Raw genomic sequence first — 57469 nt, 5'->3', positions numbered from 1 at the left:
CCGATGACGAGACAATCGTAAGAACTCATATCGCGAGTGCCTTGTAAGAATCAGGATTTGGAAAGAAGACGCAGGTAAACGTCGTGCATCAACTGCGCGTTGGCTTCGATCGCAAAGTTTTCCTCTGCCCACTGGCGAGCCTGGCGGCCCAGTGTCTGGCGAAAGACGTGGTCCTCTGCCAAACGTTGCAAGGCATCGGCAAGCAGCTCCGGGTCGGGCCGCGGGATTGCCAGTCCGGTCACTTCGTGCAACAGCGCGTCCGGCACAGGATCTGTCACCGCCACCACGCTTGGAATCGAATAGAACGCAGCCTCGAATACGGGTCGGCCAGCCGCATCCAGATGAGAGGGAAAGCAGAGAATATCGAGCTGCGGATACAACGACCTGACGTCTGCGACGAACCCCAGCATACGGACCTGTTCCTGCAATCCGTGTTCGCTGATCATCTGCTCAACATTGGCACGCACATCATCGGCAAAACCCAGCTTGCGCAGCGCCCATGCCTTCAACCCGGTGAGCTTGCGAGCGTTTTCCCCGGCTATCAGACACTCGATATTGACCTTGCGCGTCTTCAGGATACGCATCGCCTCGATCAGCTCATAAATGCCTTTGAGCGGAATCAGAACGCCGAGAAACCCGACACGCACGGGCTCCCCGGCGTGTCGCGAAGGCCGAGTCTGTACGCCGTTTTCAATACCAAGGCCGTTGTGCACGATGCTCAGGGGCAAGTCTGCCGGTAGCGTTGCTGCGACCGTATGATCGATCGGCACGACAGCCTCGGCATGTCGTCGCAACAATGCATTGACCAACCGGGTACGCAAGCCGGACCCCGGCGCGCGTTGCAGGGAGCGAACATGCACCAGCATCGGCACCCGCAACAGCCATTTGGCGACGATGGCCAAGGGCAGCAATGTCACTTCGTTAACGTGCAATAAATCGAACTTTTCGTGGCGCAAGCGCCAGATCGCGGCCAATGAAAACGGCAGCAAGAAGACCTCTCGCAGCAGGATTATCCAGCGTAGACGGCGATAGTGGCTGAAACGCGTATTGTCGAACTGGCTGAGCCCTTTGACCTTGCGTACGTCCATGCCGGCTTTGACAAAAGCCTCGCAAACCGGACCGTCAGGCGTCACGACCGTGCCCTGCACACCCAGCGCGTGCAATCGGGTGAACAGTTCGATAAGGCTCTTTGAGGCGCCACCGAATGCCGCGGCAGGATGCAGGTAAAGTACCCGTGGTAATGACTCACTCATCGCAAGCTACCGTACCAGCGGGCGAAGTTGACCCAGCGCCAGACCTGCCACGTATAGGGGCGACGCCCCGCAACGACTGCGTCGAAATGCTCTAGCAACTTGGCCTGGTCAAGAAATGGCAGACCCAGATCCTCTTCCAGCCAAGGTCGCAGCGTATCGGCCATGCCCATCAGCCATTGCTGCTCGGGCGTCGCGAAACCGATCTTGTCGCGTCGATCCAGCACCTCGGCCGGCACGATCCCGCGCAATGCCGAGCGCAGAAGGTGCTTGGTCTCACCACCCGGCGAAACCAGGTATTCCTCTGGCAATGACAGCATGAAGTCGGACAAGTCAGCGGTCAGGAACGGTACGCGGCTCTCCACCGAGAAACGCATCGAGTTGCGATCACCGTGGCGAAGCAGGCCGAGCAGGCCACGCGTATTCAACGAGGTTGCCAACGTGCTCATCATGCGTCGCCCCGACAGGCTTTGCTGTGGCGCATGCTTCGGAAAACCAAGATGCACACCGCTTTCACGCAGCGGGCCGGGGCGGATCCACGCAGGGCAATTGTCCATACCGTTAAGCCCTCGCAACAGATCGTGCAAGCGGCCATCACTGTACTCGCCAACAACCCGTTTCAGACCTTCAAGCCGGCTACGTCCAGGCCATTGCGACCATTGATTCAAAAAGCTCCAGGCTTCGCGGTACTGTCCTTTGTCCAGCAGACTGCGGATACGCTGCCCCGCATAACCGCTGTAGCCACCCTGATTCTCGTCGGCGCCCTGCCCTTCCAGAGTCACGGTGATGCCCTGCTCCTTGGCCTTCCTGAAAACGCGATACTGAGCGTAGATACTCGTGCTGCCGAACGGCTCCCCTTGGGCGGCAATCAGGTCTTCGAGATCAGCCGCCAGTTCGTCTCCAGAAACAATCACCTTATGCGCCTTGGCGCCGACATGGGCATTGATCTTGTCTACCCAGCTTTCTTCGCTGACGACGCTGCCCCGGGCAATGTAGCTGAACGTGTTGATATCCGAGTCCGGTTCCAGGTGACGCATGGCGCAGACGATTGCGGAAGAATCGACACCTCCGGACAGGGCTGCGCCGACCGGCACATCACTGCGCATATGCAGGCGCACGTTGTCGAGAAACATCTCCCGCAGCTGATCGCTGGCGCTGGCAAAGCTGATCGATTGGGTCTGTACGATGGAAGGCTTCCACCAGGTCTCGGGACTGGACACCTTGAGCGTGGCCAGGTCGACAGTCAGCAGTTGACCCGGAAGCAGGCTGACCACGCCCTCGATGAAGCTTTCCTGACCAAAGTCATATTCGCCATGTACCAGATAATCGTAGGCACGCTGCCAATTCAGCGTTGAGCGCTGACTCTTCAGCGCTCGCAGGGCGGGTAGCTCTGAGCCGAAGATGAACGCGCCATCCTCCAGCGCATAGAAGAACGGCTTGATGCCGAATGCATCTCGAACACAGGTCAGTGAGTTTTCCTGACGATCAAACACCACGAAGGCAAACATGCCCTTGAACCGAGGCAACGCTGCTTTGCCCCATTGGCTCCAGGCTGCCAGCAACACTTCAGTGTCCGAATGCGTGCGAAAGCGTGCCCCAAGGGCCTCCAGCTCCACCCGCAATTCGAGGTAGTTATAGATCTCGCCATTGAACACCAGCCCGAATCGTTGATCGGCGGAGTACATCGGCTGCTGACCTGAACTGGAAAGGTCAATGATCGCGAGGCGCGTATGGCCGAGAACGACCGCACCCTCGCCAACCGGATGACGATCAAAGCCTTGGTGATCCGGGCCTCGAAGACGCATCGCGGCTAATGCAGTATCGATTCGTTGATCCAGCCCCGCAGGTGCAGCCCGCCAGAATCCCCCTGTAATTCCACACATCTTATTTGGCGACCTCTACATGCAAATCCTGGGTATTTTCGTAATCTTCCTTGATATCGCGAGCAATATTCAGGGGATCATGCCAGCGCTCAACGAAGGCACGGCTTCTCTTGCCGAGTGCCACCAGCGACTCACGCGGCATCAGCAATAAATCGCGCAATGCGTCCTCTACCGTAACGGGGGTAATCTGGAGAAAGGGCAAATCAGCTTTCATTTCAGGCGGAATGAATCCCAAGTCCTCATCCCGAATATAGACGAGCACCGGCTTGCCAAGCGCCATCAGTTCCACCGCCAAACCGCCGTACCAGCCTGCGAACAGCTGATCCACGAGCACATCCGCCGACTCATAAACCTTGCGCGCCTCGGCGTTGCTCATGCCTTCAACCAACAGCAACTCGAACTCGAAACCCTGAACACGCAACCGGTCCAGTGCACGAAGGATAAGATCCGAACCTTTGACCTTACGGTTGCTTGGCGCATGCACAATACGCAAAGGCCGGTTCTGGTCCTGGGTATAGGAAGGCACCCACTCATCCAGAAAGACAAGCGAATAAGGGGTGAAACGTGCGCTTTCGGGAAGCACATGCAACAAGTCGGGATTCACCGAGTAGACCTGATGGGCAATACTCGAAAGCAGCTTGATATTGCGCCGTTTGAAGGCATCGGAAGCGGCGCAGTAGTAACCCTCGTCGACCTGGCTGGCGATGTTGATGGCGAAATGTTCCCGACTGTAATCGCCCTGACGCGCGTCATCGCCCTGATAGGTGACAAATACAGCCTTGCCCAGCATGCGCACATAGGCAATTTCAAGTCGCTGCAATGTGCGCAAGTAGCCCGCATAAAAAAGACGCAGAAAACCTCTTGCGCCCTGACGCGGACTGAAACTGAAGGCATAGGCGTTAGCCAGCGTAGTGCCTGCGTTGTAATGAATCACATCGAAACGCGGGAGCAAGAACAGAATTGCCCAGAGCCGTTTCAGCTCGCGCATCACTAAACTTTGCCCTGGGCGATGCAGCTCCAGATCTGCCGGGTAGGCAAGGTAATTCTGCGACACCACAAGGGAATAACTGCGCACACCCAGCATCCGCAGCGCTCGACTGAGCGCCTGGGGGTTGCCGCCCACAGAACTGGGGGCATGAAGCACTCTGAGGTTATTCACTAACGACTCGACCGACGACGCTTTCGAATGAGTGATGCATCCGTCCAAATTTTTCTTCCAGGCGAGAGGAGTCAACAACAAAATTCACAGGGGCCGTATCAAGGACCTTATAAACAGGCTCTCGTCCGATTGCAGTGCCTATCACATCACACACTTCACGCAAGCTCATGACATTAGGTCCCGCAACGTTCAACACGCCGGAGTATTCAGACTCTACGACAGAGGAAACCAAATGTACCGCGTCACTTACATACAGCGGGCAAAACGAAAACCCGTTTTCACCTGCCAAATTAATGGGATCTCCATTTTTCACGCTGGACACAAGCCTAGGCATAAGCATAGTGCTTTCTTGCCCCTCGCCATAAATAAAGAAAAATCGCAAGATCGCTACATTCATAACGCTTTTATAAGCACCTAGCATCATCTCAGCCGCAATTTTAGAGGCTGGGTAAATGCTGGACGAATCGCAATCCAGTATTGGAGAACTTTCAGTAAGGACTCCTTCTACCGGCTTATAGACTCCTCCCGTAGAGGCATAAACAAACTGCTTGCATCCAACACGCTGTGCATAATCCAGAAGCTTAAGCGTAGCAATCGAATTGACCGCAAACACATCCAGCGAACCTGCCGGAAACTCTCTGAATCGTCGAGATTGTGCAAGATGAACAATAGCATCCACCTTGGCGGGTAGACGTTCGCAAAAATCAGGGTCTGTCAGATCCAGTTCAATATTGGTGACAGATGGCAATTGAGGTAGATTTCTACCCACACTGTATATATCCCACCCATCAGGAGCGGATGAGGCAAGTGCCTGCCCCAAAAGCCCGCCCCCGCCTGTCAACAGTACAGTCTTACGCAGTATGGACATAACGCCTCCCGACTCTCATGGAAAAAAACCCCACAAGCAAAAATGCAAAGAGCAAGAATACAACTTTACCCAACAGCAAGCCATTAAAATAAAAAACAAATAACGCCGAAAAACAAAACAAAGTCAATATTATTCCAGCCGCAAATAAAACATCAAAAAACCTAAACTTCATAGGCGACAACCTTTGCGAAAATACAAAATAACAAACTGTTAATATTAAAACACTGAAAAAATTTGAAATAATCGCTCCAAAATAGTAATAGTTCGGAATCATATACAAATTCAGACAAAAACTAAATAGCGCCACACCCCAAGTCATCCAGGCAAAGTAATATGTCTTTCGAGATAAAGAGATACCAATAGCGGTAAAACTTGTTGTTGACTGAACAACACATGCAAAAGAAAGAACAAATATCCCAGGAACGACATCACCATATTTTTCAGAGAAAAACATGTGAACAAAATCACCCGAGAAAACAGAAACCCCAGCAGCCAGAAGCGACATCACCAAAGTAAAAACAAGGAGGACCTCCCCGTAAATAGAAGAGCAATCCGAAGGACGAGACTCCTTTAGTTTAAAGACGAGCGGCGCCCAAGCTTGTCCAAATGCCAATGAAAGGAACCCCACCAGAAACGAGATCCGGACTGAGAAAGCATAATCGCCAACCGAATCCAGCCCAACCATGGTAGCAAGCATCCAACGGTCAATCGAAGAAAACACCCAACTACCAAAACCTACAAAGATAAACGGAATACCGTAGCGCAGCATTTTTCGCGCCAAATCAACATCAAAACCTTTGAATAAAACATCACGTAGCCAATATGAAAGAGCAACTGCGACAACAAAAAGTGCTATTGCATATCCATACAAATAGCCTTCAACACCAAACCCGGCCATGACAAAGGCAAGAGATATTATTGCCGCGACCCCCTTTGAGAAGAGGCTGGCGATCAAGTAGCGGACAGGCTGAAAGCGCAGGCGAAAAATATCTTGAATCAACTGAGAAAAGCCCAACAATGAAGCAATACAAAACGCTAATACAAAAACGACAATTGGATACTCTTGACCCAACAAGAAATAAACCAGTGACAGGAACACAAAAGCAACAAGCTGCCATAGCAAGAAGACAGTCAGACCTGTCGAAAGACGAACCGCCTCTGAAACCCCCACAAATTCTTCTCGAGAATAATAAAAAGCCTGGAGCGCATTTGAAAGACCTGACGAACAAACAATGCATATCAAAGCAATAGCAACAACATAAGTCTCAATCAAACCATAATCTTTCTTGGCCAAGGCGCCTGCGAGAAAAAGAAAGCAGCCAAAAGCGATTACCCGAGAAACAAACTCTCCCATCCCGTAAATAAAAAAACTACGCAAGACGCTATACATTACTTCTGACCTTGAGAGTTTCGTTGATAGCGCCAAACATCGCCCCGATGGTATCAAGCGAATGGTGCTTTTCAACATAAGCCCTACCACGCGCACCTATTGCCCGCAACTCCGAACGATCGACAACAAGTTTTTCCAGCACCTCAATCAAGTCACGGGGAGAACACTTTACAAGTGGAAGTTCTCCGCGCTCAAGCAACCCCGCACTAACATATAGCTCTTCAAGATCATCTCGCACATAACAAAGAACCGGCTTGCCCAATGCCATAGCCTCGATAGCAAACATGGCATACCAACCAATCACCAACTGATCAGCAACGATATCGCAATCATCGATCATCTTTTTCAGTTCAGTATTAGGAACTCCCTGAACCATGACCAACTCGACCTCATGACCCTTCTGTTTCAAACGTTCAACTGCCTGCTGAAAAAAACGAGTACCCTTGATATTTTTATGGTTGGGGGCATGCAGTATTTTCACTGGACCAGATTTTGCAACATCACTACCAGAGACCCAACGATCCAAATCAATGGAAAAATGCGAGATACACAATGTGTCCCAATGCTGCATGTAATCCACCCAGTCACAACCGGAAATCACGTGATCTGCATAGAGTGACCATATCCAAACCTTACACCGAATAATCATCCGGCGACGAAAGTGCCTTGGATAATCTTGATCGACGACATGCTTAAAATACAATCCTCCACTTTTCTGCATATCCTGAATATCGCTTCCGTAAGGCATGACGACTACCTTCACACCAGCAATACGATACAGAAATGGCTCTAAAACCCACAAAAACCTGGCAGCATACAAACCACCACCATTAAAATATATATATATAACCTTATAACGAAAAATAGAAAAAAAGTAAGGCAGAAAACTCAATCTAACCAAACGAGAAACAAGCTTATTAGCGCTTACAAGTTTTACATCAAACTCGCTGGTTATAAAATACACTGAGTCGACGAAGGTCTCTACCTGCCACCCCTTAGACTTGAGCGCCTTGGCATGATAAACATTATTTATTAAGGGCTCCGGCCCAAAACCAATCTCTACGGATTTCGGATAAAATCTAGCCAGCAATGCTCCAAAAAGCACAAAAGGGAGAAGAAAGATCTCCCAAACAACCAATACAGAGCTCTTAATAAACCCAGCCATTACTGCACTTTCTCAAAGGACAAGAAAACTTCCATCTTCGATTTTTTTTCCAACTCTACAAGCTTGTAGCCCGACTTCAAGAAAACCTTGATTATTTTTTCCGGAGTCTCGAAAAAGCTGTGAAATGGATCGACGCCACCTGGAGGGACGCCCAAAACAGTCCAGTTCGGGTAAACGTAATACTTATCTATTGAGTAACCTTTTTTCCAGGAACTCCCTCGACGGCGAAGCCAATCCACACATTTCTCGAAAAGAGTCATGCTTCGATCACTCATCCAAACGACTACTCGCCCACCATCCTTGAGAACTCGATTACTTTCCTCAACGGTTTTTTTGAGGTTACAAACATGATCCATACTAGTAGCAAACACAACAGTATCGACCGCTGCGGAAGCCAAAGGAATAAACTCGCTGCAAGCAACCAGTCGCAACCCAAAAAATGAATCATCTTCTATCGGATCAAGACCAATAAACTTTTCATATTTATTATTATCAAAATCCAGATAACCAGGACGCGCCATTACGCCACAGCCAACATCAAGAATGACACCGCCCACGCTATTTGAATTTAAGAACCTCCGAAAATTTGCAACATCCGCTCTATCCGGCAGAGAAATAGAGCCATCCTGCAAGAACTGATAACTGATATACCCGTTATTATTCAGCACCTTATTCAACAAGTAATCTTTTTTATAATTATCAAACAGTTTTTGATCAAAATAAGTCTTAAGATAGCTCTCAGAAAAATAGTATTTCTCACCACATTTACGACACTCAACATCACCTTTTGCTTCAGCCGAAAGAGTTGAGCTGCAGCCAATACACTGAAACATAAATTAGGCCCCGAAAGCTTCTAAATATTTATCAAAAGAAATAAGCGACCAAATGAGTAGGCGTTTATTTTCCTTGCCTGAAAAATGCTGCTCGGCTAAATCCGAAACACCTTCAAAATCCATATATTTATAAATAGGCGAGCTTGGCGCCAACTTCGCCTTGATGAAATCAATACTTTCACCCCTGAACCACGAAGCATCCGGGGCGGAGAAACCTTGTTTCTCTGCCTTCGCGATATCCGCAGGGATGTGAGAACCCATCACGTCTCGCAGTATCTGCTTGCCATCTTTTGTCTTTGAAAAATAGTTTTCGGTTTTATGCCCGACCTGGTTTTCATCCTGGCGCACGACCCCCTGAAGATTATTGAGCTTCAGATGTACAGGGCAGCGCATTGCAAAATCAACCAAATCGTTATCTAGAAATGGCACTCGGCTTTCGAGCCCATGAGCCATGCTGAGTTTATCCTCAACGACAAGCAGGCCGTGCAAAAAAGTCTTGGCTTCGAAATATAACGAATGATTGATGTAGTCCTCAGGCGTGTAGAGATTATCCGCGTGATGTTTGAATACATCGCGAAATATATCTCGCGTCGAGACATGTTTAACATCATCCCATATCGGGGCAAAAACCTGTTTGATCTGGTCGTTGGGAATAAGCCGTTGCCAGAACTGATAGTACTTGTCGATGTATTGCTCGAAATCATCGTTCACTACAGCCCGGTAGTATCGCCACGGATAACCACCAAAGAGTTCATCCCCTCCAGCCCCTGACATCACGACCTTGACGAACTTGGATGCCAGTTGCGCCGCGTAATAGTTTGGATAACTCTGGCCAACACGCGGCTCTTCAAGATGCCAGGCCAGCTTGGGCAAAACCCTCTCCATATCCCCCGCCTTCAAGACCATCTCGTAATGCTCGGTCTTGAAGTGATAGGACATGTACTCAGCCTTGCTACGCTCATCGAACCCCATCTCAATGCCAGACGCTGAGTTGAGGTCGAAGCCGCACGTGAAGGTCTTCATATAGGGATAGGACTTGGCGGCAATAGCCGTAATCGAACCCGAGTCCATGCCGCCACTGAGATAGCTGCCAAGCTCTACATCAGTCACTAATTGACGGTTGACGGCCTGCTTGAACAGACGATCAAGCTCCTCGCGATACTCTTCATCACTGGCTTTAAGCTTTGGCTCGCGAAAGTCATAGTCCCAGTATTGAGTAAATTGCAGAGAGGGTGACTTACGCTTGAGATCCAGCACTGCGTAATGGCCAGCCGGCATTAGCTTTACGTCATTGAGCAAAGTCTTGTCGGTGAAGATATTCTGGAAAGTGAAGTATTCCAGCAGCGCTTCCTTGTCCAGACTGCGTCGAAACTCAGGGATGGCAAGAATCGCCTTTTGCTCGGAACCAAATGCCAGGGTCTGACCCTGCATCGAATAGTACAGAGGCTTGATCCCATAGCGATCACGCGCAAGTAGCAGGGTTTGCTCCTGCCTGTCCCACAGTGCCAGACCGAACATCCCATTGAATCGCTCAAGCGCTTTCACGCCCCAGGCAATCAGTGCGTTGAGCACTACCTCGCTATCGGTCCGAGAACGGAACTGGTAACCCAGTGTCTCGAGCTCCGTGCGCAACTCCCGGTAGTTATAGACCTCACCGTTGTACACCATCACATATCGCTGAGAAACCGAAGCGATCGGTTGGTGGCCAGCCGGCGAGAGATCAATAATTGCCAAGCGGCGATGGCCGAGACCAACATTGCCCTCGATCCAATGCCCTTCACCATCCGGCCCTCGGTGGGCAATGGCGTCAGTCATACGCTGCAGAATTGCAGGCGATACCGGGTTGTTATCAAGGTGTATCAGTCCGGCGATACCACACATCAGGTCAAAACTCCGACTTACAAAACTCAGCGAGTAACGTTAGAAACACTCATAGCCCTAACTTGAAAAAGACTACTCAACTCACTCCACGCCGTTCTCGGCACGCCAATCGATCAGCTTCTGCAAGCCTTCACGCAGTTCGTACTTGTAGGTAAAGCCGAGATCTTCTGCCGCCTTTTTCGGGCAGCCGATACGGTTTTGCACCATGCGGCGCGCGTCGTCGGCGCTGTAAGGGCGATACTCGACAACCAGGTCGGACTGTTTCAAGTCGAGGATACCGTCGCACAGCTCCTTGATGCTGGTTTGCACGCCGGTACCGACGTTGTAGAACTGATCGGTGACTTCAGCTTCAAGCGCCTGCACGTTGCAACGTGCGACGTCTTCCACGTAGATGAAGTCGTAAGCCTGGGTGCCGTCGCCGTTGATAACCGGGCCTTCGTTGGCATCGATCTTGTTGAGCATGATCGGGATTACACCGGTGTAAGCCGCGGTCTGGTCCTGGTGCGGGCCGTAAACGTTCATGTAGCGCAGGCCGACATAGCTCAGGCCGAAGCGATCGTGGTAGGCGTGGCACATGGCTTCGCCAGCGATTTTGGTGGCGCCATAGAAGTTACGGTTGTTGAACGGGTGATCTTCGGTCATTGGTACCTGCACCGCATCACCGTAAACGGAGGCAGAGGAGGAGTAGACCAGACGCTTGATATTGTTCTGAACACACGCCTCAAGTACGTTGAAAGTACCTTCGATGTTCACGTGGAATGCTGTCCGCGGGAAGTCCTTGCAGTGCAGCAACCACATGGCGGCGAGGTGGATAACGCCGTCCATGCCTTTCATTGCATCGTTCAGCAGATCGATTTCGCGTACGTCGCCGCCGTTGGCGTAGAGGCTGCAGCGCGGATCCTTCAGTTGTTCAGCGATGTTGCTGACCTTGCCACGGGCGAAGTTGTCGTAGATGACGACTTGCGCGGCGCCGGCCTTCAACAGTTCCGAGACAACGAAACTACCGATGAAGCCGGCACCACCGATAACCAGAATTTTAGAACCTTGGACTTTCATGCGACGTACTCCATTCAAACGCGGGTGGCGGCCGACAGCGATTCACAGATGAATTGCTGGTCAGCCAGACCAAGATAGGGGTGCATTGGCAAGCTCATCACCCGGTTGGCAATGGCATCACCGATCGGCAAATGTGCCTGTTCATCCTTGACTGCCGGCTGGCGGTTCAACGGAATCGGGTAATGAACAGCAGTAGGAACACCGGCCTGCTTCAGACGATCCTGGACAGTATCGCGCTCATCGACTTGAACGGTGTACTGGGCCCATGCGCCAGTGTTGTGTGCCTCGACATAAGGAGCGGCAATCCGAGCCTCGCCGAGGAGCGTCGCGTAGCGGTCTGCCACCTGCTGACGCAGTTGGAGCTCTTCTTCGAAGATTTCCAGCTTGGGCAGCAAAATCGCAGCCTGCAGCGTATCAAGCCGGCTGTTCACACCGACGCGAATGTGATGGTAACGGCGATCCTGTCCATGGCGGGCAATCTGCCGCAACAGCTTGGCCAGTTCATCATCGTTGGTGAAAATTGCACCGCCATCGCCGTAGCAGCCCAACGGCTTGCTCGGGAAGAAACTGGCGCACGCGATGGTGGTCAGGTTGCAGGAGCGCTTGCCTTTATAGCTGGCACCGAAACTCTGCGCCGCATCCTCGATCACCGGGATGCCGTATTTGGCAGCGATGGCGTTGATCGCGTCGAAATCTGCACATTGCCCATACAGAGAGACCGGAATGATGGCTTTGGTGCGCGGTGTGATCGCCGCTTCCAGCAGTGCCGGGTCGAGGTTATAGGTGCGCGGATCAACGTCGACATAGACCGGCTTGGCACCCAGCAGCGCAACCGTTTCTGCGGTAGCGATGTAGGTGAAGCCCGGCGTGATCACTTCATCGCCCGGGCCGATGCCCAACGCCATCTGGGCAATCTGCAAGGCATCGGTGCCATTGGCGCAGGTGATGCAATGTTTGGCCCCGACAAAAGCGGCAAGCCGTTCTTCCAGTTCAGCCACTTCCGGGCCGAGGATGTATTGCCCATGAGCCAGGACACGCTGGATGCCAGCATCGATCTTGTCCTTGATTCTGGCTTGCTGGATCTTGAGGTCAATAAACTCGATCATTGCCCGGCCTCCTTGACGAGCGTCTTAGCGCTCAATACGTAACGCGCACCACTGTGCTCGCAAATAGCAACGCCATCGCCTTCCAGCGGCAAGTCCAACTGTTCACCGAACTCGCTCATCCAGCCGATTTGCCGAGCCGGCACACCGACCATCAAGGCATAGGCCGGCACAGACTTGTTGATCACGGCACCGGCACCGACGAACGCGTACTCGCCGATAGTGACACCGCAGACGATGGTGCAGTTGGCACCCAGGGTGGCGCCTTTTTTGACGAGGGTGTCCCGGTACTCACTCTTTCGTTCAATCAATGAGCGCGGGTTGTAGACGTTGGTGAACACCATGCTCGGCCCACAGAACACGCCCTCTTCCAGGGTCACATTGTCGTAGACCGACACGTTGTTCTGGATCTTGCAGTTGTCCCCGATGAGCACTTTGTTACCGACAAAGACGTTCTGCCCGAGGGACACGCCTCTGCCGATACGCGCGCCGCTGCAGACATGCACAAAGTGCCACACCCGTGAGTCGTCACCAATCTGCGCACCGTCATCGACAATCGCGGAAGGATGAATCTGATAATTCATGCCTGCCTCAGCGCTTCAGGGTTGCAAGGAAAGGGTGGCCCTCATCGTTCTGCGGCGTAACGATGGCGGACGAACGAATGGTATTCACGGTCTCCACGCAGTGACGCGCATCCTCGATGCCGTAGCCACGACCAGCGAGAATTTCCCGGTAGCTGGTGGTGTGCAGGTCGGTGAAGCCTTCGGAGAACTCCATCTCATCACCATCAACGGTGATGGAACGGTAGGTCGGTTTTTTACCCTTGACCGAGTCCGGCAAATCCTCGGCATCAATGGAGAGGAACCAGCGCACACGCGCCTTTTCGTACTCCAGGTAACCAGCGGCTTTGTAATCATTGGCAAAGTGCACAACGTTACGCTGCAGCTTGCCGAAGATGAAATGCAGCATGTCGTAGAAGTGCACGCCGATATTGGTCGCGACCCCATAAGATTTGCGCGGATCGCCTTTCCAGCTCTCCATGTACCACTTGCCCCGCGAAGTGATGTAGGTGAGTTCTACATCGTACTTACCGTCGCGAGCTTCACCGGCAACTTTTTCCTTGAGATCAAGAATGGCCTGGTGATGGCGCAGTTGCAGAATGTTGTATACGCGCTTGCCCGTCTCGCGCTCGACCCTGGCCAGTTCGTCCAGAATTTCAGGAGTGGGTACCAGCGGCTTCTCGCAAATCACATCACAGCCAAGGCGCAGGCCCGCCGCAATATGCGAATGGTGCAGGTAGTTCGGCGAGCAGACCGCGACGTAGTCCAGGGCAGTCGCCGGATCGCGCTTGAGCTGCCAGGCGTGTTCGATGAAACGCTCGAACTCGGTAAAGAACTCGCTCTGCGGAGACAGGCTGTCAATGATCCCCACGGAATCATTGATGTCATAAGCCGACACCAACTCGTTAGCCGTGTCTTTGATTGCGCGCATATGCCGTGGGGCGATGTAACCGGCAGCGCCGATAAGGGCGAAACGTTTCAAAGGGAACACTCCAGCAATCAGGCTTTGATGATATGAGCTTCAGGGGTGCGGTACTTGCCGCGACTGTCGACCACCAACTGTGCGTGTTGGCGAATCAGCTCATAATCGAATTTATCGTGATCGGTGGCCAGAACAATGGCGTCGAAGCTCGCAATATTTTCAGCGGTCAGCGCTTCGCTGGACAGATTGAAATGGTGCTCACGCATCTTCGGGAAGACCGGTACATGCGGGTCGCTGTAAGCCACCACGCAGCCTTTGGCTTCAAGCAGTTCCATGATCTCGACGGAAGGCGACTCGCGCATATCGTCCACGTTTTTCTTGTAGGCAATACCGAGCACCAACACCTTGCTGCCGTTCAGCGGCTTGCAGTTGTTGTTGAGGCCGTCCATCAACTTGCTGACGACATACTCGGGCATGGCCTGGTTGACCTCACCGGAGAGTTCGATGAAGCGCGTGTGCAAGCCGTACTCGCGAGCTTTCCAGGTCAGGTAGAACGGGTCGATCGGGATGCAATGCCCACCGAGCCCAGGCCCTGGGTAGTAAGGAGTGAAGCCGAAAGGCTTGGTCGCAGCGGCATCGACCACCTCGAAAATATCGATCCCCATACGATCGGCGACCACTTTCATCTCGTTGACCAGGCCAATATTCACCGCACGGTGGATATTTTCCAGCAACTTGGTCATCTCGGCCGCCTTGGTGGAACTGACCGGTACAACCTGGTCAATCGCCTGCTCGTACAATGCGATACCGACGTCCAGGCAAGCTGGGGTATGCCCGCCGATCACTTTCGGAATAGTACGAGTTTCAAAGTTTGGATTGCCCGGATCTTCACGCTCTGGCGAATAGACCAGGAAGATGTTCTCACCGACCTTCAACCCGCCTTCCTGAACGCGCGGAAGCAGTTCTTCTTCCGTGGTACCCGGATAAGTGGTGCTCTCCAGCGAGACAACCTGACCTTCGCGCAAATATGGCTTGATCGCTTCCGTGGTGTTGATCACGAAGCTCATGTCCGGTTCACGGTATTTGTTCAGAGGGGTTGGCACACACAGGATCAAGGCGTCGCATTCGCTTGCGCGCTGGAAATCCGTGGTGGCCTCGAAGCCGCTTTGACGGGCATTCTGAATTTTATCTGCAGGGATATGTTCGATATAGCTTTGCCCGTCATTCAGGCGGGAAACCTTAGCCTCATCGATATCAATGCCTAGCACACGAAAGCCAATAGCGTTGTAGCGCAACATCAGAGGCAGACCGACGTAACCTAGCCCAACGATACCAATTAGAGCCTCTCTGCTTTTGAACTTGCCAACACTCGCCCGTTTCATGTCCGACATCAGGTAAAACTCCCATTAACTAATTCTTAAACGTTTATCACTTCAACTAATCGGGACTCATCACCCATTGTCGATGTTTTTCTTCGCCTATCTGTTTTGTATTTCCGGGCAAGCGTTCGCTGGTTGGATAGCGTGATCCGAACAGCCGTCCATACTTACAAAGCCCGCCTTTACAGAGTGTTGCTTGCCCTCCAGCACGGTGTAACCGCTGCGGGACCATGACCAGGATTGCCAGGCAGGGTGCTCCCCAAGCCTGGCAACCGAAAAAAAGCGCATTATGCCACTTATCTCCAGGCATGGCTTTAAGGCAATTGATGATGAAGGTGTGCTATCCGACCGACAGACACTTCTGTGTCTCACTGTATCTCCCCCCCTGATTTCTGCCCTTCGCTTACAAACTTCCCCTTGCGCGACACAGTAGCGATACACCTCGCCCGCTAAATGGCCACATCCGAACAAGGCACCCCGCCCGCCTCGGTTAACGCCGCACTTACGTGGCAACCTTTATCGAGTGGTTGTGTCGCGCAACCCAGGAGATTTGAAATGTCCCGTACCACCAAGAACACTATCGGTTTGCTCGGCGCAGTCCTCGCTGGCGGCATGATGTTGACTGGCTCCGCTTTCGCCTCGCAGCCTCTGACCCAAGGCTATCTGCTGGCCTCGGCCGAACAGGTGGTGAAAACCCCCGAAGGCAAATGTGGCGAAGGCAAGTGTGGCGATGCGTCGATGGCAAAAACCGACACCGACGGTGACGGCAAGGTGTCCCGCGCTGAATTCCTCAAAGTCGCGCCGAAGTCCAATTTCGACAAGATCGACACCAACCACGACGGCTTCATCGACGAACAAGAAGCATTCGATAACGTGAAAGCCAACTACGAAGCCAATGGCAAAAAAATGCCAAAAGGCCTGTTCGAACACCTGAAAGATCAAGACGGCGCCTAAGTCTCAATAAAAAAGCCGCGCTTTTCCTTCGAAAAGCGCGGCTTTTTCATGTCAGGCACATTTACACCCGAAAACGCTGCACCATCCCTTGCAACGCATTGGCCAGTTTCGATAGCTCATGACTGGAGGCACTGGTCTGATCCGCACCGGTAGCGGAACGCACCGACAGATCACGAATGTTCACCAGATTGCGATCCACCTCCCGGGCCACTTGAGCCTGCTCTTCCGCTGCACTGGCAATCACCAGGTTGCGCTCGTGGATTTCGTGAACCGATGCAGTGATCGTCTGCAATGCGTCACCCGCCCGCTTCGCCATCACCAGAGTTTCGGCAGCACGGGAAGCGCTGGCGTTCATGGAGTCCAGCGCCAGGCTCGAACCATTGCGCATGCCCTGGACCATTTGTTCGATTTCCTGGGTCGATTGCTGGGTGCGATGCGCCAGTGCACGCACTTCATCGGCCACCACCGCAAAACCACGCCCGCTTTCACCCGCACGCGCCGCTTCAATTGCAGCGTTGAGCGCCAACAGATTGGTTTGCTCGGCAATGGCCCGAATCACATCCAGCACCTTGCCGATGTCTTGAGACTGATTGGCCAGCGACTGCACCAACTCACCGGTGTGCTGAACATCATTGGCCAAGGCGCTGATGGCGCTCGCGGTTTCGCTGACCCGCTCCTGCCCCAGATGCGCCGACTCGCTGGACTGGCGAGTGGCATCGGAGGTCGACACTGCGTTGCGCGCAACTTCTTCGACGGCGGAGGTCATTTCGTTGACCGCAGTGGCGGCTTGCTCAATCTCGTTGTTCTGTTGTTGCAGGCCCTGGGTGCTGTCGAGGGTGACGGCGTTCAGCTCATCTGCCGCCGTGGCCAGTTGCGTCGCCGAGCCACTGATGGCTTGCAGGGTTTCCCGCAGGTTCTGCTGCATGGTCGCCAGCGCCTTGAGCAAACGGCTCACTTCGTCATTGCCATGGGTCGCGATAGGTCGGGTCAAATCACCCTGCGCCACGCTTTCCGCCGCACTCAGTGCTTCGTTCAGCGGACGGACGATACTGCGAGTCAGCAACATCGCCAGGCCGACAGTCGCCAACGCCGCGAGTGCGATGAACAGACTGACGATGGATCGCGAGGTTTCGTAGTACGCTGCGGATTTCTGGCTTTCAACGGCGACCTGTTTGGCGAACAGTTCCGCCAGGTCATTGAGCTGCTTGCCGGATCCATCGACCACGGTTTTCATGTCGATCAACAGCAGTTTGGTCAGCTCGTCACGGCGACCTTGCTCGGCCAGGGTGAACGACTGGGCAATGCCGGCGCGATAGGCGGCGAAGGTGGTTTTGAACTGGTCATACAAGGCCTGACCTTCAGCGGTGTCGACCAGTTTGTCGTAAGCCGCAATCTCCTCGCTCAGTTCCTTGTCGCGGGTGTCCATCTGGCTGCGGTAGGTTGGAATGTTCTTTGGGTCTTGATCCAGTGCCATGCGCAAGGAAATGGTACGGATGCGCAGCATCAGCTCGCGGATCTCATCACCACCACGGATGCTCGGCAGCCATTGCTTCTCCACCGCCACCTCGCTTTCGCGAATGCTCGACATCTGCCCCAGGGCAAATATTCCAAGCAACGCCACCAGCACGGCAATCAAGGCAAAACCCAGCGCAGCACGAGGGGCAATATTCAGCTGACGAAGAAACATAACGAGTGCCTTTCTTGTTGTTGGCCTGAATGGGAGGTCGCGAGTGCGCCCCGACAGCTCGTTATCGGCTAGTTGTACGATGACTTGAAAGGATTCGGCTTTTTCAAAGGCAAAAAAAATCCCCGTATCTTTCGATACGAGGATTTTTAATATGGTCGGGGTAAGGGGATTCGAACTCCTGACATCCTGCTCCCAAAGCAGGCGCGCTACCGGACTGCGCTATACCCCGGTAAAAAAAAGGCACCTTTAAAAGGCGCCTTCTGCGAACAGAGCTTTTGGCGTCTGATCTTAAGATTCGATTCCAGCGTTAACTGGTTTCAAAAATGGTGGGTCGTGTGGGATTCGAACCTACGACCAATTGGTTAAAAGCCAACTGCTCTACCAACTGAGCTAACGACCCAAAAATGGTCGGGGTAAGGGGATTCGAACTCCTGACATCCTGCTCCCAAAGCAGGCGCGCTACCGGACTGCGCTATACCCCGGTTTGAAATTGGCTCCGTGACCAGGACTCGAACCTGGGACCCAATGATTAACAGTCATTTGCTCTACCGACTGAGCTATCACGGAACTACATATTTCAATTTACAACGGTGAAGCTTTACTGCGTTCTCTTCAACCCGTTCGCATCGCTGCGTTCGTGTGTCTGAGGCGCGCTATTCTACAATCTTAAGCACCTCTGTCAACCCCCTAAATTGCATTCAAGTTAATGATTTGCAACTTATTTCAGATTTCTGCTTGGGGAGCAGAAACCCTTCCGGGTGACTTACTGCGGGGCGCACTTTACAAGCCTTTTCCTTTGAGTTCAACAACCTGACGAAAAAAAGGCCTCGCAATGCGAGGCCTGTTGTTCAGCTATGGATTATGTAAGAGCGAGCTCGCTCGCGAAGCACCCAAGGACACCGCAGTTATCCAGGAAGGACGCTTCATCGTTAACGCCCATCGCGAGCAAGCTTGCTCCTACAAAAGCGGATCAGGCGAAGACGATTTCGTCGTTTTCCACCACACCCTTGGCGGTATCGCCGGGCATGAAACGACCCGACAAAATCAGCTGCGCCAGCGGGTTTTCGATCCAGCGCTGAATCGCACGTTTCAGTGGCCGTGCGCCGTACACCGGGTCGTAGCCAACCGCGATCAGCTTGTCCATGGCCTCAGGGCTGAGTTCCAGTTTCAGTTCGCGCTCAGTCAGGCGACTGCGCAGACGACCCAACTGGATCTCGGTAATGCCCGCGATCTGATCCCGAGCCAATGGCTCGAAGATCACCACTTCGTCGACCCGGTTGATGAACTCCGGCCGGAAGTGCGTGGAAATCGCATCCATCACCGCTGCGCGCTGAGCCTCACGATCACCGACCAGTTCCTGGATCTGTACCGAGCCCAGGTTGGAGGTCATGACGATCACGGTGTTCTTGAAATCCACCGTGCGGCCATGGCTGTCGGTCAGACGACCATCCTCCAGCACTTGCAGCAAGATGTTGAACACATCCGGGTGGGCCTTCTCGACCTCATCCAGCAGGATCACCGAATAAGGCTTGCGACGCACCGCCTCGGTCAGGTAACCGCCCTCTTCATACCCTACGTAGCCTGGTGGCGCACCGATCAACCGGGCCACGGAATGTTTCTCCATGAACTCGGACATGTCGATCCGCACCATCGCCTCTTCGGTATCAAAGAGGAACTCGGCCAACGCCTTGCACAACTCGGTTTTACCGACACCGGTCGGGCCGAGGAACATGAACGAACCGCTTGGACGATTCGGGTCGGACAAACCGGCCCGCGAACGACGCACCGCGTTGGAAACCGCGATCACCGCTTCGTCCTGACCGATCACACGCTGGTGCAACAGGCCTTCCATCTTCATCAGCTTGTCGCGCTCGCCTTCGAGCATTTTCGACACGGGGATGCCGGTCCACTTCGAGACGACTTCGGCGATTTCTTCCTCGGTCACCTTGCTGCGCAGCAACTGGTTTTCGCTTTTGCCATGCTGGTCGACCATTTGCAGGCTGCGCTCCAGGTCCGGGATCACCCCGTATTGCAGCTCGGCCATGCGGTTCAGGTCGCCTTTACGGCGTGCGGCTTCCAGTTCCTGGCGGGACTGTTCGATTTTCTGCTGGATCTGCGCAGAACCCTGGACTTCGGCTTTTTCCGAGTTCCAGATTTCTTCGAGGTCCGAATACTCACGCTCATGACGAACGATTTCTTCCTGGAGTTTTTCCAGACGCTTGATCGCCGCTTCGTCGCTCTCTTTCTTCAGCGCCTGGGATTCCACCTTCAGCTGAATCAGGCGACGCTCTAGACGGTCCAGCACCTCCGGCTTGGAGTCGATCTCCATGCGGATGCGGCTGGCGGCTTCGTCGATCAGGTCGATGGCCTTGTCCGGCAACTGACGGTCAGTAATGTAGCGATGACTGAGCTTGGCCGCGGCGATGATCGCGCCGTCGGTGATCGCCACTTTGTGGTGAACTTCATAGCGCTCTTTCAGGCCACGCAGAATGGCGATGGTGTCTTCTTCGCTCGGTTCGTCCACCAACACTTTCTGGAAGCGCCGCTCAAGGGCCGCGTCCTTCTCTATATATTGGCGGTACTCGTTGAGCGTGGTCGCGCCGACGCAGTGCAACTCGCCACGGGCCAACGCAGGTTTGAGCATGTTGCCCGCATCCATCGAACCTTCGCCTTTACCGGCGCCGACCATGGTGTGCAGTTCGTCGATGAACAGAATGATCTGCCCTTCCTGCTTCGACAGTTCATTGAGCAGGGATTTCAGGCGTTCTTCGAACTCGCCACGGTACTTGGCACCGGCAATCAGCGCGCCCATGTCCAGGGACAGCAGGCGTTTGCCTTTCAGGCCATCCGGCACTTCGCCGTTGATGATGCGCTGGGCCAGGCCTTCGGCGATGGCGGTTTTACCCACGCCAGGCTCACCGATCAGCACCGGGTTGTTCTTGGTGCGGCGTTGCAGCACCTGAATGGTCCGGCGAATTTCGTCGTCACGACCGATTACCGGATCGAGCTTGCCGTCTTCGGCGCGCTTGGTCAGGTCGACGGTGTATTTATCCAGCGCCTGACGCGACTCTTCGTGGTTGGCGTCGTTGACCGCTTCGCCGCCACGCAGGTTGTTGATCGCGTTTTCCAGGGCTTTTTTGCTGACGCCCTGACCGAGCAACAATTTGCCGAGCTTGCTGTTCTCGTCCATAGCGGCGAGCAGCACCAGCTCACTGGAAATGAACTGATCACCCTTCTGCTGAGCCAGGCGATCCGCCTGGTTGAGCAGGCGCGCCAAGTCCTGCGACATGTTGACGTCGCCGGTCGGGTTCTGGATTTTTGGCAGTTGATCGAGTTCTTTGGTCAGCTCTTTACGCAGGCTGTTCACGTCAAAGCCGACCTGCATCAACAGGGGCTTGATCGAACCACCCTGCTGTTCAAGCATGGCTTGCATCAAGTGCGCCGGTTCAATACCGGGATGGTCAAGGCCGACGGCCAGCGATTGGGCGTCGGATAGAGCTAACTGCAATTTGCTGGTTAAACGATCTATACGCATGGGTCACCTTCCTTTTGAGCAGGCCGGACCTATAAAACATCCTGAATGAAGAAACCTGCCAGATACCGCTATAGATGTGGTCGATTCTGGGAGTTTCAAGCGTCGTGACGTTGATGCAGATCAGTCGAGTCTAGCTTTCGAGCCAGACCAGGGAGGCAAACCGACCAGTGCGAGGACTACGACGGTAAGAAAAGAAGCGGGGATCGGTCACGGTGCAGAAACCGCCACCATAAACAGCAGTGACACCACGAGCCGCCAGACGCAAACGCGCCAGCTCATAGATGTCAGCCATGAATTTGCCAGCGTTTTGGCTGGGCACGAAGGCTTTGGCGGATTCGGGCAATTGCTCGACGAAGGTAGCCCGCACTTCCGGGCCGACTTCAAAGGCTTGCGGGCCAATGGCCGGACCGAGCCAGACCAGCACGTCTTCCGAGGGCACGGCCAGCGCATCGAGCGTCGCTTCGAGCACGCCCGCCGCCAACCCGCGCCAACCGGCGTGGGCGGCAGCGACGCGAGTGCCGGCACGGTCGCAAAACAACGCGGGCAGGCAATCAGCCGTCATCGCCGAGCAGGCAATGCCGGGCGTTGCCGTCCAGCTGGCGTCGGCGGTGGCCACAAGGCTTGGGTCCGCGTGAGCCACGGCGATGCCGTGAACCTGCTTCAACCAGGCCGGCCGCATGGAGAAATGATCGGTGAGGCGACGGCGGTTTTCGGCAACAGCTTCGGGGCTGTCGTCGACGTGATCGCCGAGGTTGAGGCTGTCGAACGGCGCCAGACTGACGCCGCCCGCACGGGTGGTGACGCAGGCTTTCACCCCGGCAGGCGCAGGCCAGTCGGGAATCAGCCAGTCACTCATCCGATGAACGCCTCGCGGTCTTGCTTGAGCAGCGTCAGCAACCAGACGAAATCGTCCGGCAGTGGCGATTCCCAGCTCATGCGTTTACCGGTAGTCGGGTGATCCAGCTCCAGGAACCGCGCATGCAGCGCCTGACGCGGGAACGTCTTCAAGGAATCGACCATGGTCTGGCTGGCGGCTGGCGGGATACGGAAACGACCGCCGTAGGCAGGATCTCCGACCAACGGGTAGTTGATGTGCGCCATGTGCACGCGAATCTGGTGCGTACGACCGGTTTCCAGCTTCACCCGCACGTGAGTGTGGGAGCGGAAACGCTCAAGCACACGGTAATGGCTGACGGCTTGCTTGCCACCTTCCATCACGGCCATGCGCTGGCGTTGCTGGCCGTGACGACCGATCGGCGCGTTGATCTTGCCGCCCGCCGTCACCACGCCGATCACGATGCACTCGTAGATCCGGCTGACGCTACGGCTCTGCAACTGTGTAACCAGCTGCGTCTGCGCTTGAATGGTCTTGGCCACCACCATCAGACCGGTGGTGTCCTTGTCCAGACGATGCACGATACCGGCGCGGGGCACATTGATGATGTCCGGCACGTGGTGCAGCAAGGCGTTGAGCAAGGTGCCATCAGCGTGACCGGCAGCCGGGTGCACCACCAGGCCCGCAGGCTTGTTGATCACCAGGATGTCGTCGTCTTCATAGACGATGTCCAGCTCGATGTCTTGAGCGATCCATTCGCCCTGAGCTTCCTGCTCGGCAGTCAGTTCAAGAATGGCGCCACCGTGAACGATGTCTCGCGGGCGGATAACCGCCCCATCCACAGTCAGGCGGCCGTCTTTGATCCAGGCGGAAAGGCGCGAGCGCGAGTGCTCAGCGAATAATTGTGCGGCGACTTGATCGAGGCGTTGGCCGCCCAATTCGGACGGCACCTCTGCGCGAAGTTCAATTTTATCGGACATGCTCAGACTAGGCGTCGGCACAGCCTTTGGTTTCGGCTGCGCGCTTGTGGTTAAATACGGCGTCTTTTGCCCCGAGGCTATTCAACGGGGCGCTCATCATAACAGGACGGCCTCGCCCAAGACAGCGGCCGTCATAGGGACGCAAGCCGCCATGCAAGTGAAACACCTGCTGCTGATCGCCATCCTCGCATTGACCGCTGCTTGCTCATCGAAGGAAGTCGTAGACGAAAACCTTAGCGAAGTCGAGCTGTACCAGCAGGCTCAGCAAGATCTGGACAACAATAGCTACACCGCCGCCACAGCCAAGCTGAAGGCGCTGGAGTCGCGTTATCCGTTCGGTCGCTACGCCGATCAGGCTCAACTCGAGCTCATCTACGCCAACTACAAGAACACCGAGCCTGAGGCTGCGAAGTCTGCCGCCGAGCGCTTCATTCGTTTGCACCCTCAGCATCCGAACGTGGACTACGCCTATTACCTCAAGGGCCTGACCTCTTTCGACCAGGACGTCGGCCTGCTGTCGCGTTTCCTGCCGCTGGACATGACCAAGCGTGACCCGGGTGCTGCCCGCGACTCCTACAACGAGTTCGCCCAACTGACCAGCCGCTTCCCGAACAGCCGCTACTCGCCGGACGCCAAGCAGCGCATGATTTACCTGCGCAACCTGCTGGCAGCCTACGAAATTCACGTCGCCGACTACTACCTGACCCGTCAGGCCTACGTCGCTGCCGCGAACCGTGGTCGTTACGTGGTGGAAAACTTCCAGGAAACCCCATCGGTCGGCGACGGCCTGGCGGTGATGACTGAAGCCTACCAGCGTCTGCACCTGGACGACCTGGCAGCCACCAGCCTCGAAACCCTGAAGCTCAACTACCCGAACCACCCAACGCTGGTAGACGGTCAGTTCGTGCCATCGGTCGACGAAGCCGACAACCGTTCGTGGTTGAGCAAGGCGACTCTGGGCCTGATCGAATCCCGTCCACCGCTGCCGCCGGGCGAAACCCGCGCCAACCAGGACGTGCAGAGACAATTCCGGGACGCCAAAGAAGCGATTCCGAACGATCTCAAGCCTAAAGATGAAAATGGCGACGTGATCGAAGAAGAAAATCACGAAGCGGAAGGCAACAACAGCGACCGCTCGTGGTTCAGCTACATGACCTTCGGCGTGTTCGACTGATACGACCAGTGGTGCAAAAAGGAGCCTTTCGAGGCTCCTTTTTTTATGGCGGATTTTTATTGCAGCACTAACAGGCTGTGCGCCCGTCATGTCCTTGGCTAAACTGCTTAATCACTCGTCATAAAGCAGCTCATCATGCTTCGTTTACTGTTCTGGATCGCCCTGATTGCCGCTGCGGTATGGTTCTGGCGCAAGTTCAAGGGCCAGGCTTCTGCACCCAAGTCCCCCGCCGAACTGGAAGCCGCGCCCATGGTCCGCTGCGCCCATTGCGGCGTACACCTGCCCCGCGACCGCGCGCTGAGCCTTCAACAACAGTGGTATTGCAGCCAGGCTCACCTCGAGCAAGGCCCGGGCTCCAGTGATCGCTGAGACGTCCAGTCCCGGCAGCAAACAGGCTCAGCGACTGCTGCGCCTTTATCACCTCTACCGCCTAAGCGTCGGCATCACCTTGGTGCTGCTGATCTCCAGCAACCTGGACAACCAGTTGCTGACGTTCGCCAATGACAGCCTGTTGCGCAGTGGCAGCTGGCTGTACCTGGTGCTGAACATCTTGCTGGTGGTCTTCTTCGAGAACACCCGCCGCCCGGCGCAACTGTTCGGCCTGGCGCTGATTGATGTCCTGCTGTTGTGTGGCTTGTTCTACGCCGCCGGCGGTGTCGCCAGCGCCATCGGCAACTTGCTGATCGTCTCGGTGGCCATCAGCAACACCTTGTTGCGAAGCCGCATCGGCCTGCTGATCGCCGCCATTGGCGCGCTCGGCATCGTCGGGCTGAGCTTTCTCCTGAGTTTCAGCCATCCCGCCAGCCCCAACGATTACCTGCAAGCCGGCACCCTCGGTGTGTTGTGCTTTGCCGCGGCGTTGTTGGTACAAGGCTTGATCAAACGCCTGGAAGTTAGCGAAACCCTCGCCGAACAACGGGCCAGCGAAGTGGTCGGCCTCGAAGCCCTCAATGATTTGATCCTGCAACGCATGCGCACCGGCATCCTGGTGCTCGACGGCCAACTGCGGGTGCAATTGGCCAACCACAGCGCGCTGATCTTACTGGGCCGAGACCATCTCGAAGGCCAACGGATCGACGACTGCTTGCCGATTCTGGTCGAACGCCTGCAACTGTGGCGGAACAATCCGACGCTGCGCCCCCAGAGCCTGAAAATCGCCAACAGCGGCCTGGAACTGCAACCGAGCTTCATTGCCCTGGCCCAAAGCCCACACCACCAAACCCTGGTCTTCCTTGAGGATCTCGCACAAATAGCCCAACAGGCCCAACAACTGAAGCTCGCCGCTTTGGGCCGCCTGACAGCCGGTATCGCCCACGAAATTCGCAATCCTTTGGGCGCCATTAGTCATGCCGCTCAGCTATTGCAGGAATCGGAGGAACTGAACGGCGCGGATCGACGTCTGACCCAGATTATTCAAGACCACTCTCAGCGAATGAATCGGGTTATCGAAAACGTCCTGCAACTGTCCCGCCGCCAGCAAACCATCCCGCAACGACTCGATCTGAAACCGTGGCTGGAGCAGTTCGTTGCTGACAGTCGCGAAAGTGCGCTCGATCGCCAGCAGATTCACCTGCGCATCGGTTCAGGCGACTTCAAAACCCTGATGGACCCGAACCAGCTCACCCAGATTCTCGACAATTTGTTGCGCAACGCTTGGCGTCATAGCGCTCAGGTCCACGATCAGGCGCAGGTCTGGCTCGATTTGTTTGTCGACCCCGACAGCCAGTTGCCGATCATCGAGGTTCGGGACGATGGCCTCGGCGTGCCACCGGACCAACAGGTGCATTTGTTCGAACCGTTCTATACCACCAGCGCCCAAGGCACAGGCCTGGGGCTGTATCTGTCCCGTGAGCTGTGCGAAAGCAATCAGGCCCGCCTAGACTTCAAGCCACGCCATGATGGCGGCTGCTTTCGCATCACCTTTGCTCACGGACGGAAACAAAGTTGAACATGTGCCCACGGCAAAAAGTCCTGATCGTCGACGACGAGCCGGATATCCGCGAACTCCTGGAAATCACCCTGGGACGGATGAAACTCGACACCTTCAGTGCCCGTAACCTCGGAGAAGCCCAAGCGCTGTTGAAGCGTGAGACCTTCGACCTGTGCCTGACCGACATGCGCCTGCCGGACGGTACCGGTCTTGAGCTGGTGCAACATATCCAGCAACGCGCCCCAAACCTGCCGGTGGCCATGATTACCGCCTACGGCAGCCTCGAAACGGCGATCAACGCCCTCAAGGCCGGTGCCTTCGACTTCCTGACCAAACCGGTGGACCTCACGCGGCTGCGCGAACTGGTCACCAGTGCCTTGCGCATGCCAGCACCGGGCGCAGCCATCGACCGACGGTTGCTGGGCGATTCGCTGCCCATGCGCAGCCTGCGTAAACAAATCGACAAACTGGCCCGCAGTCAGGCGCCGGTCTACATCAGCGGCGAGTCCGGCAGCGGCAAGGAACTGGTCGCCCGACTGATCCACGAACAAGGACCGCGCGCCAACCAGCCGTTTGTCCCGGTCAATTGCGGGGCGATACCGTCGGAACTGATGGAAAGCGAGTTTTTCGGCCATCGCAAAGGCAGCTTCAGCGGCGCTATCGAAGACAAACCCGGGCTGTTCCAGGCCGCCCAGGGTGGCACGCTGTTTCTCGACGAAGTGGCCGACTTGCCGCTGTCGATGCAGGTCAAACTGCTGCGGGCGATTCAGGAAAAAGCCGTTCGCAGCGTTGGCGGCCAGCAGGAAACTGTGGTCGACGTGCGGATCCTCTGCGCCACCCACAAAGACCTCGACGCCGAAGTCGCCGCTGAACGCTTTCGCCAGGATTTGTATTACCGGCTGAATGTGATCGAACTGCGGGTTCCGCCTTTGCGCGAGCGCCGCGACGACATCGAGTCATTGGCCGGTCATGTACTCAAGCGTCTGGCGGCAGCCAGCGGCCAACCCGCCCCGAAGCTCCACCCACAAGCGCTTGAGGCGCTGAAAAGCTATCGCTTTCCGGGCAATGTGCGGGAATTGGAGAACATGCTCGAACGCGCCCACACCCTGTGCGACAACAAGCAGATCGAAGCCAGCGACCTGCGACTGGCCGAAGGCAATTGCAGCGCCGACAGCGGTGTGCCGGACCTGACGCAGATCGACAATCTGGAAGACTATCTGGAAAACGTCGAACGCAAACTCATCCTCCAGGCCTTGGAGGAAACCCGCTGGAACCGCACGGCAGCGGCTCAGCGATTGAATTTGTCGTTTCGGTCGATGCGTTACAGGTTGAAGAAATTCGGGCTGGATTGAGGGCCCCTTCGCGGGCAAGCCTCGCTCCTACAAGATCAACGACGATTGACATCTGTAGGAGCGAGGCTTGCCCGCGAAGGCGGTCTGACAGACGCCCAATATCCCGCGACTAGATCCGCCCGGCCGGCGCATACGGCGCCGGATCAATGATCGGCGTCCTGCCCAGCATCACATCCGCAAACAACTGACACGACGCCGGCGCCAGCACCAACCCGTTACGGTAATGCCCGCAGTTGAGCCACAACCCCTCGAAGCCCGGCACCCGGCCGATGTAGGGAATGCCCTCCGGTGAACCCGGTCGCAACCCCGCCCAATGCCCGACCACCTCGGCATCCGCCAGCGCTGGAATCAATTCCACCGCAGACGCTTTCAGGCTCTCAAGCGCAGAGCCGGTCGGCGTCTTGTCGAAGCCTTCATGTTCCAGCGTACTGCCAATCAGAATGTGTCCATCCCGGCGAGGAATCGCATAACGCCCCTTGGCCAGCACCATGCTCGGCAAGAAGTCCGCCGCGCACTTGTAAAGAATCATCTGCCCTTTCACGGGTTCAACCGGCAACGCAAGGCCCAGGCTTTTGAGCAAATCACCACTCCAGGCACCCGCCGTCAGCACCACCTGATCACCGAGGATCGCGCCCGCCGAAGTCTGCACGCCGACGACTTTTTCGCCTTCGCGAACGAACCCGCTGACTTCGCACTGCTCATGAATCGTCACGTTCGGCATCGCCAGCAAGGCAGCCTTGAGGGATTTCACCAGCCGTGGATTGCGCACGTTGGCCACGTCGGCCATGTAGATCGCGCGGGTGAAACCGCCCCCCAGGACCGGCACCGCATCGTGCGCCGCCGAGATATCCACAGCCCGCAACGGACGGTTTTCCCGCTCGGCCCAAGCCAGTGCCTCGGCTTCATCGTCCAGGTCCAGCCAGTACAGGCCGGTGGTGTGCACTTCTGGATCAACCCCGGTCGCGGCAAACAGGCGCTCACCCAGCTGTGGATAAAAGTCCTGAGACCAATGGGCCAGCGCGGTAACTGCCGGGCTGTAGCGCCATGGGTAGAGTGGCGAAACGATACCGCCACCGGCCCAGGACGATTCCTGACCGACATTCGAACGGTCCAGCAGCACAACGCTCTGTACTTGCGACGCGAGATTGAACGCTGTCAGCAGGCCAATCACACCGCCGCCGACTATCACCACTTGCTGTTGCATGGTCATGTTCCGATCCAACCGTTAAAGAGACAGGAGGCGCAAAAGGCGCCCGAAAAAAAACTCAGCGACCCCAGCAATCTTTGGTGGTCAGGCCGGCCGTCGCATTGACCATGCTTCTGACACCGGTGTTGGTGATGGTGAAATCGCCACACTTGTCAGTCGCCATGCTGCCGGCCTTGCGTGTAGCGGTCAGCAGAAAGGTCTGGTCGGTCAGGGTCGGGGTGATGGTGTAATAGTCATTGCCGGCGCTCAAGCCGGTGGCACCGGTGTAGACATTACCCTTCGAGTAAAACCGTTCAAGAACCTGCGCCTGCTCGGAGAGCAGCCCGGCCACTTCAGCCCGGCGGCCCTTTTTCACGTATTCGGTGAGGCTCGGGTAGCCAATGGTGATGACGATCCCGATGATCGCAATCACGATCATGATTTCGATCAGGGTAAAACCTCGGTTGGATCTGCGCATGCCTCAACTCTCACTTACTGTATTTGTCGCCACATGATGCGACGGCTGCCACCGCCGCCCTTTTCGGTCAGCGTGGTCACCGTACCACTGGTATCGCCCACGTTCTTTTTGGTTCCACCGTTGAAGATGTTGTTCACGATCGGAATTCCACTCGTCATGATCACACCACTGGAAATAGAGTCCTTGCTATCGATCAGGCCATCGTTCGTGGTATCGAGCACCGCGTAGTTGAGCATCTTACCGCTGAACGCATCGAGCTCGACCACTTTACCAGTGCCGAAACTGGCACAAGGATCAGTGGTATCCACAATGGCCGTGGTAAATACGATTCGCCCCAACACCAGGGCTGCCTGGTTAATCACCCGCTCGCCGGTCAAAACACTGTTGTAGATCAGCGGCAGATACCAGCCCTTATCCGCCGGATAGGTCACTTCGTTCTGGCTGGTGGTGATGAATTGCCCCGTACTTCCCGAGAACACGCCCGTCACCGATTGGGCCTGCAAACTGGACGTGGTGATCTGTCCAGAGCCGCCGTCAGCATCCCACACCGCATAGAACGCCTGCAGATCCTTGTTGGTCTTGTCGACCGTTTCATTGAATTTTCCGGTACCGAAAAACACCACTTTGCCGCCCAGAGAATTGTCCGCCAGCAACGGCTGCGCGGTGATTGGCTGGGTGGCGCCGCCCGCTGTCGTGAACAACGGTTTGCCGGAAAACGCCACGCCCCAGGTATCCGTGGTGGCGCCGCTCAAATCAAACTTCCATAAACGCCCTTTCAGATCCCCGCCATAGGCGGCCTGCACCACATTCTGCGAGTTGACCTTGAGTTTCACCGACGACAAACCGTTGGTGGTTTCCGTGCTGTCGATGACGATTTTCTTGATCAGCGACCCATCGCGGATATCCACCACGTACAACGCCGCCACACCCGAATTGCTGCCGTAGCCGTTGGAGATGAATGCTGCCCATCGACCATCCGCCAAGCGTGCCACTTCCGGACGGGCGTAGGCATAACCCAGATCATTGAAAACGTTCGCCGTGTTTGCTGTGGCAGGTGCACTGATTTCCCACAACGCCTTGGTCACGTTGCCGGCCGAGGCGTCAAACAGCTGCAAGGCGTAGAACGTCTTGCCGCCCGCGCCTGTTCCGCCGAGTGCCAGGGTTTTCCAGGCACTGTTGAGTTGTGCATCAAAAACGCCGACCTGACCGTCGACCAGAAACTTGTGGCTGACGCCGTTGATGTAGGCGATATCGGCGATATAGCGCAACGATGGCAAAACACTGGAGGGCATGTAGGCATAACGTCTGGCGCCGTTACCCGAGTTGATGACGCTGACAAAACCATCGTTGGCATTGACCACCAGGCTGGTGTTCATGTTGCTGGATTTGGTGGCCAGATAGGTGCTGTAGCTGGTGTCACTGACCAGATCGGATGCGGTTTTTTCCGTGGGTGAGGCCAGCACCAAAGGCGAGTTGATGATGTCGCCGAGCAACACGCTGCGAACTTTTAACCCGGTCTTGTTGGTCCCCTTGCTCCACTCCACCAGGTCGCTGCCCGTGATGCCGGTTGGCAGGCCTTGATTCAGCACCGTCTGCTGTGCCGGGGCGAAATTGGCGAAGGCCAGCGTGACGGGGGCGTTGCTCACGTTGTTCCACGACTGGTAAGTCGGCGCTGTGGCGCCGGGCACGATGGCCGTGTCAGTCGTCCAGAGCACCGTGGAGGTATTGACCGAGCCGGTGGCGGTGAACCCGTAGGACTTGATGGTGCCTCGCCAATCCTTGGGGTCGTAGCTGGTCTGGTAGTAAGCGGAACCGACCCCGACGATTGCGCTGCTGGTGGTGCCGCTCCCGCCGGAACCGGCTTTCGACGTGATGTCGCTCAGTGCTGATGACAACGCGGTATTCAGGCCGGCACTGTCCGTCGCCTGGTAGTACTTGCCCTGCCCGTAACCGGCAGCGTCCGACAACATCTGGTTCGCGGCGGTGAAACCCACGGTGTAGGTGTTCATGTTCTGTTTGGGGAAATCTGCGGCGTTCCAGTTTTTGCCACCGGCGTCGGTACCGGTGGTACGCATATCGATGTCGAAGGCGAACTTGGCGATGTCGTCCAGGTACAACGTGTCCCCCTCGCCATCACCGGAGAGGTTGTCACCATCGTTCGCGCTGTTGCCGTCCCAGTTCGGCAAGCGGGCGCCACCGAGCGGATCGTTGGTCGGGAAGGTACGGTCGAACGTAGGCAGGCCATCGGTGATCACCACGCCATAGTTTTTCTGGCAGCGATACTGGATCGGGCTGGTGTAAGTGGTTGGCGTCGAGTTGTAGTACGGCGCCATGCCGCGCATGTACCGCGTGATCTCGTAATAGGTTTCCGCCAACGGGGTACTGGCGATTGCACTCAAACCATTGATCGAAGAGATCAAGGCGTTGTAGTTGGTGTCCGCCTGGGATTGGGAAACGCTACCACTGACGGGAGACAGATCACTGACCGCGCGGGCGATAAAACCGCCGGGGCCGGAGTTGCCACTGACAGAAGGGTTGAATGTCGCCAGGCCTATTCTCAATGAACGGTTGCTGGTGACCAGATTGGTGGATACATCCTGCGCAACGCTGATGCGGTAATCATTGGGGATCGCACCGGTACCGGTGGTGAAATCCCTATTCGAACCGTTGGCCAGTGTCACCAGATAAGACAGATAGTTAGCCGTATAACGCGTGTTTTCGTTGCCCACCGGGTCGGGCAGCTTCAGGCATATCGATGACAGTCCCAATAAGCCCCGATAAAAACCGTACCAGTTGCCATTGTTGGAGCAACCGCCACGATTCAGGCTCGACAAGGCGATGTTGGTATCGTCCATGTCCAGATTCTGTCCGGTCAGACACGAGTTGTTCGAACTGCAATTGGCAATTTGCGGGCGACTGACCGTCGGATCGAATCCCGGCGCCCAAATGATGTTGTTCATGCTCCCCGAATCATCGATCAGCAGCATCACGTTGGGCGCAACCGCCGCAGCGCTCAACAGGGGCGAGTCCGAGGGCGTGAACGCGTACGCAGGCGCTGACAGGTAAAGACCCAATGCAATACCACTCAGAAACCGCCAGATCCCCGAGCATCTATTAGTATTTGGCATAGATGCTCTCCACCACACTGCGCACGTTGTTGCCCACGATGGCCACTGCCGTGACCCGATAAAGCGTCGCAGAGGTGTTGCTCGGCACATTCACGGCATTCAACGTGGTGCCGATGTTCTGTACCCCATAGAAACCGTTGGCGGCCGCGACCCAGGTGACCCCCGAGGATGAGTTGAGACCGGCAGCCGTGAGGGTCGATGACTCGGCGGGCGGCAAACATTGATTTCCGCTGCAAACCGGCAATGTATAGGTATCGAGCTGAACCGCACTTTCGCCGATGCGCAACGCGGCTTCGGCGATCTGGAACGACTGATTGCGCAGGGTGACGCTGCTGGCCATCTTTTCCTGCAGGGTTGCGTTCTGCATCGATGAAATGCCAATCAGCGTCAGCAACAGAAGGAACACCAGGCTGACCAGCAGCGCCATGCCGCGCTGGGCGTGAGGGGTAGCGGGAGAAAAACTCATCTGCCCTCCCCTCATGGCAAGCGGTTGCGCAAAGCGGCAACCACGTTGAAGGTTTGATCGCGGACCCGGTTGCTCGGATCTTTCAGTATCAGCGTCAGACGCACACTACGGATTCGCGCAGGGTCGGACGGGTTGGTGCTGTAACTGGAAGCGGCCGTATCGGTGGCCGACGCAGCGAGGCCGAAGCTCACGTCGAATTTGCTGACGTTGTCGACAAGCACTGCCTGAGTCGGCGTGCCGATGCCGCTGCCCATCGTCAGTTGGCCGTTCTTGAGGCTGTAGATCAGTCGTCGAATCGGAAACGCCAATTGTCCTGTGGCGGGGGCCTGCACGTTGGAGTAAGCCGTCGCTGTGGTTCGGCAATCCGAAACCACCGTCCAGGTCGGCGTACCGCCACCCGCTCCGACATCGGCGGTCACCAGGGTCAGCTTGAGGTTGGCATTGTCCCAGCTGATCGGCGCTATCTGGCTGGCAGTAAAACTCGCCCCGGCGCTTGCATCAGTAATCGTCCCCAGACAACCAAACATCCCCACCATGCGGATTTCCTGAATCATTTTGCTCAGCACGAAACGCGCGTCTTCCTGCATGTTCGCCGCCGCGTTCTGGCTGACATAAGTGTTCTTGGCCGCTATGAAAATCTGCGCCACACCGAGCACCACGACCAGGCTCAACGCCAACGCGATCAACATTTCGATCAGGCCGAAACCTCTGTTGAGCCGGTTCATGGTGTCGCCACCGGATCGGCGGCGGCGCGACTGGTCAGCACAAAGCTGCGACGGGAATTGGCGGCATTGGCAGCCCGCGAGTCGTCCCAGGTAATGGTGATGGTGTACACCCGCTGATTGAGGGTGACGCTGCCCGTAGCGGTGGCGCCGAGCATACTGACGATATTGGAGGTGAAGTCGTAGAGGTCCTGATCCCGGGCAACGTTGAGGTTGCCCGACGTCGGCGGCGTTACGGTGTAATCGGCGCCGGCGTTGGCGCGGATGCGGTCCATCATGTCGTAGGCGATAAAGCTCGCCTGGCTGGTCATCCGCGAACTGTCGGTGTACTTCAGCGCATTGAGCTGGAACGCCGCCGCCCCCAACAGCCCCACGCTCAAAATCAACAACGCCACGAGAACCTCGATCAGCGTCATGCCCTCCTGTGCACGCTTGCTCCATCCCCTCATCCGCAACTTCCACCCAATAGAATTCGTCCGTTCAAACACACATTCAGCGTCCTGCTTTGCGCCCCCAGTACGTAGCTGATCACCACCGCCGTGGACGGTGCCGACAGACCGCCCAGATTGTTGAAATCGATGGCAGTCACGCCTGAGGTTAGCGTCAGAGTCGCGCCGCTGCTCATCGCCGGAACAACCCGCAATACATTGGCCACAGTGCCAGCACTGTCATAGACCGCTAATTCTCCGGTCCAGACGCTGCCACCCGCCGTCGGCCGCACCCGGGTGGTGATGCCGCGATCGATGGCTTCAAGCCGGGCGAAATTCAAGGCGCGCTGCAGGTCGCCGATCTCGGTGTCGGCCCTGGTGCCTTGCACCGAACGGGTAAACGCCGGCACGGCCAGGGTGATCAAAATCAAAAAGACCGCAAGCGCGACCAGCAACTCGATCAGCGTGAAACCTTTTGTACGATGATCCATCAATGCCCTCCGTTGCCGTCGGCTATACCTGCTGTTACACGCTAGAACAATCGACCCACAGGTGTCGGTTGTTTTGCCATTACTGCGCAAGGATTGCGCGGGCCACCGCACTCCAGGGAGGGAGATGTCATGCGTCAGCAGGGTTTCAGTCTGATTGAACTGCTCATGGGACTGACGATTGTCGGGATTGTTCTGCATCTGGTCAGTCCGGCGTTTGCAGCGCTCACGGAATCGAACCATCAGGAGGAGGCAGCGAAGTCGCTTGTCAGTGGCATGCGTAGTGCCAGGAGTGAGGCGATCACGCGAAACCAGGCTGTCGTCATACACGGGATAAACGACGATTGGGGCCAAGGCTGGCGGATGATTCTGGATTTAAATGGCAAGGGACATGAGGACAGCCGCAATCCGCTGCTGGTCGAGCGCCGAAGCGACACTCGGGTGCCGGTTGTCGGCAATCACTATGTCAGGACTTCAGTACGATTCAGCCATCTCGGCGAACCGCAGCACGGAGGCTTTCAAGCGGGGACATTGCATGTTTGCGCAAAACACGAGCCAGTGAGTCAGCACCAAGTGGTGCTGGCCCCGAGCGGTCGTGTCAGCCTGCGCAGTATCAAGGCTGTGCAGGCGTTGTGCGAGAAAGGAAAAAAATCAAAGCAGCGAACGAACGCGTAACTCTTTCGGCATGGAGAACGTGATGTTCTCCTCGCGACCCGCCAGTTCATCGGCACCGGTAGCGCCCCAGGCCTGCAACTGCTGGATCACGCCACGCACCAGTACTTCCGGTGCAGAGGCACCTGCGGTAATGCCGATGCGCTCGACACCGTCGAACCAGCTCTTTTGCAGGTCCTCGGCGCCGTCGATCAGGTAGGCCGGTGTGGCCATGCGTTCGGCCAGCTCACGCAGGCGATTGGAGTTGGAGCTGTTCGGGCTGCCGACAACCAGCACCACGTCGCATTCGTCGGCCAGCGTCTTGACGGCGTCCTGACGGTTTTGCGTGGCGTAGCAGATGTCGTCCTTGCGCGGGCCACCAATCGCCGGGAAGCGAGTACGAAGGGCGTCGATGACGCGGCTAGTATCGTCCATGGACAGGGTGGTCTGGGTCACGAACGCCAGTTTTTCGGGGTTGTTCACCTGCAACGCGGCGACGTCTTTCTCGTCCTCGACCAGGTAAATCGCGCCGCCATTGCTGCCATCGTACTGGCCCATGGTGCCTTCGACTTCCGGGTGACCGGCGTGGCCGATGAGGATGCATTCACGACCATCACGGCTGTAGCGCGCGACCTCGATGTGCACTTTGGTCACCAGCGGGCAGGTGGCGTCGAACACCTTCAGGCCACGACCGGCGGCTTCGGTACGCACCGCCTGGGAAACGCCGTGGGCACTGAAGATCACGATGACGTCGTCCGGTACCTGATCCAGCTCTTCAACGAAGATCGCGCCGCGAGCGCGCAAGTCTTCGACGACGAATTTGTTGTGGACCACTTCGTGGCGCACATAGATCGGCGGCCCGAAGACTTCCAGGGCGCGGTTGACGATTTCGATCGCCCGGTCCACACCGGCGCAGAAGCCACGGGGGTTGGCGAGTTTGATTTGCATGCTGTGCCTCGTCTTGCCCTGTAGGAGCGAGCTTGCTCGCGAAAAACGAGTAGGCACCGCATTACTCCAGGGTATACGCGTTATCGTTAACGACCATCGCGAGCAAGCTCGCTCCTACAGAAAGCCGGTTCGTCAGTTACAGCGATTTGACGGTGATGATTTCCACGTCAAAGGTCAATGTCTTGCCGGCCAACGGATGGTTGAAGTCGATGGTCACTTGCTCGTCATCGAACTCTTTCACCACGCCAGGCAGCTCAGTATTCGCCGCATCGTTGAAGATCACCAGCAAACCCGGCGAAAGGTCCATGTCCTTGAACTGCGAACGCGGGATGATCTGCACGTTTTGCGGGTTCGGCTGACCGAAAGCGTTTTCCGGCTGAATCGTCAGCGTACGCTTGTCGCCGGCCTTGAAGCCGAACAGGGCCGCTTCGAAACCTGGCAACAGGTTACCGTCGCCGACCTGGAAGGTCGCCGGGGCTTTGTCGAAGGTGCTGTCGACGGTGTCGCCGTTCTCCAGGCGCAGTGCAAAGTGCAAGGTGACTTCCGTGTTCTGGCGAATGCGTTGCTCAGCCAATACCTGTTCAGTCATGAACTGCTTCTCCCGTCTTCTTTGATTTGAACATGTCCAGCGCCAGCATCACCGCACCCACAGTAATTGCACTGTCGGCGAAGTTGAACGCCGGGAAGTACCAGCGGTTCTGCCAATGCACCAGAATGAAATCGATCACATGGCCCAGGGCTATGCGGTCGTACAGATTGCCCAGCGCACCACCCAGGACCAGCGCCAACGCGATGGCCAGCCAGGTTTCGTTGCGCCCCAGACGCTTGAGCCACACCACCAGCACCGCACTGACCACGACCGCGATCAGGGCGAACAACCAGCGCTGCCAGCCCGAGCTGTCGGCCAGGAAGCTGAATGCCGCGCCCGTGTTGTAGGCCAGGGTCCAGCTGAAGTAATCGGGGATCACCACGATCTGCTGGTACATCTCAAGCTTGCCTTCGAAGTAAAACTTGCTGGCCTGGTCGATGACCAGGACCAGCAAACTCAACCAGAGCCAGCCCAGCCGTCCGAAACGGCCAATGGCGTTAGGCATAGTGACGAACCTCGCCAGTGCCGCTGATGTTATCGACGCAACGACCGCAGATTTCCGGATGCTCCGGGTTCACGCCGACGTCTTCACGGCAGTGCCAGCAACGTGCGCACTTGGCGAAGGCCGACTTGACGATTTTCAGCTTCAGGCCGCTGACTTCGGTGACCACTGCATCGGCCGGAGCCTGTACAAACGGTGCAACGCTGGCGGTCGAGGTGATCAGTACGAAGCGCAGTTCGTTGCTCAGCTTGGCCAGGTCGGCGCTCAGGGCGTCTTCGGCGAACAGCGTCACTTCGGCCTGCAGGTTGCCACCGACGGCTTTGGCCGCGCGCTGGATTTCCATTTCTTTGTTGACCGCGACCTTCACCGCCATGATCCGCTCCCAGTAGGCGCGGCCCAGTTCGACGTTTTCCGGCAGTTCGGTCAGGCCTTCGTACCAGGTGTTGAGCATCACCGATTCGTTACGCTCGCCCGGCAGGTATTCCCACAGTTCGTCGGCGGTGAACGCGAGGATCGGCGCGATCCAGCGCACCAGCGCTTCAGAGATGTGGTACAGCGCGGTTTGCGCCGAACGGCGGGCCTTGCTGTTGGCGCCAGTGGTGTACTGACGGTCCTTGATGATGTCGAGGTAGAAACCGCCCAGCTCCTGCACGCAGAAGTTGTGGATCTTGGAGTAGACGTTCCAGAAGCGGTATTCGCCGTAGTGCTCTTGCAGCTCGCGTTGCAGCAGCAAGGTGCGATCCACGGCCCAACGGTCCAGCGCGAGCATTTCTTCGGCCGGCAGGATGTCGGTGGCCGGGTTGAAACCGGTCAGGTTGGAGAGCAGGAAGCGCGCGGTGTTACGGATACGCCGGTAGGCGTCCGCACTGCGTTGCAGGATCTGTTCGGAAACCGCCATTTCACCCGAATAGTCGGTGGATGCGACCCACAGACGCATGATGTCGGCGCCCAGGGTGTCGTTGACCTTTTGCGGCGCGATCACGTTGCCCAGCGACTTGGACATCTTGCGGCCGGACTCGTCGACGGTGAAGCCGTGGGTCAGCAGCTCGCGGTATGGCGCGTGGTCGTCGATGGCGCAACCGGTCAGCAGCGACGAGTGGAACCAGCCACGGTGTTGGTCCGAGCCTTCCAGGTACAGGTCGGCGCGTGGACCGGTTTCGTGGCCCATCGGGTGCGAACCGCGCAGGACGTGCCAGTGCGTGGTGCCCGAATCGAACCAGACGTCCAGGGTGTCGCTGATCTTGTCGTACTGCGGCGCTTCGTCACCGAGCAGCTCGGCAGCGTCCATCTTGAACCAGGCTTCGATGCCTTCGACTTCGACGCGCTTGGCGACTTCTTCCATCAGCTCGGCGGTACGCGGGTGCAGCTCGCCGCTTTCCTTGTTCAGGAAGAACGGGATCGGCACGCCCCAGTTGCGCTGACGGGAGATGCACCAGTCCGGACGGTTGGCGATCATCGAGTGCAGGCGCGCCTGGCCCCAGGCCGGAACGAACTGAGTCTCTTCGATGGCTTTAAGAGCGCGCTTGCGCAGGGTGTCGCCGCTGACAGGCTCTTTGTCCATGCCGATGAACCACTGCGCGGTGGCGCGGTAGATCAGCGGGGTCTTGTGACGCCAGCAGTGCATGTAGCTGTGTTCGATGATGGTGGTGTGCAGCAGCGCACCGACTTCGGTCAGCTTGTCGACGATGGCCGGGTTGGCTTTCCAGATGAACTGGCCGCCAAAGAACTCCAGCGAAGTCGCGTATACACCGTTGCTTTGTACCGGGTTGAGGATGTCGTCGTTGACCATGCCGTATTTCTTGCAGGTCACGAAGTCGTCCACGCCGTAGGCCGGAGCGGAGTGAACCACACCGGTGCCAGCGCCCAGTTCAACGTAGTCGGCCAGGTAAACCGGCGACAGACGGTCGTAGAACGGGTGAAGGAAGTTGATCAGTTCCAGTTCTTTACCGGTGGTGGTCGCGATGACCGAGCCTTCCAGGCTGTAACGGACCAGGCAGGATTCAACCAGCTCTTCAGCCAGCACCAGCAACTTGTCGCCGACATCGACCAGGGCGTAGTTGAATTCCGGGTGAACGTTCAGCGCCTGGTTGGCCGGGATGGTCCACGGGGTGGTGGTCCAGATCACGATCGAAGCAGGTTTGCCCAGCGACGGCAGACCGAAAGCGGCAGCCAGCTTGGCTTCATCGGCAATCGGGAACGCCACGTCGATGGTCGAGGACTTTTTGTTCTCGTACTCGACTTCCGCTTCAGCTAGGGCCGAGCCGCAGTCGAAGCACCAGTTCACAGGCTTCAGGCCCTTGAACACGAAACCGCCCTTGACGATTTCGGCGAGTGCGCGGATTTCACCGGCCTCGTTTTTGAAGTCCATGGTCTTGTACGGGTTGGCGAAGTCGCCCAACACGCCCAGACGGATGAATTCGGATTTCTGGCCTTCGATCTGCTCGGTGGCGTAGGCACGGCACAGTTCGCGGGTCTTGTCCGCGCCCAGGTTCTTGCCGTGGGTCACTTCGACTTTGTGCTCGATCGGCAGACCGTGGCAGTCCCAGCCCGGAACATAAGGCGCGTCGAAACCCGACAGGGTTTTCGAGCGGATGATCATGTCCTTGAGGATCTTGTTCAGCGCATGACCGATGTGAATCGTGCCGTTGGCGTACGGAGGACCGTCGTGCAGAACGAACTTCGGACGATCCTTGCCAATCTCGCGCAACTTTCCGTACAGGCCAATACTGTCCCAGCGCTGCAGAATCTGCGGTTCGCGCTGTGGCAGGCCGGCCTTCATTGGGAAGGCGGTGTCCGGAAGGTTTAGCGTGGCTTTATAGTCGGTCATTTATGGCTCTTCATTAGCGATTGGCGCTAGGTGCGACAGGGCACGGGCGGCGGCGACATCCGCATTGATCGCCGTCTTAAGCGCCTCCAGAGAGGCGAAACGCTGCTCTTCACGCAGCTTGTGGTGGAAAACCACCGTCAAACGCCGGTCATACAGATCGCCGGCAAAATCTAAAAGATGTACTTCGAGGTGGGCTTTGCCATCCCCTTGGACCGTGGGCCGCACGCCGATATTGGCGACGCCTGGACAGGTCTTGCCGTCGATGTCGACGTTGACCAGGTAAACCCCGGTGAGCGGCACGCGACGGCGCTTGAGTTGAATGTTGGCGGTTGGCGTACCCAACTGGCGCGCCAGTTTCTGACCATGCAGGACTCGCCCGGTAATCTGGAACGGCCGGCCGAGCAGGCGCTCTGCCAAGGCAAAATCGGCAGCGGCCAGGGCATTTCGCACCTGGGTGCTGCTGACGCGAATGCCGTCCAGCTCAACGGTTTGCGCCGCTTCGACGGTGAAGCCCTGCATGACGCCGGCCTGTTGCAGGAAATCGAAATCCCCTACCCGGTCACAGCCGAAGCGGAAGTCGTCACCGACCTCAAGATGCTGCACACCGAGACCGTCCACCAGAATGGTATCAACGAATTCGCTGGCGCTGAGCTTGCTCAGGCGCTGGTTGAAAGCCAGGCACAAGACCCGGTCGACGCCTTCGTCAGCCAGCAGCTGCAGTTTGTCGCGCAGGCGCGCCAAGCGGGCCGGCGCTGTCTCCGGAGCGAAAAACTCCCGTGGCTGCGGCTCGAAAATCACCACGCAGCTGGGCACGCCCAACTCGAGCGCTCGCTCACGCAGCCTCGCCAGGATAGCCTGGTGGCCACGGTGAACACCGTCAAAGTTGCCAATAGTGGCGACACAGCCCCGATGCTGGGGGCGCAGGTTGTGGAGGCCTCGAACCAGCTGCATAACGCGCTTCTTGCTCATAAAGTGGTCGATTATAACCACACCCGGCGGCCGACGACAGGCAACACCGTAACCCAAAGTGATCGAACCGACAAAACCGCCGGCCCGCCCGTGTTTATCGAGGCAAAAGCCTCAGTTCAGCGCCTTGCGATTGAAGTCGCGCAAACGGAAGCCCATCAACAGCAACATACCGAAATACGAGACCACGCCAGCCCCTACCAGAGCGCCCAGACGCAGGAATCGCTCAAGCATGTGGCCCTGATCCCAGGCCGGCATGAAATGCATCCCGGCCAGCAACACCGCGGACATCACCGTGACCGCTACCACCAGTTTGGCACCGAACTTCGCCCAGCCCGGCTGCGGCTGATACATCTGCTGTTTGCGCAGCTGATAGAACAACAGCCCGGCGTTAAGGCAGGCACCAGCGCTGATCGCCAGAGCCAGACCGGCATGGGCCAGCGGCCCGATCAGCATCAGGTTGAACAACTGGGTAACCACCAGGGTGAAAATTGCGATTTTCACCGGCGTGCGAATGTTTTGTTGCGCATAAAAGCCCGGCGCCAGCACTTTGATCACGATAATCCCAAGCAACCCGACCGAATACGCAATGAGCGCGCGCTGAGTCATGGACGCATCGAAGGCGTTGAACTGGCCGTATTGAAACAGTGAGACCGTCAGCGGCTCAGCCAGAATCCCCAAGGCCAGCGAGCACGGCAGCACCAGCACAAAGCACAGGCGCAGCCCCCAATCGAGAATCCGCGAATACTCTGCGCGATCCTTGCTGGCGTAGGTCTTGGCCAGGGTCGGCAACAGGATCGTGCCCAGCGCCACACCCAGCACGCCGGAGGGCAATTCCATCAGGCGGTCGGCGTAATACATCCACGACACCGAACCGGCGACCAGGAACGAGGCAAAAATGGTGTTGATGATCAGCGAAATCTGGCTCACCGAAACGCCGAGAATCGCCGGCAGCATCTGTTTCATGACCCGCCACACGCCACTGTCACGCAGGTTCAGGCGTGGCAGCACCAGCATGCCGATCTTTTTCAGGTGCGGCAGCTGATAGAGCAACTGCGCCAGACCACCCGCCAGCACCGCCCAACCCAGCGCCATGACCGGCGGATCGAAATACGGTGTCAGGAACACCGCAAAGAAGATCATGCTGACGTTAAGCAAGGTCGGCACGAAGGCCGGCACCGAGAAGCGGTTATAGGTGTTGAGGATCGCCCCGGCCAATGAAGACAGGGAGATCAGCAATATATAAGGGAATGTCACCCGCAACAGACTGGAGGTCAGCTCGAATTTTTCCGGGGTATCGGTGAAACCGGGCGCGGTCACCCAGATGACCCACGGTGCAGCGAGCATGCCCAACGCAGTGACCACTGCCAACGCCAGGGTCAGCAGTCCGGAGACGTAGGCAATAAAGGTTCGTGTCGCCTCTTCGCCCTGCTGGCTTTTATATTCAGCAAGAATCGGCACAAACGCCTGGGAAAACGCCCCTTCGGCGAAGATCCGGCGCAGCAGATTGGGCAGCTTGAAGGCGATAAAGAAGGCGTCGGTGGCCATTCCCGCACCAAAAATACGCGCAATGAGGGTGTCACGAACGAACCCCAGAATCCGGGAAAGCATCGTGATAGAGCTGACGGCGGCCAACGATTTGAGCAGATTCATTGAAAGAGTTTGTGCCTGTCGATAAACAGCAGGCGAACAAAGCGCCCACTTATGCGATACTCCGCGCCGCAGCAGCACAGAGCCAAAGCTCGCGAGTTTACAGGTCAAGCGCCGGAAATAAATATCCCGCCTCTTTATACCTACCACTTAGCGGAACGTCTCAACCGCCCTTGACAAGACATCAACTCATCGGCATGATTCGCGGCCTATTTTGTTTGCTATTTCCTAAAAAGTCTTTCGAGGAGCTCGACGGTGGCCAACACACCTTCCGCCAAAAAACGTGCAAAACAGGCTGAGAAGCGTCGCAGCCACAACGCCAGCCTGCGTTCCATGGTTCGTACCTACATCAAGAATGTAGTTAAAGCCATCGACGCAAAAGACGCTGAAAAAGCTCAAGCTGCTTACGTTCTGGCCGTGCCAGTTATCGACCGTATGGCCGATAAAGGCATCATCCACAAGAACAAGGCTGCTCGCCATAAGAGCCGCCTGAATGGCCACGTCAAGGCTCTGAACCTTGCTGCTGCCTAAGTAACACGCTTGTTAAAAAACCGACCTCAGGGTCGGTTTTTTATTGCCTGCGATTTGTGCTGCACGCCTGAGATCTCATTGAAACTGATCGCCAGCAAGCCGGCTCCCACAGGTATTGCGCAATCCTTGTAGGAGCCGGCTTGCTGGCGATAGCGGCCTTCAGATCACTGATGCGCCCAAGGCAGGATAGGAATCGCCGTCACCGCATTCTGCGGACTGCCTTCGATCAAGCGATCGCTGTACACCAGATACACCAGCGTATTGCGCTTCTTGTCGAGGAAACGCACCACCTGCATGGTCTTGAAGACTAGCGAAGTACGCTCCTTGAACACTTCCTCGCCATCCTTCAACTCACCCTTGAAGTTGATCGGACCAACCTGACGGCACGCAATGGACGCTTCCGCCCGATCTTCAGCCAAGCCCAAACCACCCTTCACACCACCCGTCTTAGCCCGAGACAGGTAGCACGTCACCCCTTCGACCTTCGGATCATCAAATGCCTCGACGACGATGCGGTCGTTCGGGCCGACGAATTTAAACACCGTCGACACCTGACCAATCTCCTCGGCCGAAGCCAGCAGCGGCACTGCCAACAGCAAGCCCAACAATCCTTTTGCCACGCGCATTCAAATATTCCTTCAGACCAGGATCAGGTTATCGCGATGAACCAGTTCCGGTTCCGCCATGTAACCCAACAGACCGACAATCGCCTCAGACGACTGACCGATGATTTTTTGTGCTTCCAGCGCGCTGTAGTTGGCCAGGCCACGGGCGATTTCACGACCGTCCGGCGCGACGCACACCACCATTTCACCGCGACGGAAACTACCCTGAACCAGTTTGACACCCACCGGCAGCAGACTTTTATTGCCTTGGGACAAGGCCGTCACCGCACCGGCATCCAGCACCAGCGTGCCGCGAGTTTGCAGATGCCCGGCCAGCCATTGCTTGCGCGCCGCCAGCATGCCGCGCTCCGGCGACAGCAAGGTGCCGATGCGCTCGCCAGCCTTCAGGCGATCCAGCACACGCTCAAGGCGCCCACCGACGATGATGGTGTGCGCACCTGAACGGGCCGCCAAGCGCGCCGCACGCAACTTGGTCTGCATGCCGCCACGACCCAACGCACCACCGGTACCGCCCGCCACTGCATCCAGCGCCGGATCATCAGCGCGCGCTTCGTAAATCAGCTTGGCATCAGGGTTGTTGCGCGGATCGGCGTCGAACATGCCGTCGCGATCCGTCAGGATCACCAGCAAATCAGCCTCGACCAGGTTGGCCACCAGCGCCGCGAGCGTATCGTTGTCGCCGAAACGGATTTCGTCGGTGACCACGGTGTCGTTTTCGTTGATCACCGGGATCACTTTCAACTCGACCAAGGCACGCAAGGTGCTGCGGGCATTCAGGTAGCGCTTGCGGTCGGACAGATCGTCATGAGTCAGAAGAATCTGCGCAGTGTGCCGGCCATGCTCGGCAAAGCTCGACTCCCACGCCTGAACCAGACCCATCTGGCCGATGGCGGCAGCTGCCTGCAATTCGTGCATTGCACTGGGTCGCACGGTCCAGCCCAGACGGCTCATGCCCGCCGCTACCGCCCCGGAGGACACCAGCACCAGCTCGACGCCCGCCTCATGCAAGGCCACCATCTGTTCGACCCAGACACCCATTGCCGCGCGATCCAGGCCCTTGCCGTCCGCCGTCAGCAACGCGCTGCCGATTTTCACGACCCAACGCTGCGCACCTGTCACCTTGCTCCGCATCATCTTCAACCTTAGCTTGAGGGCAGCACGACCTGGCACTGCCCGTGACGTTAATCGTGGCTATTTGTTACCAACAATCGATTTCCAGATACTAAAACGCCGCTCCAGGGAGCGGCGTTCAAGTTTATCGCAACAGATCAGTCACGCACGTAAATGATTTCCGGACCGTCTTCGTTATCCACATCTTCTTCGTCCCAATCATCGTCACCGATGTCATGGACCGACTTCACGCCGCTGCGACGCAGGGCACGCTGGTCATCCAGGGCCTGCAGCTGAGCGCGCGCTTCGTCTTCGATGCGCTGATCGAGCTCGGCCAGCTCTTCCTTGTAGGCCGGATCGTTCGCCAGGCGGTCAGCACGATCTTCCATGTAACGCATGATGTCGTGACACAGACGCTCGGTACCCAGCTTGGAGATGGCGGAGATCACGTAAACCGGACCGGTCCACTCCAGGCGATCAACGATTTCCTTGACGCGAGCATCGTGCTCTTCTTCAAGGATCTGGTCGCATTTGTTCAGTACCAGCCAGCGATCACGCTCAGCCAGGGACGGGCTGAACTTGGTCAGCTCGCTGACGATCACTTCAGCCGCATCTGGAGCGCTGGTGTCATCCAGTGGCGCCATGTCCACAAGGTGCAGCAGCAAACGGGTACGCGCCAAGTGCTTGAGGAAACGAATCCCCAGGCCAGCGCCGTCAGAGGCACCTTCGATCAGGCCTGGAATGTCCGCAACCACGAAGCTTTTCCAGCGATCGACGCTGACCACACCCAGGTTCGGCACCAGCGTGGTGAACGGGTAGTCGGCGACTTTCGGCTTGGCGGCCGATACCGAGCGAATGAAGGTACTTTTGCCAGCATTCGGCAAACCCAGCAGACCAACGTCCGCCAACACCTTCATTTCCAGCTTCAGGTCACGCGCCTCACCCGGCTTACCCGGAGTGGTCTGACGCGGAGCGCGGTTGGTACTGGATTTGAAACGGGTGTTACCCAGACCGTGCCAGCCGCCATGGGCCACCAGCAGCTTTTGACCAGCCTTGGTCAGGTCACCGATCACTTCTTGAGTGGCAGCGTCGATGACTGTGGTGCCGACCGGCACACGCAGTACCAGCTCTTCACCTTTCTTGCCGGTGCAGTCGGTGCTGCCGCCGTTGGAACCGCGCTCGGCATCAAAATGCCGGGTGTAACGGTAGTCCACCAGGGTGTTGAGGTTTTCGTCGGCAATCATGTAGACCGAGCCGCCATCACCACCGTCGCCGCCGTTCGGGCCGCCGTTTTCGATGAATTTCTCGCGACGGAAGCTCATGCAACCGTTGCCGCCGTCACCGGCCTTTACTCGAATCGATACTTCATCAACAAACTTCATAACAAAACGCCTCTCGCCATACGGACGAGCCGAAAAAATCCAGACATAAGACTCTTGCAAAAATGAGCGCAGCGACCTCAATCAACGACCGCAAATCCAGCGCTGGAGCTCATTACAAACAGCTTTGCAAGAGACTCACCCCACAAACGAAAAAGCCCCGTCGCGAGACAGGGCTTTTCCAGCATCTACGTAATTATGCCGCGACGACTTCAGTCTTCGGGACAATGCTCACGTAACGGCGGTTGAAAGCGCCTTTTACTTCAAACTTGATCACGCCGTCGATTTTAGCGAACAGAGTGTGATCTTTACCCATGCCAACACCGTAACCGGCGTGGAATTGGGTGCCGCGCTGACGCACGATGATGTTGCCCGGAATGATAACCTGGCCGCCATACATCTTCACGCCAAGGCGTTTGGCTTCTGAGTCGCGACCGTTACGGGTACTACCACCAGCTTTTTTGTGTGCCATGAGTCAATTCTCCTAGTGAGGAATTAGGCTGAAATTAAGCCTGAATACCGGTGATTTTGATCTCGGTGTACCACTGGCGGTGGCCCATACGCTTCATGTGGTGCTTACGACGACGGAACTTGATGATGCGGACTTTATCGTGACGACCTTGGGAGATCACTTCAGCCACAACGGTAGCGCCAGCAACAACTGGAGCGCCGATGTTCACGTCATCGCCATTGGCGACCAACAGAACGCGATCAAAAGTAACGGATTCGCCGGTAGCGATTTCCAGTTTTTCGATCTTCAGGTATTCACCTGGGGCGACCTTGTATTGCTTGCCACCAGTAACAATTACTGCGTACGACATGGTATTTCTCCGATAATCCTGCTCACCCAGCTCTTTATAAGAAGAGGTATTGGCTGGCATGGCTGCATATGGCTGGAAGGCCAGTTTGCAATTGCGTAAGGCAGGTGCTGCCCAGGAAGTTCAGGGTGCGCGATTGTACGCAAGCTGCCGTGGCGTTGCAAGAGGCCGTCCATCGCGCCTTGACACCCGCCGACGTGGGTCCTAGCATGCCGCGCAACCCTTCTGGAGCGACTGTCGCTGATGCAACCCCAAGCTTTCTACCGCGCGGTGGCGGACGATTTTAGCGCCGTCGACGGCATCATCAAGAAGCAGCTGACTTCCCGAGTGCCGCTGGTTTCGAAAATCGGCGATTACATTACCTCGGCTGGCGGTAAACGCCTGCGTCCTTTGTTAGTGCTGCTGTGTGGCAAGGCCCTTGGCCGCGAAGGCGACGACCTGCGCCTGCTGGCCGCGACCATCGAGTTCCTGCACACCGCCACCCTGCTGCACGACGACGTGGTCGACATGTCCGGCATGCGCCGCGGCCGTTCGACCGCCAACGCCATGTGGGGCAACGCACCAAGCGTGCTGGTGGGCGACTTCCTGTACTCGCGCTCCTTCGAAATGATGGTCGAACTGGGCTCCATGCCGGTGATGAAGATCCTTTCGCAAGCCACGCGCATCATCGCCGAAGGCGAGGTGTTGCAGCTGTCGAAGGTTCGTGACGCGAGCACTACCGAAGAAACCTACATGGAAGTCATCCGCGGCAAGACCGCGATGCTTTTCGAGGCTTCGACCCACAGCGCCGCCGCCCTCTGCGAAGCCACGCCGGAACAGGCTGAAGCCCTGCGCACGTTTGGCGATCACCTGGGCGTAGCCTTCCAGTTGGTCGACGACCTGCTGGACTACAAAGGTGACGCAGAGACCCTGGGCAAGAACGTCGGTGACGATCTGGCCGAAGGCAAGCCGACCCTGCCGCTGATCTACACCATGCGCGAAGGCACGCCGGAGCAGGCTGCCCTGGTGCGCAAGGCGATCCAGAAAGGTGGCATCGAGGACCTGGAAAGCATTCGCGAGGCTGTTGATGCTTCCGGTTCACTTGAGTACACCGCGCAACTGGCCCGCGACTACGTGGCCCGCGCGATCAAATGCCTCGACGCGCTGCCCGCCAGCGAATACCGCGATGCATTGGTCGAGCTGAGTGAATTCGCGGTCGCCCGCACGCACTGATCCGCTATTTGTAGGAGCCGGCTTGCTGGCGATCCAGTCGCTGCGGTGTTCCAGAAACACCGCGGTGATGCCATCGCCAGCAAGCCGGCTCCTACAGGTCACCTCCCCCCGCCTAAAACCCTATATAATGTGCGCTTTTTAGCGATCCTGAATCCAAGGAGCTTTAGTGAGCACGTTGCCACCCTGCCCGAAATGCAATTCCGAATACACCTATGAAGACGGCGCACAGCTGATCTGCCCGGAGTGCGCCCACGAATGGTCCGCCAGCGGCGAAGCTGAAGCGGCGTCCGATGACGCAGTGAAAAAGGATTCGGTGGGCAATGTCCTGCAAGACGGCGACACCATCACCGTGATCAAGGACCTCAAGGTCAAAGGCACATCGCTGGTGGTCAAGGTCGGCACCAAGGTCAAGAACATCCGCTTGTGCGATGGCGATCACGACATCGACTGCAAGATCGACGGCATCGGCCCGATGAAGCTCAAATCCGAGTTCGTCAGAAAAGTCTGAACCTGCTGTATTCCATCCCGCGCCCGGCGTGGGATGGTGCTTCGCCCTCCCCCTCTTCGCCCCGCATTTCCTCGCAATAGCCAAACGCCAGCCGCTTTGACCTTACGCAATCTTTACCCGGAAAAAATCACAAACCGCCAATAGGCCCTTGCTATTTGATGAATAAGAATTATTCTCATTGAAACCAATCAATGGAGATGAGACCCATGACTTATTTGATCGATGCCTGGCTGGACCGCCCACACCCCTACCTCAGGATCCTGCATCGGGAAACCGGGGAAGTCTGTGCGGTGCTTGAAGAAGAAGCCTTGAACGAGCTGCAGGATCAGGGTGACCTGGACGTCAACGGCTTGAGTTCCAGCGAGCCGGTGGTGCTCAAGGAACTGGTGCGCAATCTGTTTCTGTTCTGCTACGCCCGGGCCTTGCGCCCGTCGCATGAACTGCATCACAAGCTAGAAATATGAGAAACCCCACAAAACCTGTAGGAGCGAGGCTTGCCCGCGAACCCGACAACTCGGTTCCGACTTGAAACCGAGGTGATGCATTCGCGAGCAAGCTTCGCTCCTACAGGCTCATGTTTTACAGAACGTCGAGCAGCTCGACGTCGAAGACCAGTACGCTGTGCGGCGGAATGCTGCCAACGCCTTGAGCGCCGTAAGCCAGTTCGCTCGGCACGTACAGACGCCATTTGCTGCCAGCGTTCATCAGTTGCAGGGCTTCGGTCCAGCCAGCGATCACGCCGCCTACCGGGAATTCTGCAGGCTGACCGCGCTCGTAGGAGCTGTCGAACACAGTGCCGTCGATCAGGGTGCCGTGGTAGTGGGTACGCACTTGGTCTTCACGGGTCGGCTTGGCGCCTTCACCGGCGGTCAGCACTTCGAATTGCAGACCGGAAGCCAGGGTGGTGATGCCATCGCGCTTGGCGTTTTCAGCCAGGAATGCCAGGCCTTCGCCAGCAGCCGCTTCAGCTTTTGCAGCTGCTTCGGCTTGCATGATTTCACGGATAACCTTGAAGCTGGCGGACATTTCTTCCTGACCTACACGGCTTTCCTTACCGGCGAAAGCGTCAGTCAGGCCTGCCAGGATTGCGTCCAGGCTAACGCCCGGCGGCGGGTTGTCGCGCAGTTGGTCGCCCAACTGACGGCCAATGCCGTAGCTGACGCGGGTTTCGTCGGTGGACAGATTTACTTCGGACATGACACTGCTCCGCTGTGCGGACGGCCCTGGAACTTGCCGTGCGTGCACAGCGCGTCCCGGAACGCCCGGAACCAAAAGGGCCAGCAGACTAGCACAGATGTCGTTGCGCTGATGAGGGGGTGTCAGTGCTGCCAGGCAGAACCGAAGGCAATCGGCACCTTCAGGCTTTCCCCCGCACTCGCACCCAACCCGCACATTTCATCGTGAACCGATGTATGCACAAGGTTGAATGGCAAGGTGGGAAAGTTATGCAGCACTTCACGCGCATGCTCGACCGAGCGCAGGTGAACCATCTCGCCGTGAGCATCACTCAACGGGTAGGCGGCCCCGTGCATGCGCGCCTCCAACAGGTAGATTCCGCCTTCCATGGAGATCAGGTTCAGCTCATCGACTTTCCCTGCGATGGCATAAGCACGTAACTCTACGAAGTTCATGAACGCACCTCACGCAGTGGCGAGCCAGCATTCATACAGGCATAGGCCTCACAGCATCAAAGTACAAGCCATAAACGCCACCGCCCGTCTGTTTCACACCACCCATGTAGGAGCGAGCCTGCTCGCGAAGAACGTCAACGATAGCGCGTGCATCCTGGATAAACGCGGAGTCCTTGAATTCTTCGCGAGCAGGCTCGCTCCTACATGGGGCCGCACTCAGTGCTTGGTGAGTTTATCCAGATACCCCATGGCAAACGCCGATACAACGAAGGTCATGTGGATGATCACGTACCACTTCAAATGCTCGGGATCGACGTTTTTGGCGTCCATGAAGATCCGCAGCAGATGAATCGACGAAATCGCCACGATGGACGCCGCGACCTTCATCTTCAATGAAGACGAATCCATGGTGCCCAGCCAGTTGAGCTTTTCCTTGTTGTCATCGATATCCAGCTCGGAAACAAAGTTCTCGTAGCCGGAAATCATCACCATCACCAACAAACCGCCCACCAGCGCCATGTCGATCAACGACAGCAGCACCAGAATCAGGTCCGATTCGGCCATCGAGAACACGTTAGGGATGACGTGGAAGACTTCCTGGAAGAATTTCAGCGCCAGGGCCAGCAGCCCGAGGGACAGACCGAAGTAGATCGGCGCCAGCAGCCAGCGAGAGGCGTACATTGCATTTTCGATAAAGCGTTCCATTGAATCTCACACGTGGGCTTGGAAATGGTCGCGAGTATACCAGCCGCCCGGCTATACCCAGAAGCCGCCAGAAACACTCGGAAAATCCGCCACCTGCGCGTGTGTGACAAGGTTTTTCTGCTAGTGTCCAAAGCATTGACACCTCTGCGACATCGGACAGGACGACGGGAAATGGATGTGCGATTGCCTTTAATGAGCGCCGGGATTTGTCTGGCCCTGCTGGTGAGCGGCTGTTCACCGGACGATGACAAACGCCAGGTCAGCCTTGAGGAAAAGACCGCGCAATTCGAAACGTCTCTCGACGCGATCCAGGACCCGAAACTCAAGGATGCCGTGGCCGAACTCGGTGGCTCCCTGCTGCTGCTCGAACGTGCTCAACTCAAACTCGACAGCAAACCGGTGGAAACCGAGTACGGCGAAGACGTCCTTGCCGTGCTCAAGCACTACCCCACGCCACAGGCACTGGTCGACACGTACATTAATGGCCTGTTCGTGCTGCACAAGGATTCCAGCTCCGACTACCTGACCGATCTGCAACCGGTGTTCCCGTTCAACTTCAACATTCCGGCCGGGTTTCTCTTTCCCCACGGCCTGGAATGGCAGTCGGTGACCTTGAGCAACAAACGCGTGATCCCGTTCCAGCCGGAGTGGTCGGAAACCGATCCGGGCATTCAACTGAGCCCGTCGAGCTCCAACCTGACCAGCCCCGACGATCTCACGGTGACTTACCCCTTCATCGACGGCTTGGGCATGGAAATCAAGAACCAGCCGCAGCCCGTCAGCCTGCAAGGCAAGGTCGAAGTCATCGCCCCGCGCAGGCTCTATAGCTTCGACCTGACAAAAAAAGACGTCGGCCAGACTCGCAGCAATGACAACCTGAGTGTCACGCTGCTGAAGCTGACAAACAACTACGCCGAAATCGAGTTCAGCAACAGCGCGCCGCTGGCCCCGGAAGTCAGCGAGATACCCTTCAACCCGTCGGTCGTCCAGGCCAGGGACGCCACCGGGCAATTTCTTTCACGCTCGGGTTCGATCAACCAAACCGCCGCGCAAATTGCCTTCTACCAGAAACAACTGGCGAAAATGCAACAGCAGAAGAGCTGGAGCGAAGCCTTCGAAAGGCAGCTCGATGAAGAACAACGCGCGTTTGAGAAGCAACAAACCAGGCATTACTCCAAGGTGTATTTCAACGGCCCGATCGAGATCCTTGAAGTCAGCCTGCTGGACTTTTCGGCGGCCACGGTCACGCGCAAGGACCTGGACCTGCCGATCCGTCGCTTCGATCAACACACCACGGCAAAAACCATCCAGCCACTGACTTTACCCGTGGTCGTGTACGACGATCAGGCACCGACCTGGCTCAAAGGCGCAACGCTCAGCGAGGAGCAACTGAAGAAGAGCGTCAGCATCCGGCAATCGGTGGACGACCCGAGCGCGGCGCGCATCGAGTTCGATCACACCCGAAGCTTCAACGATGAACTGCTTGGCACGTCCTTCAGCCCTGGCGATAGCCCGGTCAGCTTCTTTACCGAGGACAGCAGCGGTCAACGCGACGAGCCGATCGAACTGCCGCCCGAGGCTTACCAGGTCGATCCCCTGCGCGGCATCATCACTTATGACCTGAACCTGTTCGCGCAAACGCCGGCGTTTGCGGTGGGATCCATGCCGCTGTTCCTGGCCACCGTCGACAAGCAGACACTTGAAACCGACCGGCTGCCCAAAGGCCTGGAATTGAAAGGCAATGCACTGCTGGTTGATCTGAAGCTGTTTCCCGCCCAGGACTGGCGCTTTTTCGCCAGGGACGATAGCGGCCACTATCTCAAGGAGATTCTCTCGGTCATTCACGATGCGAGTGCGCAGGGCCCGGCGTTATTCAGCGTGCATTACTTCTACGGCCAGCCGGCGCAGCTGGAAACCTACCAGCGAACCGATCTCACCACGGTGCAATATGGATTCGAGGTCAAACTCGACAAGGCTGATACGTCCAGCCTCGCCCAATAGTCGTCTCAGTGATCGGGGCGGAACTCGAAGCCGCCCATGTTGCGGCAGCGCCCACCATTGATTTCCCGTAGCTGGGCTTGCAGGTGCAGGCACCAGATTTGCGGGTCATCGGCCAGTTCATAGCCATGCAACGTCAGGCTTTCAACGATGGTGTCGAGGATCGATTCAGCCGCGAAAGGCCCAGGAAACGGACCTTGGGCTTTGATGGCTGAGGGTTGTTCGCCAGCCATTCCGGCGGCGAAAAGCAAAGTCCACATGCCCGTATCACCAGCCAATGGCTTGATGGCACATTCGATACGGGTCACAAGGCCCAGGCATTGACGGGTGAGGCAGAGGTTGCGCGACATGGCGGCGACCCTCGGTAGATCCGGTATTCAGCTCCCACGGGAGAACTGTCTCGATCCAGTGATTACTGTCGATGTCCTTGAGCTGAGAATAGAAGAAAAGTCAGGCCCGCACGCCAACTGAGACCAGAAGGCGCCGAATGGTCATTGTGTGAATCTTGACGTCAGAGTGATGGCACATTGTTCTGGATAGGCCCGATACAAATGTGGGAGCGGGCTTGCTCGCGAATGCGGTCGATCAGCCAACATATGTGTTGAATGATAAATCGTATTCGCGAGCAAGCCCGCTCCCACAATGGATCGGTGTGACCGTAAGGGTTGTATCAGGCCGGCTTGGCTTCGACCAACGCTTCTTGTGCCGCTTCTTTCTCGGCTTCTTTCAGGTCTTCTTCGCTGATCATTTCCGCGATCACCCGCAAGCGCTCCACCACCCGCGCATTCACGCTGCCTTCTGGGAATTCGCCATTTTCATCCGGCGCACCGGCAGGCTCGCCGACCAACAGGCTCAGCGCTTCGTCAGCCTGGCGCACTGCGTAAACGTGGAATTGCCCTGCGCGCACCGCCGCCAGCACTTTCTCGTCCAGCATCAGCGTCGCCACGTTGGCGTGAGGAATGATCGCCCCCTGCTCACCGGTCAGCCCGCGGGCTTCGCAGAGACGGAAGAAGCCTTCGATCTTCTCGTTGACCCCGCCCACCGCCTGTACTTCGCCGAACTGGTTGATCGAGCCAGTGATTGCAAAGCATTGCTTGAGCGGCGTTTTCGACAACGCCGAAATCAACGTGCATGCCTCGCCCAACGACGCACTGTCGCCATCGACATAACCGTAGGACTGCTCCAGGGCGATACTCGCGGAAATCGCCAACGGGAATTCCTGGGCGTAACGGCTGCCCAGATACCCGGTGAGGATCATCACGCCTTTGGAGTGAATCGGTTGGCCGAGGTTGACCTCACGCTCGATGTCGACAATGCCGCTGCCACCCGGATACACCGTGGCGGAAATCCGCGCCGGGACGCCAAACGCCGAATCCCCGACTTCCAGCACCGTCAGCCCGTTGCACTTGCCCACGGCCGCGCCATCGGTGTCGATCAGGATGATCCCGGCCAGCATGTCATCGAGAATCCGCGCCGAAACGCGCCCGGTGCGGGTGGCCTTGGCCTTGAGCGCACGCTCGATGTGGCCGGCGTCGGTCATTTCATCGCTGGCCAGGTGACGAATGAAATCCGCCTCGCTGACCAGTTGGAACAAGTCACCGATCCGCGCCGACAAACGCCCCTGGTGCTCGGCCAGACGCGCGCTGTAGGTCGCCAGACGCGCCACCGCATCGGCGGTCAGCGGTGCCATGCCTTCTTCGGAGGTACGGGTTTTGAGCAACTGGGCGAACTGCTCCAGGCTTTCGTCGACCATCGGGATGTCTTCGTCGAAGTCCACCAGAACGCGGAACATCTCCTGGAAGTCCGGATCGAGGTCTTGCAGCGTGTAATACAACTGCCGGGCACCGATGATGACGACTTTGACCTGCAACGGAATGTGTTGTGGTGTCAGGGTCACGGTGGCCAGACGTCCCAGCTCACCCAGCGGTGATTCCATTTTCAGTTTGCGCGATTGCAGGGCGCGCTTGAGCGCATCCCATACGAACGGCTCGCTGAGCATTTTATCGGCTTCAAGGATCAGGAAACCGCCGTTCGCGCGGTGCAGCGCGCCCGGTCGCAACTGGCGATACGTGGTGTAGAGCGCGCCCTGATCGGTGCTGTATTCGATGCGGCCAAACAGGTTTTCGTAGGTCGGGTGCGGCTCGAACACCACCGGCGCACCGCCGCTGGCCGAGTGACCGACCACCAGACTCGGCGCGTATTGCTCTTCCAGCATCTTGCGCGCCACCGCATCGACCTTGCTGTCGTCGACCAATTGCTCGACCACGGTTTTCAGCAAGTAAACCTGCATGGCTTGCAGGTAACCGCACACCGCCGCGTTCTCGGCGTATTTTTCCGACAACGGCGACAACAACGGCTGCAAGGCCAGGGTGATGGTTTCTTCGTTGAGGTGGCGCAGCTGATTGCTCGACTCGCGCTTCCACTGCGGCAGGCTGGCGAGTTCTTCGTTCAGACGCTCTTCCAGACCAGAGATGTCTTCGTGGAAACGCTCGCGATCGGCTTCCGGCAACTGGGCGAATTCCGCTTCATCCAGCGCCTTGCCTTCGCTCATCGGGGTAAACGCGATGTTGCTCGCGTCACGGTACAGCGCGACTTCTTTCTCCAGCGCCAGGCGCTCGATGATGTCCAGCGCCTTGTCGTAGCGCTGGTTGAAGGCGCGGTCGATGGCGCTTTTTTTCTGCTGATAAGACGGATGTTCGAATACCGCCGGGAAGGTCGCCAGCAGGTTGTCGATCAAAGCGTTGATATCACCGATGAACGCGCCGGCCGTGCCCGATGGCAATTCCAGGGCGCGCGGCTCGCGGGGTTCATCGAAATTGTTGACGTAGACCCAGTCGGCCGGGGTCTGCAGGCGCTTGCCTTCGGCCTTCAGGTAGCGTTTGACGAACGAAAACCGGCCAGTGCCAGGCTCGCCCATGACGAATACGTTGTAACCGGGGCGTGGCATGGCCACACCAAACTGCAAGGCTTCGACCGCACGTTCCTGGCCAAGCACACCGCGGAAGGGCTCCAGATCATTGGTGGTAGAGAAGCTGAACTGTTCAGCGGAAAACGGACGGGTCAGCGCTTCGGGCGCTAGACGCAAGCTGGCAGCAACAGGATCAGGCATCGGGCTTCCTTACATCAGGCGGGGCAGATAGCGGCATTCTGGCGCTGCCCATACCCCACTTGCAAGGCGCGCCTTTCGCCAAAGCATAGCCAAGCGGGCATCCCCAGGCGGGCCGGGTCTAAATCAATGTTTTCAACGAATGTTTCGTAAAAAGTCACGGAACCCTTGGAACGTGCCTAAACTCCAAGCTGCGCGGCTGGAACAATAACCGGCCCACTGGCGCCAGATCGGGCCAGACCCCTTGTCCATTGGTATGCACATAAAGAGAACAAAGCTATGAAACGGATTCTTCTCGGTACTCTCTTCACCGCTGTATCCATCAACGCTATGGCACAGGCGCCAGGCGGCCCGGATTGCGGGTGGGGCAACATGCTGTTCGAAGGTCAGCGTGGCACCCCGGCTCACTTCCTGGCATCCACCACCAACGGCACTTCCGGCAACGCAACGTTCGGTATGACCTCTGGTACCAACGGTTGCGCGACTAATGCGTCGCTGACTTATGGCGGCAAATCCTGGTTTGCCATGAATGGCATGATGAACGAGCTGTCCGAAGACATGGCTAAAGGTAACGGCGAAGCGCTGACGACCTACGCCGTGGTACTGGGCGTGGCGCCGGAAGACCGTGCGCATTTCGCGGCTGTGACTCACGAGCACTTCCAGCAGATCTTCAGCAAGGCTGACGTGACTGCAGAAGATGTGCATACCAACACCCTGGCCGTTTTGAAGGCCGATCCTCGTCTGGCCAAGTACGCAACTCAAGCTTAAGCTCGACCCGCCCGCTCCTTTCGGGGAGCGGGTTTTATTTTTTGGACCTGCCCTCTTTCGGCCATATCGTTCAATTGTAGGAGCCGGCTTGCTGGCGATGGCATCACCGCGGTGATTCAGAAACACCGTGTCGATGCCATCGCCAGCAAGCC

53 protein-coding genes and 4 tRNA genes (1 of these 57 cut by a window edge) are annotated in these 57469 nt (G+C 57.0%); 12 read left to right on the top strand and 45 right to left on the bottom strand.

Features of this window, described 5'->3' with window-relative positions; all coding sequences use genetic code 11:
- The 14 genes from KGB24_RS02765 to wbpA all read right to left on the bottom strand — a co-directional run.
- Positions 1-29: the 5' portion of an NAD(P)/FAD-dependent oxidoreductase gene (locus KGB24_RS02765; RefSeq protein ID WP_223414086.1), read on the bottom strand. It extends 1081 nt beyond the left edge of the window; 29 of the gene's 1110 nt are visible here — the first part of the coding sequence; the start codon lies at positions 27-29; the stop codon falls past the left edge of the window.
- A 21-nt stretch (positions 30-50) separates the two neighbouring features.
- Positions 51-1253 carry a glycosyltransferase family 4 protein gene (locus KGB24_RS02760; RefSeq protein WP_223414085.1) on the bottom strand — a complete coding sequence of 401 codons (1203 nt, stop codon included), beginning with the start codon at positions 1251-1253 and terminating at the stop codon, positions 51-53.
- Positions 1250-3133 (bottom strand): asparagine synthase (glutamine-hydrolyzing), encoded by a 1884-nt coding sequence (gene asnB / locus KGB24_RS02755; protein WP_223414083.1) that lies wholly within the window; start codon positions 3131-3133, stop codon positions 1250-1252. Before asnB (KGB24_RS02755) ends, KGB24_RS02760 begins: the two co-directional genes overlap by 4 nt.
- Position 3134: 1 nt before the next feature.
- On the bottom strand, positions 3135-4292 hold the full coding sequence (locus KGB24_RS02750) for a hypothetical protein (protein WP_050550349.1): 1158 nt from the start codon (positions 4290-4292) through the stop codon (positions 3135-3137).
- Positions 4285-5160, bottom strand: coding sequence for an NAD-dependent epimerase/dehydratase family protein (locus tag KGB24_RS02745; protein WP_223414082.1), 876 nt, complete (start codon positions 5158-5160; stop codon positions 4285-4287). The genes KGB24_RS02750 and KGB24_RS02745 overlap by 8 nt, the downstream gene beginning before the upstream one ends.
- A complete protein-coding gene (locus KGB24_RS02740; protein WP_223414081.1) occupies positions 5144-6550 on the bottom strand; it encodes an oligosaccharide flippase family protein in 1407 nt (468 codons plus the stop codon). Before KGB24_RS02740 ends, KGB24_RS02745 begins: the two co-directional genes overlap by 17 nt.
- Positions 6543-7715, bottom strand: a complete 1173-nt coding sequence (locus KGB24_RS02735) for a glycosyltransferase (RefSeq protein ID WP_223414080.1) — start codon at positions 7713-7715, stop codon at positions 6543-6545. The genes KGB24_RS02740 and KGB24_RS02735 overlap by 8 nt, the downstream gene beginning before the upstream one ends.
- A complete protein-coding gene (locus tag KGB24_RS02730) occupies positions 7715-8548 on the bottom strand; it encodes a class I SAM-dependent methyltransferase (protein WP_223414079.1) in 834 nt (277 codons plus the stop codon). The genes KGB24_RS02735 and KGB24_RS02730 overlap by 1 nt, the downstream gene beginning before the upstream one ends.
- Before the next feature lie 3 nt (positions 8549-8551).
- Positions 8552-10429 carry an asparagine synthase (glutamine-hydrolyzing) gene (asnB, locus tag KGB24_RS02725; protein WP_223414078.1) on the bottom strand — a complete coding sequence of 626 codons (1878 nt, stop codon included), beginning with the start codon at positions 10427-10429 and terminating at the stop codon, positions 8552-8554.
- Between the two features lie 81 nt (positions 10430-10510).
- Positions 10511-11485, bottom strand: coding sequence for an SDR family NAD(P)-dependent oxidoreductase (locus KGB24_RS02720; RefSeq protein ID WP_223414077.1), 975 nt, complete (start codon positions 11483-11485; stop codon positions 10511-10513).
- Positions 11486-11499: 14 nt separating this feature from the next.
- Entirely contained in the window at positions 11500-12591 is a 1092-nt protein-coding gene (locus tag KGB24_RS02715; RefSeq protein WP_223414076.1) for a DegT/DnrJ/EryC1/StrS family aminotransferase, read from the bottom strand.
- Positions 12588-13172 (bottom strand): UDP-2-acetamido-3-amino-2,3-dideoxy-D-glucuronate N-acetyltransferase, encoded by a 585-nt coding sequence (gene wbpD / locus KGB24_RS02710; protein ID WP_008028775.1) that lies wholly within the window; start codon positions 13170-13172, stop codon positions 12588-12590. The genes KGB24_RS02715 and wbpD overlap by 4 nt, the downstream gene beginning before the upstream one ends.
- 7 nt (positions 13173-13179) lie before the next feature.
- Positions 13180-14130, bottom strand: a complete 951-nt coding sequence (gene wbpB, locus KGB24_RS02705) for a UDP-N-acetyl-2-amino-2-deoxy-D-glucuronate oxidase (protein WP_008028776.1) — start codon at positions 14128-14130, stop codon at positions 13180-13182.
- A gap of 17 nt (positions 14131-14147) precedes the next feature.
- Positions 14148-15452 carry a UDP-N-acetyl-D-glucosamine 6-dehydrogenase gene (gene wbpA, locus KGB24_RS02700; RefSeq protein WP_223414102.1) on the bottom strand — a complete coding sequence of 435 codons (1305 nt, stop codon included), beginning with the start codon at positions 15450-15452 and terminating at the stop codon, positions 14148-14150.
- Between the two features lie 552 nt (positions 15453-16004).
- On the opposite strand from wbpA, the gene KGB24_RS02695 reads away from it, so the two are divergent.
- Positions 16005-16403 carry an EF-hand domain-containing protein gene (locus KGB24_RS02695; RefSeq protein ID WP_223414075.1) on the top strand — a complete coding sequence of 133 codons (399 nt, stop codon included), beginning with the start codon at positions 16005-16007 and terminating at the stop codon, positions 16401-16403.
- Positions 16404-16464: 61 nt separating this feature from the next.
- Here KGB24_RS02695 and KGB24_RS02690 read toward each other — a convergent pair whose 3' ends face one another.
- From KGB24_RS02690 to rluD, 8 genes are all read right to left on the bottom strand, one after another.
- Positions 16465-18090: a methyl-accepting chemotaxis protein gene (locus KGB24_RS02690; RefSeq protein ID WP_223414074.1), complete on the bottom strand. Its 1626-nt coding sequence runs from the start codon at positions 18088-18090 to the stop codon at positions 16465-16467.
- Positions 18091-18242: 152 nt separating this feature from the next.
- Positions 18243-18319 (bottom strand) — tRNA-Pro (locus KGB24_RS02685).
- Positions 18320-18414: 95 nt separating this feature from the next.
- Positions 18415-18490 (bottom strand) — tRNA-Lys (locus KGB24_RS02680).
- Positions 18491-18495: 5 nt separating this feature from the next.
- Positions 18496-18572, bottom strand: a tRNA-Pro gene (locus KGB24_RS02675).
- A gap of 9 nt (positions 18573-18581) precedes the next feature.
- Positions 18582-18657 (bottom strand) — tRNA-Asn (locus KGB24_RS02670).
- A 403-nt stretch (positions 18658-19060) separates the two neighbouring features.
- On the bottom strand, positions 19061-21625 hold the full coding sequence (gene clpB, locus KGB24_RS02665; RefSeq protein ID WP_008037881.1) for an ATP-dependent chaperone ClpB: 2565 nt from the start codon (positions 21623-21625) through the stop codon (positions 19061-19063).
- 130 nt (positions 21626-21755) lie between these two features.
- Positions 21756-22481, bottom strand: coding sequence for a peptidoglycan editing factor PgeF (gene pgeF / locus KGB24_RS02660; protein ID WP_223414073.1), 726 nt, complete (start codon positions 22479-22481; stop codon positions 21756-21758).
- On the bottom strand, positions 22478-23440 hold the full coding sequence (gene rluD, locus KGB24_RS02655; RefSeq protein ID WP_008028788.1) for a 23S rRNA pseudouridine(1911/1915/1917) synthase RluD: 963 nt from the start codon (positions 23438-23440) through the stop codon (positions 22478-22480). The genes pgeF and rluD overlap by 4 nt, the downstream gene beginning before the upstream one ends.
- A 151-nt stretch (positions 23441-23591) precedes the next feature.
- Here rluD and KGB24_RS02650 point away from each other — a divergent pair, with 151 nt between their 5' ends.
- The 4 genes from KGB24_RS02650 to KGB24_RS02635 all read left to right on the top strand — a co-directional run bounded on the left by KGB24_RS02650 (position 23592) and on the right by KGB24_RS02635 (position 27896).
- Positions 23592-24614 carry an outer membrane protein assembly factor BamD gene (locus KGB24_RS02650; protein ID WP_008028792.1) on the top strand — a complete coding sequence of 341 codons (1023 nt, stop codon included), beginning with the start codon at positions 23592-23594 and terminating at the stop codon, positions 24612-24614.
- A gap of 135 nt (positions 24615-24749) precedes the next feature.
- Positions 24750-24983: a PP0621 family protein gene (locus KGB24_RS02645; protein WP_008028794.1), complete on the top strand. Its 234-nt coding sequence runs from the start codon at positions 24750-24752 to the stop codon at positions 24981-24983.
- On the top strand, positions 24973-26562 hold the full coding sequence (locus KGB24_RS02640; RefSeq protein WP_223414072.1) for a sensor histidine kinase: 1590 nt from the start codon (positions 24973-24975) through the stop codon (positions 26560-26562). Before KGB24_RS02645 ends, KGB24_RS02640 begins: the two co-directional genes overlap by 11 nt.
- A gap of 2 nt (positions 26563-26564) precedes the next feature.
- Positions 26565-27896: a sigma-54-dependent transcriptional regulator gene (locus KGB24_RS02635; protein ID WP_192227997.1), complete on the top strand. Its 1332-nt coding sequence runs from the start codon at positions 26565-26567 to the stop codon at positions 27894-27896.
- A gap of 109 nt (positions 27897-28005) precedes the next feature.
- On the opposite strand, the gene thiO is transcribed toward KGB24_RS02635, so the two are convergent.
- The 7 genes from thiO to KGB24_RS02600 are packed head-to-tail and all read right to left on the bottom strand — an operon-like array spanning position 28006 to position 34795.
- The gene (gene thiO / locus KGB24_RS02630; protein WP_008037886.1) at positions 28006-29106 is read right to left on the bottom strand and encodes a glycine oxidase ThiO; all 1101 of its coding nucleotides are present in this window, start codon (positions 29104-29106) and stop codon (positions 28006-28008) included.
- 55 nt (positions 29107-29161) lie between these two features.
- Positions 29162-29560 carry a type IV pilin protein gene (locus KGB24_RS02625; RefSeq protein ID WP_008028801.1) on the bottom strand — a complete coding sequence of 133 codons (399 nt, stop codon included), beginning with the start codon at positions 29558-29560 and terminating at the stop codon, positions 29162-29164.
- 14 nt (positions 29561-29574) lie between these two features.
- A complete protein-coding gene (locus tag KGB24_RS02620) occupies positions 29575-32688 on the bottom strand; it encodes a pilus assembly protein (RefSeq protein WP_223414071.1) in 3114 nt (1037 codons plus the stop codon).
- Positions 32675-33154: a PilX N-terminal domain-containing pilus assembly protein gene (locus tag KGB24_RS02615; protein ID WP_223414070.1), complete on the bottom strand. Its 480-nt coding sequence runs from the start codon at positions 33152-33154 to the stop codon at positions 32675-32677. The genes KGB24_RS02620 and KGB24_RS02615 overlap by 14 nt, the downstream gene beginning before the upstream one ends.
- An 11-nt stretch (positions 33155-33165) precedes the next feature.
- Positions 33166-33879: a PilW family protein gene (locus KGB24_RS02610; RefSeq protein WP_223414069.1), complete on the bottom strand. Its 714-nt coding sequence runs from the start codon at positions 33877-33879 to the stop codon at positions 33166-33168.
- A complete protein-coding gene (pilV, locus tag KGB24_RS02605) occupies positions 33876-34325 on the bottom strand; it encodes a type IV pilus modification protein PilV (protein WP_223414068.1) in 450 nt (149 codons plus the stop codon). Before pilV ends, KGB24_RS02610 begins: the two co-directional genes overlap by 4 nt.
- On the bottom strand, positions 34322-34795 hold the full coding sequence (locus KGB24_RS02600) for a GspH/FimT family pseudopilin (protein WP_223414067.1): 474 nt from the start codon (positions 34793-34795) through the stop codon (positions 34322-34324). Before KGB24_RS02600 ends, pilV begins: the two co-directional genes overlap by 4 nt.
- 129 nt (positions 34796-34924) lie before the next feature.
- Between KGB24_RS02600 and KGB24_RS02595 the strand changes: the two genes are divergently transcribed.
- Positions 34925-35467 carry a GspH/FimT family pseudopilin gene (locus KGB24_RS02595; protein ID WP_223414066.1) on the top strand — a complete coding sequence of 181 codons (543 nt, stop codon included), beginning with the start codon at positions 34925-34927 and terminating at the stop codon, positions 35465-35467.
- On the opposite strand, the gene ispH is transcribed toward KGB24_RS02595, so the two are convergent.
- The 6 genes from ispH to murJ form a co-directional block, all read right to left on the bottom strand.
- Entirely contained in the window at positions 35444-36391 is a 948-nt protein-coding gene (gene ispH, locus KGB24_RS02590; protein WP_008028815.1) for a 4-hydroxy-3-methylbut-2-enyl diphosphate reductase, read from the bottom strand. The genes KGB24_RS02595 and ispH overlap by 24 nt on opposite strands.
- Before the next feature lie 136 nt (positions 36392-36527).
- Positions 36528-36965 carry an FKBP-type peptidyl-prolyl cis-trans isomerase gene (gene fkpB, locus KGB24_RS02585; RefSeq protein WP_177318884.1) on the bottom strand — a complete coding sequence of 146 codons (438 nt, stop codon included), beginning with the start codon at positions 36963-36965 and terminating at the stop codon, positions 36528-36530.
- Between the two features lie 7 nt (positions 36966-36972).
- Positions 36973-37485, bottom strand: a complete 513-nt coding sequence (gene lspA / locus KGB24_RS02580; protein WP_008028819.1) for a signal peptidase II — start codon at positions 37483-37485, stop codon at positions 36973-36975.
- The gene (gene ileS / locus KGB24_RS02575) at positions 37478-40309 is read right to left on the bottom strand and encodes an isoleucine--tRNA ligase (protein ID WP_223414065.1); all 2832 of its coding nucleotides are present in this window, start codon (positions 40307-40309) and stop codon (positions 37478-37480) included. The genes lspA and ileS overlap by 8 nt, the downstream gene beginning before the upstream one ends.
- Positions 40310-41260 carry a bifunctional riboflavin kinase/FAD synthetase gene (gene ribF / locus KGB24_RS02570; protein WP_008028822.1) on the bottom strand — a complete coding sequence of 317 codons (951 nt, stop codon included), beginning with the start codon at positions 41258-41260 and terminating at the stop codon, positions 40310-40312.
- Between the two features lie 129 nt (positions 41261-41389).
- Complete coding sequence (murJ, locus tag KGB24_RS02565) at positions 41390-42928, bottom strand: murein biosynthesis integral membrane protein MurJ (RefSeq protein WP_223414064.1); 1539 nt, start codon at positions 42926-42928, stop codon at positions 41390-41392.
- Between the two features lie 252 nt (positions 42929-43180).
- On the opposite strand from murJ, the gene rpsT reads away from it, so the two are divergent.
- Positions 43181-43456, top strand: a complete 276-nt coding sequence (rpsT, locus tag KGB24_RS02560) for a 30S ribosomal protein S20 (RefSeq protein WP_008028826.1) — start codon at positions 43181-43183, stop codon at positions 43454-43456.
- Between the two features lie 164 nt (positions 43457-43620).
- On the opposite strand, the gene KGB24_RS02555 is transcribed toward rpsT, so the two are convergent.
- The 5 genes from KGB24_RS02555 to rplU form a co-directional block, all read right to left on the bottom strand.
- On the bottom strand, positions 43621-44082 hold the full coding sequence (locus tag KGB24_RS02555) for a CreA family protein (protein WP_223414063.1): 462 nt from the start codon (positions 44080-44082) through the stop codon (positions 43621-43623).
- 12 nt (positions 44083-44094) lie between these two features.
- Positions 44095-45213, bottom strand: coding sequence for a glutamate 5-kinase (proB, locus tag KGB24_RS02550; protein ID WP_017340857.1), 1119 nt, complete (start codon positions 45211-45213; stop codon positions 44095-44097).
- 137 nt (positions 45214-45350) lie between these two features.
- Positions 45351-46574 (bottom strand): Obg family GTPase CgtA, encoded by a 1224-nt coding sequence (gene cgtA, locus KGB24_RS02545; RefSeq protein WP_223414062.1) that lies wholly within the window; start codon positions 46572-46574, stop codon positions 45351-45353.
- A 193-nt stretch (positions 46575-46767) separates the two neighbouring features.
- Positions 46768-47043 carry a 50S ribosomal protein L27 gene (gene rpmA, locus KGB24_RS02540; protein WP_003215862.1) on the bottom strand — a complete coding sequence of 92 codons (276 nt, stop codon included), beginning with the start codon at positions 47041-47043 and terminating at the stop codon, positions 46768-46770.
- 34 nt (positions 47044-47077) lie between these two features.
- On the bottom strand, positions 47078-47392 hold the full coding sequence (gene rplU, locus KGB24_RS02535; protein ID WP_003176051.1) for a 50S ribosomal protein L21: 315 nt from the start codon (positions 47390-47392) through the stop codon (positions 47078-47080).
- Between the two features lie 240 nt (positions 47393-47632).
- Between rplU and KGB24_RS02530 the strand changes: the two genes are divergently transcribed.
- The 3 genes from KGB24_RS02530 to KGB24_RS02520 all read left to right on the top strand — a co-directional run bounded on the left by KGB24_RS02530 (position 47633) and on the right by KGB24_RS02520 (position 49573).
- On the top strand, positions 47633-48601 hold the full coding sequence (locus KGB24_RS02530; RefSeq protein WP_008028837.1) for a polyprenyl synthetase family protein: 969 nt from the start codon (positions 47633-47635) through the stop codon (positions 48599-48601).
- 166 nt (positions 48602-48767) lie between these two features.
- Positions 48768-49109, top strand: a complete 342-nt coding sequence (locus KGB24_RS02525; RefSeq protein WP_008028840.1) for a zinc ribbon domain-containing protein YjdM — start codon at positions 48768-48770, stop codon at positions 49107-49109.
- A gap of 206 nt (positions 49110-49315) precedes the next feature.
- Complete coding sequence (locus tag KGB24_RS02520) at positions 49316-49573, top strand: hypothetical protein (protein ID WP_008028843.1); 258 nt, start codon at positions 49316-49318, stop codon at positions 49571-49573.
- Between the two features lie 115 nt (positions 49574-49688).
- Here KGB24_RS02520 and KGB24_RS02515 read toward each other — a convergent pair whose 3' ends face one another.
- The 3 genes from KGB24_RS02515 to KGB24_RS02505 all read right to left on the bottom strand — a co-directional run bounded on the left by KGB24_RS02515 (position 49689) and on the right by KGB24_RS02505 (position 51445).
- Positions 49689-50306 (bottom strand): FKBP-type peptidyl-prolyl cis-trans isomerase, encoded by a 618-nt coding sequence (locus KGB24_RS02515; RefSeq protein ID WP_008028844.1) that lies wholly within the window; start codon positions 50304-50306, stop codon positions 49689-49691.
- A gap of 122 nt (positions 50307-50428) precedes the next feature.
- Positions 50429-50740 (bottom strand): DUF6482 family protein, encoded by a 312-nt coding sequence (locus tag KGB24_RS02510; RefSeq protein ID WP_008028846.1) that lies wholly within the window; start codon positions 50738-50740, stop codon positions 50429-50431.
- A gap of 216 nt (positions 50741-50956) precedes the next feature.
- On the bottom strand, positions 50957-51445 hold the full coding sequence (locus KGB24_RS02505; protein WP_008037914.1) for a TIGR00645 family protein: 489 nt from the start codon (positions 51443-51445) through the stop codon (positions 50957-50959).
- 171 nt (positions 51446-51616) lie between these two features.
- Between KGB24_RS02505 and KGB24_RS02500 the strand changes: the two genes are divergently transcribed.
- A complete protein-coding gene (locus KGB24_RS02500; RefSeq protein ID WP_223414061.1) occupies positions 51617-53446 on the top strand; it encodes a hypothetical protein in 1830 nt (609 codons plus the stop codon).
- 5 nt (positions 53447-53451) lie between these two features.
- On the opposite strand, the gene KGB24_RS02495 is transcribed toward KGB24_RS02500, so the two are convergent.
- Together KGB24_RS02495 and KGB24_RS02490 are read right to left on the bottom strand one after the other, a co-directional pair.
- Positions 53452-53793 carry a hypothetical protein gene (locus KGB24_RS02495; RefSeq protein ID WP_008028851.1) on the bottom strand — a complete coding sequence of 114 codons (342 nt, stop codon included), beginning with the start codon at positions 53791-53793 and terminating at the stop codon, positions 53452-53454.
- A gap of 320 nt (positions 53794-54113) precedes the next feature.
- Positions 54114-56552 (bottom strand): Lon protease family protein, encoded by a 2439-nt coding sequence (locus KGB24_RS02490; protein ID WP_008028854.1) that lies wholly within the window; start codon positions 56550-56552, stop codon positions 54114-54116.
- A gap of 276 nt (positions 56553-56828) precedes the next feature.
- Between KGB24_RS02490 and KGB24_RS02485 the strand changes: the two genes are divergently transcribed.
- On the top strand, positions 56829-57317 hold the full coding sequence (locus KGB24_RS02485) for a DUF3015 domain-containing protein (protein ID WP_008028855.1): 489 nt from the start codon (positions 56829-56831) through the stop codon (positions 57315-57317).
- Positions 57318-57469 lie beyond the last annotated feature (152 nt).

The sequence above is a fragment of the Pseudomonas sp. BF-RE-25 genome, from assembly GCF_019956105.1.
GTDB classification, from domain to species: domain Bacteria; phylum Pseudomonadota; class Gammaproteobacteria; order Pseudomonadales; family Pseudomonadaceae; genus Aquipseudomonas; species Aquipseudomonas migulae.
This window is presented reverse-complemented; position numbering and strand designations above follow the sequence as displayed.

Bases quoted from the DNA above. Each gene is read 5' to 3' on its own strand.
- KGB24_RS02760 (WP_223414085.1), bottom strand. From the start codon at position 1,253: ATGAGTGAGTCATTACCACGGGTACTTTACCTGCATCCTGCCGCGGCA.
- asnB (WP_223414083.1), bottom strand. From the start codon at position 3,133: ATGTGTGGAATTACAGGGGGATTCTGGCGGGCTGCACCTGCGGGGCTG.
- KGB24_RS02745 (WP_223414082.1), bottom strand. From the start codon at position 5,160: ATGTCCATACTGCGTAAGACTGTACTGTTGACAGGCGGGGGCGGGCTT.
- KGB24_RS02740 (WP_223414081.1), bottom strand. From the start codon at position 6,550: ATGTATAGCGTCTTGCGTAGTTTTTTTATTTACGGGATGGGAGAGTTT.
- KGB24_RS02735 (WP_223414080.1), bottom strand. From the start codon at position 7,715: ATGGCTGGGTTTATTAAGAGCTCTGTATTGGTTGTTTGGGAGATCTTT.
- KGB24_RS02730 (WP_223414079.1), bottom strand. From the start codon at position 8,548: ATGTTTCAGTGTATTGGCTGCAGCTCAACTCTTTCGGCTGAAGCAAAA.
- asnB (WP_223414078.1), bottom strand. From the start codon at position 10,429: ATGTGTGGTATCGCCGGACTGATACACCTTGATAACAACCCGGTATCG.
- KGB24_RS02720 (WP_223414077.1), bottom strand. From the start codon at position 11,485: ATGAAAGTCCAAGGTTCTAAAATTCTGGTTATCGGTGGTGCCGGCTTC.
- KGB24_RS02715 (WP_223414076.1), bottom strand. From the start codon at position 12,591: ATGATCGAGTTTATTGACCTCAAGATCCAGCAAGCCAGAATCAAGGAC.
- wbpD (WP_008028775.1), bottom strand. From the start codon at position 13,172: ATGAATTATCAGATTCATCCTTCCGCGATTGTCGATGACGGTGCGCAG.
- wbpA (WP_223414102.1), bottom strand. From the start codon at position 15,452: ATGAAACGGGCGAGTGTTGGCAAGTTCAAAAGCAGAGAGGCTCTAATT.
- KGB24_RS02695 (WP_223414075.1), top strand. From the start codon at position 16,005: ATGTCCCGTACCACCAAGAACACTATCGGTTTGCTCGGCGCAGTCCTC.
- KGB24_RS02690 (WP_223414074.1), bottom strand. From the start codon at position 18,090: ATGTTTCTTCGTCAGCTGAATATTGCCCCTCGTGCTGCGCTGGGTTTT.
- clpB (WP_008037881.1), bottom strand. From the start codon at position 21,625: ATGCGTATAGATCGTTTAACCAGCAAATTGCAGTTAGCTCTATCCGAC.
- pgeF (WP_223414073.1), bottom strand. From the start codon at position 22,481: ATGAGTGACTGGCTGATTCCCGACTGGCCTGCGCCTGCCGGGGTGAAA.
- rluD (WP_008028788.1), bottom strand. From the start codon at position 23,440: ATGTCCGATAAAATTGAACTTCGCGCAGAGGTGCCGTCCGAATTGGGC.
- KGB24_RS02650 (WP_008028792.1), top strand. From the start codon at position 23,592: ATGCAAGTGAAACACCTGCTGCTGATCGCCATCCTCGCATTGACCGCT.
- KGB24_RS02645 (WP_008028794.1), top strand. From the start codon at position 24,750: ATGCTTCGTTTACTGTTCTGGATCGCCCTGATTGCCGCTGCGGTATGG.
- KGB24_RS02635 (WP_192227997.1), top strand. From the start codon at position 26,565: ATGTGCCCACGGCAAAAAGTCCTGATCGTCGACGACGAGCCGGATATC.
- thiO (WP_008037886.1), bottom strand. From the start codon at position 29,106: ATGACCATGCAACAGCAAGTGGTGATAGTCGGCGGCGGTGTGATTGGC.
- KGB24_RS02625 (WP_008028801.1), bottom strand. From the start codon at position 29,560: ATGCGCAGATCCAACCGAGGTTTTACCCTGATCGAAATCATGATCGTG.
- KGB24_RS02620 (WP_223414071.1), bottom strand. From the start codon at position 32,688: ATGCCAAATACTAATAGATGCTCGGGGATCTGGCGGTTTCTGAGTGGT.
- KGB24_RS02615 (WP_223414070.1), bottom strand. From the start codon at position 33,154: ATGAGTTTTTCTCCCGCTACCCCTCACGCCCAGCGCGGCATGGCGCTG.
- KGB24_RS02610 (WP_223414069.1), bottom strand. From the start codon at position 33,879: ATGAACCGGCTCAACAGAGGTTTCGGCCTGATCGAAATGTTGATCGCG.
- pilV (WP_223414068.1), bottom strand. From the start codon at position 34,325: ATGAGGGGATGGAGCAAGCGTGCACAGGAGGGCATGACGCTGATCGAG.
- KGB24_RS02600 (WP_223414067.1), bottom strand. From the start codon at position 34,795: ATGGATCATCGTACAAAAGGTTTCACGCTGATCGAGTTGCTGGTCGCG.
- KGB24_RS02595 (WP_223414066.1), top strand. From the start codon at position 34,925: ATGCGTCAGCAGGGTTTCAGTCTGATTGAACTGCTCATGGGACTGACG.
- ispH (WP_008028815.1), bottom strand. From the start codon at position 36,391: ATGCAAATCAAACTCGCCAACCCCCGTGGCTTCTGCGCCGGTGTGGAC.
- lspA (WP_008028819.1), bottom strand. From the start codon at position 37,485: ATGCCTAACGCCATTGGCCGTTTCGGACGGCTGGGCTGGCTCTGGTTG.
- ileS (WP_223414065.1), bottom strand. From the start codon at position 40,309: ATGACCGACTATAAAGCCACGCTAAACCTTCCGGACACCGCCTTCCCA.
- ribF (WP_008028822.1), bottom strand. From the start codon at position 41,260: ATGCAGCTGGTTCGAGGCCTCCACAACCTGCGCCCCCAGCATCGGGGC.
- murJ (WP_223414064.1), bottom strand. From the start codon at position 42,928: ATGAATCTGCTCAAATCGTTGGCCGCCGTCAGCTCTATCACGATGCTT.
- KGB24_RS02555 (WP_223414063.1), bottom strand. From the start codon at position 44,082: ATGCGCGTGGCAAAAGGATTGTTGGGCTTGCTGTTGGCAGTGCCGCTG.
- proB (WP_017340857.1), bottom strand. From the start codon at position 45,213: ATGCGGAGCAAGGTGACAGGTGCGCAGCGTTGGGTCGTGAAAATCGGC.
- cgtA (WP_223414062.1), bottom strand. From the start codon at position 46,574: ATGAAGTTTGTTGATGAAGTATCGATTCGAGTAAAGGCCGGTGACGGC.
- rpmA (WP_003215862.1), bottom strand. From the start codon at position 47,043: ATGGCACACAAAAAAGCTGGTGGTAGTACCCGTAACGGTCGCGACTCA.
- rplU (WP_003176051.1), bottom strand. From the start codon at position 47,392: ATGTCGTACGCAGTAATTGTTACTGGTGGCAAGCAATACAAGGTCGCC.
- KGB24_RS02530 (WP_008028837.1), top strand. From the start codon at position 47,633: ATGCAACCCCAAGCTTTCTACCGCGCGGTGGCGGACGATTTTAGCGCC.
- KGB24_RS02520 (WP_008028843.1), top strand. From the start codon at position 49,316: ATGACTTATTTGATCGATGCCTGGCTGGACCGCCCACACCCCTACCTC.
- KGB24_RS02515 (WP_008028844.1), bottom strand. From the start codon at position 50,306: ATGTCCGAAGTAAATCTGTCCACCGACGAAACCCGCGTCAGCTACGGC.
- KGB24_RS02510 (WP_008028846.1), bottom strand. From the start codon at position 50,740: ATGAACTTCGTAGAGTTACGTGCTTATGCCATCGCAGGGAAAGTCGAT.
- KGB24_RS02505 (WP_008037914.1), bottom strand. From the start codon at position 51,445: ATGGAACGCTTTATCGAAAATGCAATGTACGCCTCTCGCTGGCTGCTG.
- KGB24_RS02500 (WP_223414061.1), top strand. From the start codon at position 51,617: ATGGATGTGCGATTGCCTTTAATGAGCGCCGGGATTTGTCTGGCCCTG.
- KGB24_RS02495 (WP_008028851.1), bottom strand. From the start codon at position 53,793: ATGTCGCGCAACCTCTGCCTCACCCGTCAATGCCTGGGCCTTGTGACC.
- KGB24_RS02490 (WP_008028854.1), bottom strand. From the start codon at position 56,552: ATGCCTGATCCTGTTGCTGCCAGCTTGCGTCTAGCGCCCGAAGCGCTG.
- KGB24_RS02485 (WP_008028855.1), top strand. From the start codon at position 56,829: ATGAAACGGATTCTTCTCGGTACTCTCTTCACCGCTGTATCCATCAAC.